Here is a 57,671-nt window from a genome sequence, read left to right on the forward strand (position 1 = left end):
TTTGTCCTTTTAAAGCCATAAAAATGCACCCCTTAAAAATCGTACGTTGTAACCGGGGGTTTTTTCAACGTCTATTTTAAGGGGTGCACACTAGACATCCACGGGGTTTTTCTTGTCGGTTCGTGTAATAATATAAGAGAAAACCACTAACATGCCAATAATATGAAAAAATTGTAATAATAAGAAGGAAGAATTATTTCAAATATAGAAATTAAGTACGACATCAAAAGGAGGAGTAATATGTCTGAAGATAAAAGACCTGTCACCAAAGATGATATTTTCAACATTCAATCGGTCACCAATCCTAAATGGTCGCCCGACGGGAAAGGGGTTGTATTCGTAAAAAACCATATCGATAAAGAGGAAGACAAATACATATCTAATTTGTTTTATTTTGATAAAACAACAGCAGAGGTGAATCAATGGACCTATGGGGAATCTAAAAATTTTCAGCCGAAATGGTCCCCTGATGGTAATAAGGTTGCGTTTTTATCAACGAGGGAAAAAAAGAGCCAGCTTCACGTGCTTCCCTTAATAGGAGGAGAAGCACAACAAATTACGACTTGCCCGAACGGTGTCAATGATTTTGAATGGTCGCCAGACGGTAAGCGGATCGCTTTTCAGGCTCTCTTGAATGCAGAGGAGGGTTTTGATGAGCTGAAGAAAGAAGAAAAAGAGGATGATAAGAAAGACAAAGTACGAGTCATTACAAAAATGAAATATAAAGCCGATGGTGTGGGCTTTGTTGAAGATCAGGAGCAACAAATTGGTATCGTGGATATAACCAGCAGAGAGATCGCTCAGTTGACAGATAACGGACATAGCTATGCATTGCTTTCCTGGTCACCGGACGGAAAGACTCTCGTTTTTACTGGAGATGAAGCGGAAAACAAGGATTTTTCATTTAGTGCTGATTTGTTCTTATATGATGTGGAAAGTAGAGAGCGTACAACTATTGACACAGAGAAAGGTTATGTTTCTGACGCAAAGTGGTCGCCGGATGGCAGCAAACTTGCATTCATCTTTCATGGCCTGGTTTATAAGAATGCCTCTCATCCTGATATTTATATCCTTGATCGGGAGAGTGGAGAAACAACTAATGTAACCGATCAGTTGGACCTCCCCGTAGGTGACTTCACCGCAGGCGATATTCAACAAGGGGCACAGCTGCCTGGGATCGTCTGGCTGGATGATGAATCATTTTATTTCCCTGTAAGCGAATATGGGAATGTGGTGTTATATCAAGGGAATACGTGGGGGAAGCTGAGGCGGGTGTGGAATGAAAAGCACCATATGTATGGATTTGATGTCGATGTGAAAACAAAAGAAGTAGCTGCTGTGGTTTCGACTACGACGAGCCCAGGAGAGCTTTACTTATTTGATACTGATCAACAAGCATGTAGAAAAGTGACAGATTTTAATGGGAAATGGCTTCGTAACACAAAACTCTCTGAACCGGAGGATTTTATTTTAAGAAGTGTAGACAGCTGGGATGTCCACGGATGGGTGATGAAACCAGTGGATTTCGTTGAAGGTGAAAAATATCCATTGATTTATCAGGTCCATGGTGGTCCTCATGCTATGTATGGCAATACGTTCTTCCACGAAATGCAATTGCTCGCTGCTCAAGGCTATGTAGTAGCTTATGTCAACCCGCGTGGTTCGCATAGCTATCATCAGGAATTCGTCAATGCCGTGCGGGGCGATTATGGCGGCAACGACTACGTAGATGTCATGAACGGTCTCGACTATTTACTCGAGGCGTATGATTTCATTGATGGGGAGCGGCTTGGATTGACCGGAGGAAGTTATGGGGGGTTCATGACCAACTGGATTGTGGGTCACACGGATCGTTTTAAAGCGGCTGTGACGCAACGTTGTATCTCTAATTGGATCAGTTTCTACGGTGTCAGTGACATTGGTTATTACTTCAGTGAGTGGCAGATACAAGCGGATCTTCATGACTTCGAAAAGCTATGGAAGCATTCCCCATTGGCCTATGTGGATAATATGGAAACGCCATTATTGATCATCCATAGTGAAAACGATCTGCGTTGTCCAATTGAACAATCGGAGCAGCTATTCATCGCTTTGAAGCGGCAGGAGAAGGATACGGAATTTGTACGTATACCAGATGCTGATCACAACTTATCACGGACAGGCAAACCTTCGCTTCGTTTGGAGCGGTTGCAGCATCTGATGAGATGGTTTGAAGAAAAGCTATAAGAAATCCTAGGGGCCGGGAAACTTACCCGGTCTCTTTTTTTAAAAAAACAAAAACCCTCTATATATAAGTAAGTAAAAAGAATTCTACTTGAAACTTAGTAGCAACTCCGAAATATCCTTAAACACAATTATCAGCAACAAGCTTACAAAAATCTATTTCATAAATCCATTATTAGGCTTAAATTTATAGAATTTTTTGCTCCATGATACACGGCGCATGGCAATAAAAATTTTTGAACAGGGAAACGCGCCTCATTCGACAGACAGACACCATTGTATTGTAAAATAGAAGATAAATCTAGTAATATAGGAAACATTTACTTATAAAAGAACAGGAGTGGTGTCGGAATGTCTCATAAGAATAATCCAAAAAAATTTGCATTGAATATGAGTGCTGCCCAGTTTACTAAGTTTTATATCATGCATCTCCTACAAGTACATCCTCCGATGATCAGCGAACAATTTAAAAAAGAATTTCAAAAACTGACAACGAACTGGATACCAGCACCCTCAACCTTACTGGATACATTACACGACATGACTGAAGAGGGATTATTGTCCAGAAGGGAAGACTATAAATCCCATGACAGGAAGAGGCAGAAGGTATATTGGTATTCTCTCACGGATAAGGGGAAAGAAGAATTCGATGTGTTGAAAAAACGTTACCGGTTATTATTTGAAGAGCAGCTAGACATACTTAATAAAATAATGAAAGAAATTTATAAATAACAGCACGAGATATGTTAAAGGGAGCGTCCGCTTTATGCAACTTAGCGTTTTAGATCAGTCACCAATATCCAAAGGGAATACAGCGACCGAAACGCTGAATAATAGTTTAATGCTTGCTCAAACAGCAGAAAAGCTGGGGTATCACCGTTATTGGATGGCAGAACACCATAATACGAATGGATTGGCATGTTCTTCTCCTGAAATAATGATAACCAGAATCGGAGCTTCCACCGGCAGGATACGTATAGGCTCAGGTGGTGTCTTACTTCCGCAGTACAGCCCGCTGAAGGTAGCAGAAAACTTTAAGATGTTGGAAGCACTTTTCCCAAACCGAATAGATTTAGGGCTTGGAAGGTCACCGGGCGGGTCACAAAAAACACGCCTGGCTCTTACAGATGGTATTAATAAAACCTTAAGCGCGTTTCCCAGGCAGGTTCAAGAACTACAGCAATTTCTCCATGGAGATATACCGAAAGAGCACTCTTCCTTCGGTGTTAAGGCGACTCCTTATACCAACAGTAATCCGGATGTGTGGGTGCTCGGTTTATCTTCCCGTGGGGCTCGGCATGCTGCTAACAACGGCACTGGTTTCACTTTTGGCCATTTCATTGATCCTGCTCATGGGGAAGAAGCGATTGATACTTACAGAACGCATTTTAAACCTGCGTACGATAAAAGTTCTCCCCAGGTAAATGTTTGTGTGTTTGTTGTGTGTGCCGACACGGATGAAGAAGCTGAACAACTGGCTCTTAGTCAGGATATGTGGCTGCTGCAAGTAGAGAAAGGGCTGGATACACGTGTGCCGTCGGTAGAAGAAGTAAAGAACCATACGTTTACATTAAAAGAAATAGAGAAAATCAGGAAAAACCGGAGACGCATGATTGTAGGTTCTCAAGCAAAAGTGAAGCAAGAGTTGCTTAAGCTGGAGGAGTTATATCAAACGGATGAGTTTTTAATCATCACTAATATCTACGATTTTAATGCTAAACTCAGGTCCTATCAATTGATTGCAGATATAACATTTTGAAGATGCATGAAATTCCACCATATGGGTATGTACCTATATCAAGCATTAAGGAGGGCGTACCGTTTCATGGGTGAACATCTTATTCCAAGCAAGCCAACTTCTTTATGGAGAGAGCTGCAGATAGAGACATTTCCGGCACTTTCTGAAAATATAGCTTCTGATATCACGGTGGTAGGATCCGGTATTGCTGGTATCACTACTGCTTACCGGCTCGTCAAGTCAGGCTACCAGGTGACTTTGGTAGAAGCCGGCAGGATATTAGAAGGGACAACTGGTTATACCACAGCAAAAATATCAGCTCAGCATGGTTTGATCTATCAGCAGCTAGAAAAAACAATCGGACAAGAAAATGCTAAGTTATATTATCAGGCTAATCAGGCTGCTATCCAGGCGATAGAGCAAAACATCAACGAACATAATATAGCGTGCGATTTTTCATACCAGGACGCATTTGTATACGGAGAAACTGAAAGAGCGAAAAAAATGATCGAAAAAGAAGCAGAGCTGTATGAAAGACTGGATATTGACGGGGAGAAGACAGACAGGGTAGATTTACCATTCCCTGTGACAGCCGCTATCAGAATGAAAAAACAGGCTCAGTTCCATCCCGTAAAGTACCTACTGCCTCTAATTGATTTTCTAAAGAAGAACCAGACCAACATCTATGAAAATACCAGAGCTGTAGATATCGAAAAAGGAGATCAGCCAAAAGTAGTTACGAAGGATGGTCATACCATCACTTCCAATCATGTGGTAATTGCCTCCCATTTTCCTTTCAAGGACATGGATGGTCTGTATTTCTCCAGGCTCCACGTCGAGCGTTCTTATTCCCTTGCTGTTAAGACAGATCAGCCTATCCCGCAAGGCATGTATTTGAATGTGGAGGAGCCAAAACGTTCCATACGTAAGGCATTAGATACGAATGGGGAAAAGGTACTGCTTGTCGGTGGAGAAGGACATACAAGCGGGCAAAGCGAAGATACGTTTCAACATTACACTAACCTGGTGGAATTTACAAAAGAACATTATACGATCCATGATGTACCATATCGCTGGTCATCCCAGGATATGAGTACACTGGATATGGTGCCTTATATTGGAACAATTACGTCTAATCAGCCAAACATCTACGTCGCCACCGGTTTTGCCAAATGGGGAATGACCCAAGGGACAATTGCGGCTGATGTTGTCCATGACATGATAACCGGAAGGAAAAATCCATTTGAAGACTTATATTCTCCATCAAGATTTAAAAAGAGCAGTGGCGTGAAGAGTTTTACAAAAGAAAATGCCGATGTGGCTAAAGAGTTTGTTAAAGGAAAATTACCGACAAAGAGTAAAAAGGATGTGAAAGACCTGGAACCAGATCAGGGTGCCATTGTAAAAGTTGAGGGAAAGAGTGCGGGGGCTTACAAAGATGAGAACGGGAATGTAAGCGTGGTAGATACCACCTGCACCCACATGGGCTGTGAGCTTGCCTGGAATAATGCAGAGCGCTCCTGGGACTGCCCATGTCATGGTTCCAGGTTCACCGTGCAGGGAGAAGTAATTGAAGGGCCGGCTACTCAACCGCTGAATAAAATAAACGTCGAATAACTAAACTTACAGGATGGTGATGATGATGAAAGGTGGATCTTCCAAAACAGCCGTAGTAACGGGTGCAGGATCCGGTATAGGAAAGGCAGCAGCCATCAGGCTCGCAAAGGAAGGTTACGCAGTCGCTTTAATGGATTTGAAGGAAAATCGAGCAAAAGCCGTTCAAGAAGCAATTATAGAGGATCGCGGGCAAGCACATGTATATGATATTGATGTATCCGATGAATCCAGGGTGCAGGAAGGACTTGCCCAGGTAAATGAGCAATGGGGCAGTATCGATGTCGTGTTTGATAATGCTGGCATCAATGGCACTTTCGCACCGATTGAAGATATGAAGACGGAGGATTGGGAACAGACAATCCATACCAATTTAAAAAGTACTTTCCTATTCGTTAAGCATAGCATTCCCTACATGAAAGAGTCAGGGGGAAGCATCATCATTACCAGTTCTATCAATGGAAATCGGACCTTTTCTGGAATAGGCATGTCAGCTTACAGTACATCAAAAGCAGGACAAGTAGCTTTTATGAAAATGGCTGCACTGGAATTGGCCCGCTACCATATCCGCGTGAATGCTATCTGTCCTGGAGCTATTGATACGAATATTGGCCAAAATACCGAGAAAACAAAAAGCTTGGAAAAGGTGCAAATTCCGGTTAAATATCCAGAGGGCAGCCAGCCGCTTGAACACGCACCAGGAACTCCGGAGCAGGTGGCGGACCTGGTTTACTTCTTAGCGTCCGAGCAATCGAGCCATATTACAGGCACAGAAATGTATATTGATGGTGCAGAATCGCTTTTGTAATTACCTATATGAGTACTCATTAGAGTACTCTTTTTTGTCGGCAAATGTTTTACAACAAAATTACAAGGGTAGAAGTTTTACGGAAAGCATTTACATACCATAAAAAAGGAGGAAATCATACATGAGTGATGAAAATCGTAAAAACGAACAGCTCGAGCAGTTTCGTACTGATGATAGAAACAAGAAGATGACCACTAATCAAGGAACGAAAGTATCGGAGGATGAATTCTCTTTAAAAGCCGGTGAACGTGGTCCCACCTTAATGGAAGACTTTCACTTTCGCGAAAAGATGACCCATTTCGACCATGAACGTATACCTGAGCGTATTGTTCACGCACGCGGGTTTGCCGCTCATGGTGAATTCCAGCCATATGAATCCATGAAGGAAATTACGAAAGCTGATTTCTTACAGGACCCCTCTAAGAAAACCCCTGTATTTGTCCGTTTTTCTACGGTACAAGGCTCCAAAGGTTCAGCAGAAACCGTCCGCGACGCTCGTGGTTTTGCTACTAAATTTTATACCGACGAAGGAAATTTTGACCTAGTTGGAAACAACATACCTGTTTTTTTCATACAAGATGCCATTAAATTCCCTGATTTAGTACATGCCCTGAAACCAGAACCACACAATGAAATGCCGCAGGGAGCTACCGCCCATGATACATTCTGGGACTTTATTGCCAATAACCAGGAATCTGCACATATGGTCATGTGGGCGATGTCTGATCGTGCTATACCACGAAGTTTTCGTATGATGGAAGGATTCGGTGTCCATACCTTCCGCTTTGTTAATGACAAAGGTGAAGCTCATTTCATCAAATGGCATTGGAAGCCAGTATTAGGTACTCATTCACTGGTATGGGATGAAGCCCAAAAAATTTCCGGTAAAGACCCTGACTTCCACCGTGGGGATCTTTATAATTCAATTGAGAACGGAGATTATCCGGAATTTGAATTAGGTGTGCAAATCATTAAAGAGGAAGATGAATTCAAATTTGATTTTGATATTCTTGATCCTACAAAAATCTGGCCCGAAGAAGATGTCCCAGTCAAGAAAATCGGTAAAATGACGCTGAATAGAAACGTCGATAACGTGTTCGCTGAAACGGAGCAGGTTGCTTTCCATCCAGGCCATGTAGTGCCGGGAATTGACTTTACGAATGATCCGCTACTGCAAGGTCGATTGTTCTCTTATACGGACACACAGTTGATCCGCCTGGGCGGCCCTAACTTCCATGAGCTGCCGATCAACCGTCCTGTATGCCCTTTCCATAACAATCAGCGCGATGGCTATGGACGTATGACGATCAATAAAGGGCCAGTTGCTTATCATAAGAATTCCATGGCTGATAATACACCAGAAACTGCCGCTCCGGAAGAAGGCGGTTTTGAACATTATCAAGAAAAAGTGGAAGGAAAGAAAGTACGTAAACGTAGTGACAGCTTCAAAGATCACTTCTCACAGGCGACTTTATTCTGGAATAGTATGAGCGATCCGGAAAAAGAGCATATCAAAGAAGCCTTCAGTTTTGAGCTTGGTAAACTATCCAGTGAATCCGTCCAGCAGCAGGTGGTAGACATGTTCGCTAATGTCAGTCTGGAACTGGCTCGAGAAGTAGCACAAAATGTTGGTGTCAAAGTGCCGGAAGAGGGAGGCTCCAATGTAACTAAGTCATCCCCGGCTTTGAGTCAGGAAAATACCAACAAACTGCCCCACACCCGTAAAGTAGGTGTGATTGTCGCAGAAGGTTTCCATGGATCAGAGGTTACTTCCGTAATGGAGGCACTTAAAAAAGCAGAGGTAGAACCGGAAATTATCAGTGACAAACTTGGCACAGTAAAAGGGACAGATGGGGAAGAATTGGAAGCAGATCATACGTTCTTAACGGGAGAATCTGTCTTGTTTGATGCACTATATGCAGTAGGAAGTACTTCGGCAGATAAGAAGTTCCAACAGAATGCTTTATATTTCCTGAAAGAAGCATTTGCTCATTATAAACCGATCGGTGCCACGCATGAGGGTGTCGATTTGTTGAAGAAAGCAGGAATCGATGATGGACTAGGAGTCGTTTTCAATGATGACTTGAAATCCTTTGTAAAAGAGTTTGTTGCAGCAATTGCCGAGCACCGTCACTGGGACCGTGAAATTGTATAAGCATCAAACAGTAAAGAGGGAGGGGAACCTCCCTCTTGTTTTATTTCCATGTTACATAACTAATGGAAAGAAGGTACAAACTAATCTTATTTACAAGGATAAGGTGGACGTTATGACAATATTCCGACTTGGTTATGTGGCGATGAGTAAAACGCTTAAAAATGCCTCGCCATCCCAAACGATGACGCATACGCGTTTTCAAACGATTCCGGACAGAGAGGCAGCTATAAGAAAATTAGAAGCAATCGCCCGCTCCAACTTACATAATACTTTACGGCTGTTAAAGCATAATCTAGCACATGATATCAGTTTTTTTCGTATGAGTTCGAAACTTGTTCCGTTAGCAACTCATGAAGATTTACGAAATTGGCGGTATATTTCAGCACTGACAGAGGAACTGAAAGCGATCGGCGATTATGCTAAAGCCAATGAGATGCGCGTTGACTTCCACCCCGATCACTTTGTGGTGATCAATACACATGATAAAGAAATTTTTCAAAGGGCTATGATCGTTTTGAAATACCATTTTATGCTCCTGCATGGTATGGGTATTGATCCTACTCACCGATGTGTATTGCATTTAGGCGGACGGTATCAGGATAAAGAACAGGCGTTAGAAAGTTTCATTGAAAACTGGGCGCTGGTACCTTCCAGTCTGCAAAAGATGATCATGATTGAAAATGACGATAAATCATTTACGCTAGAGGATTGCCTCTATGTTTGTGAAAAACTAAATATTCCGCTTGTATTTGATTTGCATCACCACCTGGCAAACCATAGCGATAAAAACTGGGTTAACGCGTGGAGTCGTGTCGTTAATACATGGAAATCATCCCCTTTGCCGCTCAAAATGCATATATCCACCCCTAAAAGTGAAGAAAAGTTTAAGAGTCACGCTGACTTTATCGACCCTGAGATGTTCCTGGATTTTGTTAAAAACGTGAGTGGTACGATTCCACAAATTGATTGTATGATTGAAGCAAAACAGAAAGATGAAGCTTTGTTTCGCTTAGTCAACGATTTAAAAGATGCCCAGGATATAACATGGGTGGACAACACTGTGTTTCAATGGAACAGTGATCAGTAAGGTAATTTTTTTCGATAAAAGAAATTAGGTGTTTGTTCTTTGGAATCATAGGAGGTATGAAAAATATGGGTAGAAGCAGGTGATAAAGGTGGTATCAGCCAGCTCCAATCACCCGTATATTCTCTCCCTTGCTTTAGTTCCTGTTCTTCAAATAATTGAAATTGTTCTGCTGCAGTGTGATGATCGACAATGCTTACTCCATCTCGCTTAAAAGAATAGAGGACTGCCGTATTAAATTCAATTAACGTTCTGTCTTTCCATAAAGAACGATTCTCTTTGGTGTTCAAACCCATTTTCTCTCCAATCATCGGCAGGAGATTGTAACGAAACTGATCCGCAAAGTTTCTAGCCCCTATTTCAGTTTCCATATACCAGCCATTAAAAGGGGAGGCCTGATATTCTATAACACCAATTTCAAGGATCATATCAGAAATAATCGGGACAGCATACCATCGCAGCCCGAGTTTAGAGAACCACGGATAATCTGGGTGTTCAATAGGGACTTCTTTAACAAGATCTTTTGGCAGTTCTTGTATATAGGGAGCTCGATCATTCACTTGAATTACAAGTGGAAGTAAATCAAAATCACTTTTTTGAGACTGCCATCCAAGTTCCATACATTTTTCAGTGAATGATATAGAAGCAGGATCTCCTGTAGTAGATCCGTCCGAATTTTGATAGCCGGCGTAACGAAATAATTGGTGATTCCATATTTTAGTGGAACTTGGTCTGAAAATTGTAATGGTCGGTCGAATTCTTCCTTCATTGATAGCAAAATCAATGTGGTGGAACAAAGCTTCGATTATTCTAGCTTCATCTGTCACAGATCGGGCATCTATCACTTGTAAGCTATTCCAAAAAAGCCGTCCGATGCACCGGTTGCTGTTTCTCCAAGCCATACGGGCGCCATGTGTCAACTCTTCATAGGTATGCTGATAAGTACCCGTACACTTAATTTCGGCGGAAATGGTTTGAAGTCTTTGTGCTGTTTCTTCTGGTGACTTTCCTAATTCCTGATAGCATTTATATATGAAATCTTCTGCTTTTTGGTATAGTCCCGTTGTCATGTTCATCCTCCAAATGTAAGGTTGCAATCCATTTCATTATATCAAAATGATTAGTAGATGATTTATGCACATGCTTATAGTAAAAGTTTTTCATGAAGGTTTTAATCCGCTATAATAAAATACACTACGAATAAGGAAAGGAACGGGGACATCGTAATGAGTAATCTAAATATTGGAAACGTTATAAAGATGAATGTTGTTAAGAAAAAAACAGAAGGATTCGTGCTTTCAGATGGTAATCAGGAAGTTATGCTGCCGGACGAGCAGGCACGTGATGATATCGAATTGGATAAGGAAATAGAGGTTTTTCTTTACCAGGATAAGAGGGGAAACACGTTAGCGACTATGACCATACCTGAAGTGGATCTCGAGACATACGGGTGGGTGGAAGTCGTGGAAGTAGTCAAAAATCTGGGCGTGTTCGTTGATATTGGCATAGAAAAAGAAATCCTTGTATCTTTAGATGATCTGCCTTTGTTTGAAAGGGTATGGCCAAAACAAGGAGATTGGCTGTTTGTCAGTCTGGAACTAGATAAGAAAGGACGCCTGCTGGCGAAACCGATAACTGAAGGAGCAGTACAAGAAGACTTAGAGCCCGCTCCAGAATCATTATTGAAAAGCGATATTACAGGGAGAATCTACCGTTCCACTAAAGCTGGTTCTTTCCTTCTGACAGAAGAGGGCTACCGAGGGTTTATCCACCCCTCGGAACGAAAAGAAGAACCCCGTGTCGGTGAAACGGTAACCGGAAGAGTAATTGATATAAAAGAAGATGGGTCTATCAACGTCTCTTTGCGTCCGCTTAAGCAAGAAGGAATGAAAGAAGATGCTGAGGTTATTATGGAATATTTAATCGAGCGTGGCGGCAGTATCCCCTTCCATGATAAAAGTGATCCGGATGAAATTAGGAAGACTTTCCGAATCAGTAAAGCTGCTTTTAAACGAGCCCTGGGGAAATTGATGAAAGAAGGAAAAGTTATTCAGCAGGATGGCAAAACGATTTTGACAGATACAATGGAGCAATGATCATGCACAAAGACGGTATCTTCTCAAAGATATCGTCTTTTTTGTGAAAAACTTTCACAGATGATGGGCTATATGAATATCCTGCCTTTGGGAGGAGGTTGGATAGAAAAATGTATAACTATTATCATGGATATCCAGACCAGTTGGATACGGATCGACAAAATCCATCTGAGGTAAAAGAGATGTGCCAGACCAATCACTACTATTTTGTTCAAATTCAATTATCAGATGGATCACTTGTGGATGGGATTATTGATGGAACTGATGAAGATCATGTCTATATGCTTGTGCCAGTGGGAGATGAAATGGGAGAGGCGGATCAGAGGCAATTCGGCTACAGTGGCTATGGAGGCTTTGGAGGGTACGGCGGATACGGCGGTTACCCTTTTGGAGGCGGATATGGTTATCCAAGGCGATTCCGGAGATTCAGACGACGGCGTTTCCCATTCTTTCATGTCAGAAGGCTGTTTTTCCCGTTTTTCTATTAAAGAAAAAGCACGCGCAGTGGAAAAATTTAAATTTCCGTTGGCGTGCTTTTTTTACTACCTAGGAATTTATAAAAATTGATGGTTGTAAATAATATTTTGTGATGGGCTGCATCCAGCTCCGACGTATAGGAAGTGCTTGTGCCGATGTTGCCACACTAGAACTACTTCTTTGAAAGTACTTTGCAGAAAAAGACTAAGTCTTTTTTTGAGGACGTGGCGATTTCATCGGCCAGCGCTTCATTGAGTTCTTAAGTCAATCCTCTCTGTGATTAGAAAAACTTGGCTTATCGCCCATTATGGCGAAAGCCAGGTTTTTCTAATACTACGAATCCCTAACAAGTTAAATGGTTTTAAAGTACAAAAACCGTCACGGCGAGGTTTGACTGAAGCTTGTCGGGGGTAAGCAAGTCGCTTGCGCTTTTGTTCTTGTTATTCCCTTGGATTATGCTCGGCAAATTTTACAAAGGTCGTTTCATCCTCAATCAACCCGCAAGAAGCACATTGAACCTTCTTGTCTGGTCCATTATAGCTCAAATGAAAGGCTTCCAGATTGTTATCTGTATACTCCTCCATAATAATCCCAGTCCCAGGATCCAACTTCACGGATGAAGGAAGCTGTTGAATTAAATTAAATCGGGAACGATTGGTTTTACAATTGGGGCATAAGTATGGGTTAGACATGTTGACCACCTCCAACCTTATTATTTCCCACATGTTAGTTGATTATGATGATATTTATTTCTTATTTTGTTTTTCCATTTCTTCACTAACTACAAATGCAAGATCGTCATTTCCGAATAAGGAAAGTACACCTAAAAGCGTTTCATCTATGATTTCATCTGCTTCACTTTTAGGGACCGTCAACTCTAAAGCACGGTTTAAGGCATCATTCGATTTTTGAGCTGGATATGCGCGCGCATATACGTCAGCAGGGTCTAAATCATGGTTGATGCACCACTGGGCAAAGACAAGGATCATCATCTCTTCATCCTGTTGGTAGTTGCGGATGACTTGTTCTTCGATTTCTTTTCGATTCATGAGAAATACTCCCTTTAGTATGATGGTTTCATTATATCGAGTCACCCGAAACAATAACAACTATTTCTACATATTTTTCGATTAAATAAAGGAAATTTCGTTCGTAATAGGGAATTAATAAACGGAAAGCATACTATCGAGGAGGGATACACGATTGGAACGGTTTCGATTATTATTAATTTCCATTTTGAGCTTATTTATTGTATTCCTTGGCATACCGTTGGAAGGCGATGCGAAATTTCCAGATGGGAAAGTGATTAACTATGTGGCATTAGGAGATTCACTGGCAGCAGGAAAACCCCCATATCCTAGTGAAGAGAATGGAAATGGTTACCCAGAATATATAGCCGAACGATTTGAACAGTCTAATTACGATATCTCATTAAGTAACCATGGTGAAAATGGACATACCACAGCAGATGTATTAACGGATTTAGAGGATGAAGATATACAAAAAGATATTAAAGAAGCAGATATTTTAACGATCGATATTGGTGCTAATGATTTACTTGCTCACTTTTTTGTGGGGGATCTGGCAGGCTTGCAAAGTGCTTCGACTACAGCAGTTGATAATATTGATAAGATTTTAAGTGAAATCAGGAATTTGAACGAAGATGTAGATATCTATGTGATGGGGTATTATAATGCGATTGAGCCTTATGAAAGATATAGGGACTTAGAGTATAAAATTCTGCCACTTTTACAACATTTCAACGACAGCATAAAAGAAGTAACAGAATCGGCTGATGCGGTATTCGTACCGACATTCAAAGTGATCGCTAAGGATTATGATACGTATCTTCCTCATGCTGATGTCCATTTAAGTGAAGAGGGCTATCAGGCGGTTGCCAAGGAATTTTGGAAAAAGATGACCCCGCGAAAATACGGTGAGTACGGTGAATAATGATAATAAAAGCAGATAGCTGATGCTATCTGTTTTTATTTGTGAAGGGATTGGACACTTGTCACAGGTCAACCTATTTGAAGCATAGGTTATGAAAGACAGTTATGAAAATACAGGAGGAAGATTCATGCATTCTAACTATTTTCACATGCCCTATGTATATCCATATGTGACGAATCCATACCAGGCACCATATGTCCGCTATCCTTATAGCCATTATTATGGAAGTTACCAATCCTATCAGGATGTCAGGCAGCCGGTCCGTGGCCAGGCGACATGGACAGAAGGAGGAGCAGTAACCCAATGCGGGATTCCGTGGTCGGCTAATCTCTATATGACAGTAGCTGTTGGTCAGAACACGCCATACAAGTGTGGGGATACATTAAAAATCAAAAATTTAGCCAATGGCAGAGAAGTGCTAGTAACCGTGGCAGATCAGGTTGCCGGCTATGGTGCAAATAAAGTGAATTTACACAAGAGAGCATTCGAAGCATTAGGAGCTAATGTCGATTTAGGGGTTATCAATGTAGAGATCACTACTGGTATTCAGCTGGAAGAGGAAAAATGGGGAAAGTATCTGCTCGAAATCGTTCAATCAGCGTACTCGAACTATAATGTAACAGATTATAATAGAATCAGTAAAACTCAGCAGAATGCCAACCAAATGACAGAAACCTATAAATATGTCCTGCGTTCTCCACAAGAAACAATCAATATTGAAGGAACTGTTGTTTATAACCCAAATACCGATCGAATTATTTCAATTGATTTAAAGGAAGTGTAAGCAATAATAGGTGAAAGGTAGGGAGGCTAACTAACCCTGCCTTTTTTATTTTTAGAGCTAAACAACGCTGGTTATATATGGGCAAACTGATTAAACAGTTGCGAAATGGCAACACTTCTAGTATTGTAGGACTGAATGGTTAAAATTGAAAAGAGGGTTATAAATGAAACAATCTATATATGGAATGACGTTCGACCAGTTGACCGACTGGCTGATGGAACGCGGACATAAAAAATTCCGTGCATCACAAGTTTGGGACTGGCTGTATAACAAACGAGTCAAAAGCTTTTCCGAAATGAATAATGTTAATAAAGATTGTATCCAATTGCTTGAAGAAAATTTCGTGATCCAGACGCTGCAACAAGAGATCAAACAGGAATCTTCTGATGGGACAATCAAATTTTTGTTCAAATTGCAGGATGGGAATGTAATTGAAACCGTATTGATGCGGTTCCATTATGGTTTATCTGTTTGTGTTACGACACAAGTCGGCTGTAACATCGGTTGTTCATTCTGTGCAAGTGGATTATTGAAAAAAAGCCGCGATCTGACCAGTGGCGAAATTGTAGAGCAGATCATGAATGTCCAGCATGCATTGGACGATAAGGGAGAAGGAGACCGTGTCAGCCATATTGTCGTAATGGGTATTGGAGAACCGTTCGATAACTACGATAATACGTTGGATTTCATCCGTATCGTCAATTCTCAGAAAGGGCTGGCTATCGGCGCAAGGAAGATTACTGTATCAACTAGTGGACTAGCCGATCAAATTTACCAGTTCGCTGATGAAGACTTGCAAGTAAACCTTGCTTTATCTTTGCACGCACCGAATGATGAGCTTCGCACAAGAATCATGAAGATTAATAAAGCATATCCGTTAGATAAATTGATGCCAGCGATTGATTACTATCTAGAAAAAACCAATCGTCGGATTACCTTTGAATATATCATGCTGAGAGATGTCAATGACCACCAAAAAGAGGCAAAAGAACTTGCAGAACTGTTGAAAGATAAACGGCATTTATCTTATGTCAACTTGATTCCGTATAATCCGGTTGACGACCATTCTTATCAGCGTAGTGAGAAAGAAGCGATCTTAGGATTTTATGACACGTTGAAGAAAAATGGCATCAACTGCGTCATTCGCCATGAAAATGGAACAGATATTGATGCAGCATGTGGTCAATTGCGCAGTAAGCAAGTCAAAAAGGAAAAAAAGAAACAGACAGCAAAAGCAGCAAAGTAATATAAAGAGCACACCAATTGTCGGTGTGCTCTTTTTGTATGGAGATAATTCATTTGATTGTCTGTGAGATTGTAACAAGTCAGCAGTAATATAAGTTAAAAAGTTTTATGGAATATTGGAAGTTTCCTTACACTTGAAAGGACAGAGGTAGAAGGCATGAAAAAAATCATTCTGAATATGATGGATTGGAGGCTAGGTTTGAGGAGGGATTAGGGTGTTAGTTAAAAACAATGTTATCCCAAAACATAGGGTAATCACTATTCATGCAGAAGCTACAATGAAAGAAGCTAAACAGGCATTGGATAAGAGCGGGTATCGCTGCATTCCAGTCGTCAATAGTAATGGTGAGTACCGGGGGATGATATTTCGCTCAAGAATCGAACGCCATGAGAACGAATGTTTCAGGAGTGGGGAGATTCCGGATGAAAATGAGCATATTACGAATGTACTTGCCTACCCGAAAACTTATGTGTATGAAGAAACATCATTCCCGCAAGCGCTGTTACGGGTAAAGGCTCTTCCATTCATCGCTGTACTAGATAAAAGGGGAAAGTTTGTCGGAATTCTCACCCATAACAAAGTATTCGATTTACTGGAGCAGGCGTTTGGGCTTCATGCGGGGGATTATATTGTCACTATCGTATCACCCGAAAAACATGGGGCAGTCGCACAGCTTTCCAAAATGCTGAATAAACGAGGTATTAACATTGAGGGGTTAATGACGTTCGATGATGATGGTAGTAAAGTTGTAAGACGTCTCTGTATCACCGTATCCAATGTCACCAAAGCGCAGTTAAGTGAACTTTTCGCTAAATTGGAAAGGAAAGGTTACCGCGTTCTTCGGTCAGAACAGATTGAAAAGAATGACCATATGACAAGAACTATATTGGAAGATTAATTCAAACCACCAGGGACGCTGGTGGTTTTTTTACGAAAGACAAAAATACGGTGAGGAGGAATCATTGAGTGAGGTAACCTTATCTTGTAGAATTTCCTTTAGATGAAGTCAGAATAAGAAAAGGTGTTAATTTGAAGAAGTATATCGTAATAGGAGCGGGCATACTTGGTGCATCAACTGCACACCACCTGGCGAAGCAGCAAGCTGAGGTCATACTAATCGATAGGGAAGACCATGGACAAGCGACAGCTGCAGCGGCAGGAATCGTATGTCCTTGGCTAACTCACCGTAAAAATAATGAATGGTACCGATTAGTGACAGGTGGTGCCAAGTACTACCCAATACTCATAAAAGAACTTGAAAAGTATGGTGAAACAGAGACTGCATACGCAAGAGTAGGAGCAATCAATATTTATAATAAACAGGATATGCTAGATCGCAAGTTTGAGCTAGCCTTAGAGCGCAGGCGTGATACACCCGAACTTGGCGAAGTCACCAAGCTTTCGAGAAAGGAAACCAAATCACTTTTCCCACCCTTGAAAGATGAATATGGAGCAGTCCACATCAGTGGCGGGGGTAGAGTGAACGGAGGTGCTTTACGAGATGCGCTTATCCGAGGAGCCAAAATGAATGGGGCAACTTACATCAAGGGTGATGCAGAGATTCAGATGGAAGATAATCATGTCAAATGTATAACTGTAGGGCCGAAAAAATTTGAAGCAGATGAGGTTATTATTACTGGAGGAGGCTGGACGGAAGAAGTGCTTAAGCCATTAGAACTTGACTTTAACATGCATACACAAAAGGCACAGATTGTCCACTTACAAATGCCTGAGACTGATACCAGCAATTGGCCAGTAGTCATGCCTCCATTTGGACAATATTTCCTCACTTTCGGAAACGGTAGAATTGTTGTAGGTGCAACCCAAGAAGATAACGTAGGAAAAGATCCAAGGGTTACGACGGGGGGAGTCCATAAAGTTATCGATAAAGCTTTACGTGTTGCACCTGGGTTTGCTTCAGCAACCTACTTAGGAACTAAAGTAGGGTTTCGTCCCTTTACGCCTGGAAGTCTTCCTGTCATAGGACGGGTCCCTGGGATTGAAGGATTGTTCGTAGCTAATGGTCTTGGGGCTTCGGGTTTGACGAGCGGACCGTACTTAGGTGCGGAGCTTGCTGATTTAGTACTTGGCAAACCTACAGAGTTGAATATGAATGATTATGATGTTTCTAATGCATTAGATAAGTAAAAGCACAGTAACTCATTCGAGGAAAGATTTTGTGACCTCACTAAAACAAATACCGCATTAGCGCAGAAATTAGTCGAAATGCATTTGATGGAGTTAATGGAATGGAGGTCTCTCGGATTGAAAAAATTTCATACTAAAAAAGAAGAGCAGGCTATTATAATGAAACTCTTTAATAAAAAGCTTGACTCATTTAAAAGTGAAAATTTCTAATTATAGGGATCTCTAACCTACTTTTCCCTACAAAAAAACCATTAATAAATTGAAAAAGTCCGACAACAGTATAGACGAATAAATAAAAATAATGTATGGTATTAATTAAATCATTACAAAATTTAATAGATGAATTCACTAGGGGAGCCTTTCTTTGAAGGCTGAGATCAAAGTATAACTTTGGAACTCTTTGAACCTGACCTGGCTAAAAATCCAGCGGAGGAAAGTGAAAGTGTATACATGAAATATAACATCTATATTTCATTTAGTAGTATTATCGGACATGCCACTTTTCTTTTTTCTGGGAAGTGGCATTTTTATGTTAAGAGAGTGCTGCTATGAGATTGATTCTTTAAGTGGCAGTTTCTATTAACCGTTCAATATGTTTAATTAACAGATAACAACTGAATAAGAATACTTCACTAGGGGAGTCATGAATTGGCTGAGAGAAGCTTGGAGCTTTGACCCTTATAACCTGATCTAGATCATACTAGCGGAGGGAAGTGAAGCGAGTGAAATCTTTCTATAATCTATATTCGAACAAAATAGCTCGCTCCTTCGCGTGAAGGGGCGGGCTATTTTATTTCACTTTAAGAAAGGATCACTTTGTTAAAGGATTAAAGTATAAGAAAAACTAAGGCTTTCGCCATAAGGACTTGGCGATAAGCCGAGTTTTTCTAATGGAAAGGAGCAGGTTTATGGATAACAAGTTAGTTCATTTATGGAATGAAGTGGAAGAAAGGGAAGATGAACTTCTGAACCTCTTGGCCGGTTTGGTATCCTATCCAACATTGAGCCCGCCTGCCAGAAATGCGAAGAAAGCTCAAGAGTACATGACTGATAAACTGAAAGGTCTGGGCTTTTCAATCGATTCCTGGAATCTGTATCCAGGGGATCCTTTGGTAGTGGGTACCAAACAGGGTCAATACGAAGGTCAGGCGAAGAGTCTGATCATTAACGGCCATCTCGATGTTGCAGCCATCGAGGAAAATGAGCAATGGGATTATGATCCATTCGTATGTACGGTAACGAAGGAAAAAGTACTCGGGCGCGGGGTAGCAGATATGAAAGGAGGCATGGCTGGGGTTCTCTTTGCATTGCAGGTGTTGCACGAAGCTGGTGTAGAACCTAAAGGAAATTTATATGTTCAATCCGTTGTTGGGGAGGAGGTTGGAGAAGCAGGTACTAAGTCTTGTTGTGAAAGAGGATATCATGCTGATTTAGCGTTAGTAGTCGATACGAGTGACTGTCAAATCCAGGGTCAGGGTGGTGTGATCACGGGCTGGATAACAATCGAAAGCGGAGAAACACTGCATGATGCACAAAGGCGGTCGATGATCCATGCTGGCGGTGGTGTCCAAGGGGCGAGTGCAATAGAGAAAATGATAAAAATAATTACTGCGTTACAAGAATTGGAGAGGCATTGGGCAGTTACGAAATCGAGCCCTGGTTTTCCTGTGGGTGCCAATACAATTAACCCGGCTGTCATTGAAGGCGGCCGTCATGCTGCTTTCATTGCCGATCGCTGTTCTTTATGGATCACCGTACATTACTATCCGGAAGAACATTATGAAGATGTGATCAGAGAGATAGAAGCGCACATCAATCATGCAGCGAAGGCAGATCCCTGGTTAAGAGATCACCCACCTCAATTTTCATGGGGTGGCACGTCGATGATAGAAGAACAAGGAGAAATTTTCCCTGCATTCTCAGTGGACACCAGTCATGCCGGGATTGAGATGTTGGCAAGTGCACATCAACGTATTTTCCAAACTCCGGTTGATTATTCTATGTCTCCTACTGTTACAGATGGGGGATGGTTAGCGGAGGCTGGCATCCCTACTGTCCTGTATGGCCCAGGCACACTCGATCAGGCACATTCTGTTAATGAGTCGCTTGATCGAATCCAGCTGCGACGGTTCACCAAAACCATGGTCACTTTTTTATATGACTGGTTTCAACATTCTGAGAGAAAGGGTGATATGTGATGTTTACCGATCGTCTTTATAATCATGCTAAACCGATATGGGATAGTTACCTCGAACATCCTTTTGTAAAGGGCATTGGGGATGGAAGTTTAGATCTTGAAAAATTCAAGTTTTTTATGGAGCAGGATTACTTATATTTAATCGATTATTGCCGGGTATTTGCCTTAGGAAGTGTGAAGGCAACTCGTTTAGATACCATGGCCATGTTTGCTGATTTACTGCATTCGACACTGAACGAAGAAATGGACCTGCATCGAAAATATGCAGGAAGACTTGGAATCAGCAAGGACGAATTAGAAAATACCAAACCGTCGTCTACACTTCTCGCTTATACAAGCTACATGCTGAACAAGGCCCATCAAGGATCGGAGGCTGAGGTGGCAGCATGTGTGCTTGCCTGTACGTGGAGCTACAATGTTATCGGGAAGGCGTTGAATGAAAATGAGGGGGCCAGTGACCATGAATTCTATGGGGATTGGATAAAAATGTACGCTTCGGACGAATTTACGGAGCTTGCGGAAGCTATGAAAAAACTGATGAATGAACTTGCGGATGACAAGCCGGAACGAGAAAAAGCTCATTTAGAAGAAATCTTCCTTCATACGAGCAAGCTGGAATATTTATTTTGGGACATGGCTTACCACAAGAAAATGTGGCTGGAAAATACGGATATAATGAACAGCTGAAACAATTGGAAGCAATGAACCTATTTAAAAATTAATTTACATTCACTAGCAAAGGAGATGGAGGAAACATGGAAAAAGGATTAAAGTTGACAGATATTTTAGTAACCATCATCATCGCACTGATTTTTGGGGTGATATATAAATTGTGGGGCCCGCTATATGGAGTGGTTGCTACATTAGGTCTTCACCTGGAGCAGTTGATTTATGGCATGTGGTTCATAGCGGCGGTAGTGGCTTATTTGATCATACGAAAACCTGGAGTAGCTTTGTTAGCAGAGGTCGCTGCTGCCCAGGGTGAATTTATTTTTGGCGGAGAATGGGGAGTGGCCACCCTTATATTCGGAATTGGCCAGGGACTTGCTGCTGAATTGATTTTCGCGGCGTTCCGTTATAAGCGCTATGATATGTTGATTGCATCTTTAGCAGGTGTCGCAGCTGCGTTTGCTTCCATTGGCATTGACTTTTATTACGGTTACATCGGGGATTTGGCACTCTGGAACTTACTTATTTTGTTTGGAACCAGAATAGCGGGAGCGATTCTTATTTCCGGTATTTTCGCTCATCTTCTTGTCCAAGCCTTAGAAAAGACAGGTGTTACCAACCTTGTACGTCCAGCTACGAAAGAAGATTATCAGGCTTTAGGCTAGCAGGGGGGATAGTATGACAACGATCGCCAGTATGACAAACATGCGGTTGAAGTTTCCCGGAGTGGACTCCTTGTTATTCGAAGACTTCTCTCTTTCTATTGACAGGGGAGAGAAGGTGTTGATACTGGGACCATCCGGCTCTGGTAAATCGACCCTTTTACAAGTATTAACAGGACTGATACCTCATGCGGTGGAAGTGCCAATGAAAGCAGATGCTCTAACCATTCCAGAGTCCTGGGGGTTTTTATTTCAAGATCCGGATGCCCAATTTTGTATGCCCTATGTAGATGAGGAAATTGCGTTTGTATTAGAAAACCTTCAGATTCCCCGTGAAATAATGGATCACTATATTGATCATTATCTCCAGCAGGTTGGACTGAAATTCGATGATACCCATACGAAAATCCAGACGTTATCCGGGGGGATGAAACAGCGCCTGGCCATTGCCTCGGTGCTTGCCTTAGAACCCGAGGTGTTATGTTTAGATGAGCCGACAGCTATGCTGGATCCGGAGGGTACCAGGCTTGTTTGGGACACGATCAAGAACGTGGGAGAAGATAAGACCGTAGTGATCGTCGAACATAAAATTGAACAGGTGGTCGATTTTATCGATCGTGTCATTCTTCTCGATGAAAATGGGGCGATTATTGCTGACGGTCCTAAACAGCAGGTGTTTGATCAACATAAACATGTACTTATCGAACAGGGGATTTGGTACCCAGGTGTTTGGGAGGACTACATGCAGGACAAAAGCAGGCATATTCCACCATCAGTCAATACAGAGGATGCAAAACTGGCTGTTCATCTGTCGGATTTTTCGGCTTTTAGAGGGAAGGTTAAAGCCCTCCAAGTAAAGGAGGCACGTGCTTATCCCGGGGAATGGATAACGATACTTGGCGAAAACGGGGCAGGAAAAAGTACCCTGCTGCTCGCCATGATGAATCTGTTAAAGACCACGGGCACTTACAAGGTTCTTGAACAAGATTACAAGCGGATCAAACATTTAGCAGAGTATGTCAGCTTTGTCTTTCAAAACCCTGAATTTCAATTCGTTACAAATTCTGTCTATGAGGAAATCGCATTCAGCCTTCATTTAGCGAAATGGGAGCAGGATAAAATTACCCGGCGCGTCAATCAGATGCTGAAGATGCACCATTTGGAAGAGCATCAACACACACACCCTTACCAGTTATCCATGGGGCAAAAACGGAGGTTGAGTGTCGCTGCTTCGATTGTAAAAGAACAGCCAATTATCCTTTTGGATGAACCCACCTTCGGCCAGGATGCAAAAAATACATTTGCAATTTTAGAGCAACTGGAACAGTTAAGGGCTCAAGGGACGACCATTATTATGGTGACCCATGACATTAATATAGTGAAAAACTTTGCAACGAAAGTGTGGAGGGTGGAATATGGGGAACTCGTCAAGGAATTTCCTGCTCCGATCTTTGTAGAAACATTCCAGCCAGCAGTTATTTCATAAGGGAGAGAAGCGATGCCAATGGACTTTTCTTACAAGGAAACATGGCTCCACAAAATTAATCCGAGCTTGAAATTACTTATTATGATTCTCTTATTCATTCATCTGTTGATGATTCATAATACTAATATTCTTATCAACTATATGATAGGGATGATCGTTCTTTACTTGTTCTTTACCGGTCATCCATGGAAGCGTCTATTGGTGATTTCCATTCCGTTTCTGTTAATTTTTCTTACATCTTCCACATCAATGATATTCTTCGGGAAAGGGGAGATCACATGGGCCAAGTGGGGGTTGGTCCATATTACCGAAGAGAGTTTCTTCCGGGGATTACATTTAGGGTTTCGTGGGATTAGCTTTGCCGTATTAGGAATTGTCTTTGCACTGACCACTCGTCCTGTTTATCTGTTTTATTCCTTAATGCAACAATTCAAGATGAAACCGAAATATGCCTATAGCTTTATGGCTGCCATACGGTTGATTCCGTTGATGATCGAAGAGATGCAAACATTGCATTATGCATTGCAAGTACGTGGTGTTCAAGGGGAAAGAGGGGTAAAAGGGTTTTATAAAAAAATTAAATCCTATTCGATTCCCCTGCTATCTCAAAGTATCAGAAGAGCCTATCGGATTGCGGTGGCCATGGAAGCCAAGCGTTTTTCTAACCGTGGAAACCGAACGTATTTCTACCAATTAGGTTTTTCTAAATTTGATGTCATCTTTCTGTGCTACCTACTTGTAATCATTCCATTATCTTATGTTACCGCTACCCACTTTCCCTACTTTTCCATCACAGATGTTCGTTATGGTAGCTAGATGGGATAGAAACATGAACGATTTTTATGTTTATTATTTAAATGTTCGCTTTTTAACCCGAAAAAGCTTGATATTTATCCTGGGAGAACGATAGAATAGCTTTAAACCAAAATGTTCAGGGGGTTGCAACATGTATGAAGCACCGAATCAAAATTATGCGAAAAAAATGATGCTGTTAGGGTCAGGAGAGTTGGGAAAAGAAGTAGTGATCGAGGCACAGCGATTAGGAATAGAGACCATTGCAGTCGATCGGTATAAAGGTGCGCCTGCCATGCAGGTAGCTCACCGTTTTCATATAGTGGATATGCTTGACGGCGATGCGCTGCGCAGTGTGATCGAACAGGAAAAGCCTGATTATATTGTTCCGGAGATAGAAGCGATTGCTACAGCAACACTTCTAGAGTTGGAGCAGGAGGGCTACAACATCATTCCAACTGCCTATGCCACCCAATTGACAATGGACCGCGAAGGTATTCGGAGACTGGCAAGTGAAAAACTGGGACTACCAACAGCGAAATACGAATTTGCCAACTCTTTAGAAGAATTAAAAGAAGCGGTTGATACCATTGGTACCCCGTGTGTAATTAAACCGATTATGAGTTCTTCCGGAAAGGGGCAAAGCCTGTGCCGGACACAATCCGATATCGAGAAATCCTGGCAGGAAGCATTGAATAGTGGACGGGGTAAAAGTACCCGTGTAATTGTAGAGGAATTCATTCATTTTGATTCGGAAATCACGCTGTTAACGGTTCGCTCTGCTAACGGAACGTTTTTCTGTCCGCCAATCGGCCACCTGCAGCAAGATGGGGATTATATTCAATCCTGGCAGCCGCATGCCATGAACGAGGAACAAATTAAGGAAGCCGAAGCCCTAGCCAAAAAAGTCACCGATGAAATTGGCGGCTTCGGAGTCTTTGGTGTAGAGCTGTTTATTACTGAAAATGGCGTGTATTTTAGTGAAGTGTCCCCACGACCGCATGATACCGGGATGGTCACCTTAATTACCCAGGAGCTATCGGAATTCGCGCTTCATGTTCGGGCGATTTTAGGATTTCCAATAGAGGAGGTTGCTCTAATTTCCCCAGGAGCCAGTCATGCAATTAAAGCAGCAGAGGAAAGCAACGACTACCAAATTTCCGGAATTAATGAAGCGTTAGCAGTACCTGACACGCAAGTGCGTGTCTTTGGAAAGCCTTCTACAAAAATAGGCCGACGCATGGCTGTGATATTGAACAAAGGAAAAAGTGTAACGGCTGCGTGCAAACAAGCGGAGGAGGCAGCTTCCAAGCTTGATGTAGTGAGCATTCATATGAAAACAAAGCATTGATAATGTCCTAACGAGAACGAGAAACAATGAAGAAGAGATATAGCAATATTTAAACTATTATAAAATCTACCTTGCAAAAAGATAATAAGTAGTGTTTAATGTAGTTAGAAAAACTTAATAGATTTACGGTAAGTTTAAAAGTGCTTAATACCCATGGTATTGAGATAATAGGGAAATCAGTGAGAATCTGATGCAGCCCCCGCTACTGTAAACGCGATTGAACTTGTTTATCCACTGACCTAGTGTTGGGAAGGATACAAGAGTAAGAAGAAGCGTAAGCCAGGAGACCTGCTTTTAAATATCATTCATCATTCTTCGGAGGGAAGGATAGGATGCATCGTACAACGGTTCTTTTATACTAAAAAAAACTGGATACGTGTATTCAAAATCCTTAACTTTACGAGTTAAGGATTTTTTATTTGTCTGAATAAAAACTAAATATAACAAAATAGGTACGTGCCTTTAAAGGGCACGTTTAAAAGGGAAGAACGGTAAAATTCCGTCGCGGTACCCGCCACTGTAATGGGGAGCTGTCATTGCAAATTGTCACTGGAAATAATTCCGGGAAGACGCAATGAAGTGTAGAACCTAAGCCAGGAGACCTGCCTGTTTTGTTTCTAAGTATACCTACGGGATTATAGGTAGAAGTGTAAAGAATGTATTTGTAGACATTTGTTTTTTTATGCACCTCTCCTTTGTAGAGGTGCATTTTTATTTAAATAAAAAATTTTAAGAAGAAAATCCAATTTGAAAGGAGCATTTTTATGACCACATGGAATTTAAGTGGAACTAAGCATCATGTCCTTATCTGTAATGGGTCAAGCTGTATGCGAAAAGGGGGGGAAGAAGTTACGCATGCAATTAGAGAAGAAATACAAAAGCTAGAATTAGATAATCAAATACATACTTCACGTACACGCTGTAATGGAAGGTGTAAAGATGCTTGTGTCGTCATTGCTTACCCAGAAGGGGTTTGGTATGGAGTCACTTCACCAGATGCTGGACGTGACATAATTAAAAATTATTTATTGGAAGGCACTCCAATAAAGGAATCTTTGATCTACATGTTTAGCGATGAACAAATGATTCCCTCTAAATATGCGGAACTGAATGAGGGTATTCGGAAATCAGAGAAGAAGGTTAAATAAATGGAAATAATAACATTTGCATTATTAGCAGTTTTAATAGGAATGAGACATGGAATGGACGGGGATCATATTGCAGCTATTGCAGATATGGTTGGAACTGAGTCAAAAAAAAAGAGACAGGTTTCCCTTGGTGTCATGTATGCATGTGGACATGGAATAATTGTGCTAATCATTGGTCTAATCACAATTTTTCTAGGCTCCAAATTACCTGAAAGTACACTAAGTGTTCTTGAGGTTTGTGTAAGCCTCACTCTAATAATTTTAGGAGGGGTTATTTTATTATCCATTTTTAAAAGAAAAAAAGATTACGAATTTAAGAGCCGCATTACTATATTAAGTGAAATGATTTTAAAGACTGTGAATAAAACCGGCGATAAAAATGTAAAACTTTCCCCAGTGGGTTTAGCGATTATCGGTGCTTTTATTGTTGGTATTATTCATGGAATTGGAGTCGAAACTCCGACACAAATTGCTGTGATTTCTAACGCGGTGGGCTTGGATAATATAACAGTAGCTGCTATTCAACTGATTTTATTTGTTATAGGTTTACTTGTTTCAACGATTCTAATTACATTTCTACTATCGTGGGGCTTTATGAAAGCAAAAGTCAAACAAAACCTTTATTTAATTTTCGGGTCGATTACAGGTCTATACAGTGTAGGTTTAGGACTGCTTATGTTAATAGAACTATTATAAGGAGGCTGATAAAAAATGAATGGTAAGTTATTGGTGATTGGCTTTGGGCCGGGAAGCTTTGAACATATCACAAAAAGGGCAAAGGATGCTATAGAAGAAAGTGACTGTGTTATCGGTTATAAGACCTATGTTCAGTTAATTCGTGACTTACTAACCTCCCAGGATATTGTGAGTACGGGAATGTCAGAGGAAGTTAGTCGTGCACATGCAGCTGTAAACTTGGCAGAGGAAGGGAAAAAGGTTGCTGTGATTTCAAGTGGCGATGCAGGAGTATATGGTATGGCTGGATTGGTTTATGAAGTACTTGTAGAAAAGGGCTGGAAAGAAGAATCAGGAATTGAGGTAGAGATAATACCTGGTATATCTGCTATTAATTCTTGTGCATCTCTACTAGGAGCTCCTGTTATGCATGATGCCTGCACCATAAGCCTAAGTGATCATTTAACACCATGGAAAATAATTGAAAAGCGGATTGAAGCAGCTGCCCAGGCGGACTTTGTAATTTCTCTCTATAACCCTAAAAGCGGGAAAAGAACAAGGCAGATTGTGGAGACGCAAAAAATCATATTAAAATACCGTTCTCCGGATACACCGGTAGGTCTTGTGAAAAGTGCTTATCGTGATAGACAGAATGTAGTTATCACGAATTTAAAAGAAATGCTGGATTATGATATCGGTATGTTAACGACTGTAATTATTGGGAATTCAACCACATTTTTATATGATAACAAACTGATCACGCCTAGAGGTTATCAGCGGAAATACACGTTAAATACAGCAGAACAAAGTTTAAAGCCTCATGAAAGATTAAGAAAAGAAAATGAGCCTTGGGCATTGCATAATGGCAAAAAAGAAGAAAATTCTTCGCTTGATTTTGCTAATGAAGCTGTACAAAAAATAGATGAACATAAAGGTGTCGGTTCTGCATCGACGCCATCACAACCAGTGGATAGTAATATAGAATCAATTTTTGAACTGGCGGTTAGTCCAGGTGTTGCCAATAAAAAATTTACGCCCGAGCAGTTAAGGACATTAGCTGAAGTGGCTGGAGAAGGAACTATGGAGTACACCCCACACCATCAGATTCTATTAGAGATCCCTACTTCAAACCCTCAGGAAATCACTAGTAGGTTACAAGAAGTAGATTTATTGATTTCACCCGTTGGTGATGTACTACAAGTAAAAGCCTGTGACTTCTGTGACGGAGAGAAAAAAGATGCTATTCCATATGCGGAAGAATTACAAGCAAAACTTGGAGGTTTAGACCTGCCAAAAGAATTGAAGCTAGGGGTGAATGGGTGCGGAATGGCTTGTTACGGTGCCGTAAAAGATGACATTGGCATTGTCTATCGAAAAGGAAAATTTGACTTGTTTTTAGGTGCTAAAACAGTTGGAAGAACTGCACATCCTGGCCAGCCAGTAGCAGAAGGAATTGAACCAGATAAGATTGTCGATCTATTAGAAAAAATTATTCAAGAATTTAAAGAAAAAGGCCACCCGAATGAAAAGTTTTATAAATTCTTCAAACGAGTCGGGGACGTACAGGGATTTAAGTATAAAAATGTTACACCAAAAATTGAGGTAGAGCCTGCTCCCTGTGGCGAATAAGCATTAAAGTTATCTAAGGAGGAACGTCAGATGAAAGCAGTATTAATGGTTGGTCACGGGAGTCGTGACCCTGAAGGCAACGAACAAGTAAGAAATTTTATCGATAACCTTAGCAATCAATTAGATCCCAACCTATTAGTGGAAACATGCTTTTTAGAATTTGAGTCTCCCAATATAGATGAAGGAATTGATAATTGTGTTCAAAAAGGGGCAACCCATATTTTTGTTATCCCAATTATGCTCCTGCAAGCAGGGCATTCTAAAATTCATATTCCTCATGCCATTGACGAAGCTAAGAAAAAATATTCACAACTTACTGTTACCTATGGAAGACCGATTGGAATCCACGAACAAATATTTGAAATTTGCAAAGACCGTCTTGAAGAGATCGGAGAGGACCCTTCATCACCTAATAATGACACGGCTGTTGTTTTACTTGGAAGGGGTGGCAGCGATCAGGATGCAAATAGTGATTTATATAAAATTACACGTCTGTTATGGGAAAAACTAAACTATAAAATTATTGAACCATCATTTATGGGAGTGACTGATCCACTTATACAAGAAGGGATTGACCGCTGTATAAAGCTTGGGGCTAAGAAGATAATCATTTTACCTTACTTTTTGTTTACGGGTATTCTGATCAAACGTTTAGAAAATATGCTGGCAATGTTTAAGGAGCAATATCCTGACCATAATTTCTCACTGGCGAACTACTTCGGCTTTCATAAAAGGCTGGAAACAATACTAATAGATCGTATGGAAGAGGCACTTGAAGGAGAAGTGAAGATGAATTGTGATACATGTAAATATCGAATTGATGCCATGGAGTTTATTGATCATCATCACCATCACGACCATGAGCACGCTCACCAACATGACGAGGTTTATAAATAATCATGATACTTTTCTTAGCTGGTACAAGTGATGCTAGAGCTTTAGCGCTTGAATTAAAAAAAGAAAAGTTTCCCATTTTAACAACTGTTGTAACTGAAAATGCAGCGTACGAAATGAAAAATGCAGGATTGGATGTTCATATGGGGAGATTAACTGATAAAGATATTTATAGTTTTATTAAGGGATATGATATTCAATCGGTTGTGGATGCAAGTCATCCTTTTGCAGAAGAAGCGAGTAAAAATGCAATGCAGGGAGCAGAGCTAGCAAATGTTCCTTATATACGATACGAAAGGGTTTCTCAACAATTTAATGAAGATCATATCGTGATGGTTAACAGTTATGAAGAAGCAGCACAGGTAGCAGCCAGTAAGAAAGGTGTCATCATGCTTACTACCGGAAGCAAAACATTACAAGTGTTTTCGGAAAAGTTACTTGATTTGCCGGAGGTAAGATTGGTAGCTCGAATGCTTCCGCGAAAGGACAACATGAAAAAATGTGAACAGCTTGGGTTTCCACAAAAAAATATCGTAGCCATACAAGGGCCATTTACTAAAGAGTTTAACAAAGCGTTATATAAACAATATGGGGTTACAGTGATGGTTACGAAAGAAAGTGGAAAAGCTGGTTCAGTTGATGAAAAGTTAGAAGCAGCTAAAGAGCTTGGGATTGATACAATCATGATCAAACGTCCCCAAATAAATTATAGGACGGTTTATCATCAGTTTTCAGATATTGTAAAGCATTTAAAAGACCTATCGAATGAGGGGGAAGAAAAATGATGGACTTTGGTACAGACTTCAAACCTTATACAGTACAACCACAAAAAATTGAGGGTAGAAGCTTCGAAATGATTGATGAAGAAATAGGGGATCATTCTTTTACTGTGGAACAGTATCCAATTGTTCAGAGAGTGATTCATGCTTCGGCAGATTTTGAACTAGGAAGAAGTCTCTTATTCCATCGTGATGCGATTCAATCTGGTATTCACGCAGTTAGGAGTGGAAAGAAGGTTGTCGCTGATGTCCAGATGGTACAAGTGGGAATCAACAAACCTAGAATGGAAAAATTCGGTTGTGATGTTAATGTCTATATATCTGACCAGGATGTTATGGAAGAAGCAAAGCGATTAAATACGACCAGGGCCATAGTTTCTATGAGAAAGGCCATAAAAGAAGCAGATGGTGGCATTTTTGCAATAGGAAATGCTCCTACCGCACTTCTTGAATTAATTGGCCTTATCAAAAAGGGAGAAGCCAAGCCTGGTCTTATAATTGGCATGCCTGTTGGATTTGTTTCGGCTGCTGAATCGAAGGAAGAGCTTGCTAAATTAGATGTTCCATTTATTACGAACGTCGGTCGTAAAGGTGGTAGTACTGTAACTGTAGCTGCATTAAATGCAATTTCTATACTTGCTGAAAAGGTGTAAAAGATGAAAGGGAAAGAAAAAAAAGATAAAAAGAATTTACGCCAAGGATATACTACAGGTTCCAACGCAACAGCTGCAACAAAGGCTGCTTTAACGACTTTAATTACAGGCGAAAAACAAGAAGAAGTGACGATTTATCTTCCCGTCGGTAAATTTGCAACATTTCAAATGGATAATATAGAAATGACAACTGATACAGTGAAAGCAGGAACAGTTAAAGATGCAGGCGATGACCCAGATGCTACCCATGGTGCATTGATTGAATCAACGGTTTCATGGTGTGAAAAGCCTGGGATTACACTAGACGGCGGTATTGGTGTTGGACGTATAACAAAAGAGGGACTTCCTTTACCTGTTGGAGATGCAGCCATAAACCCAGTTCCTCAAAGAATGATTCGTGGGGTAGTCGAAGAAATTTTAGAAGAGTATAAAATAACTACCGGTGTGAAAGTTGTTATTTCAGTTCCGGACGGAGAAAAAATTGCAGAAAAGACGTTAAATGGGCGACTTGGTATAATCGGCGGTATTTCTATACTTGGTACCCGTGGAATTGTAATGCCGTTTTCTACTGCTGCTTATAAAGCAAGCATTGTCCAAGCCATAAATGTGGCTAAAGCCAGCAATTGTGATCATCTCGTGATTACCACTGGAGGACGGAGTGAACAATATGGGATTAAGCAATACCCCTCCCTGCCTGAGGAAGCATTTATTGAAATGGGAGATTTCGTCGGATTTACATTAAAACAATGCAAACGTCAAGGCATAAAGAAAATTTCGATGGTAGGTATGATGGGGAAGTTTTCAAAAGTTGCGCAAGGGGTAATGATGGTCCATTCAAAAAGCGCCCCTGTTGATTTTGATTTCATTGCTAAGGTTGCAGAAGAAGTGGGAGCCAAAGGTGAGCTTCTGAATGAAGTACGTCAAGCAAATACAGCTTCACAAGTGGGGAATATGATGGCGGAACATGGCTATCCCCAATTTTTTGAAAAACTTTGCGAGTATTGTTGTTCGTCTAGTTTAAAGGAAGCCGGTGGCGGGGTGGAAGTTGAGACAAGCCTTTATACCTTAAAAGGCGAATTTTTAGGAAAGGCAATGAAAAGCTAAACAATATGTGCCCTTCACCCTGACCCCTCGTCTTGATAATCAAGTATACAATCACATAAGGAGTTTAGGTATGAATCAAAAAATAAAAATGATTGGTGTTGGAGATGAAGGGAAAGCAAGTATATTACCAATTTATCAAAAGTGGATTGATGAGTCTGATGTATTAGTGGGTGGAGAAAGACAGCTTTCCTTTTTTCCTGATTACCAAGGTGAAAAGGTTCCTATTAAGGGAGGTCTTCGCTCTCTAGTTGATCGACTACAACAAGAGAAAAGACAAGTGGTAGTGCTTGCATCTGGCGACCCGTTATTTTATGGAATCGGAAGTTATTTATCTAAGAAAATAGAACTAGAAATCTACCCATTTTTAAGTTCCATCCAGCTTGCATTTGCAAGGATGAAAGACCGCTGGCAAGATGCTTATGTTACCAGTGTTCATGGAAGAAGCATAAAAGGACTGGCTCAACGAATTAATGGTAAAGCCAAAGTTGCTTTACTAACGGATGCTGAAAATAATCCTGCAAAAATTGCAGAATATTTATTATCTTTTGGAATGAATGAATATAAAGCATTTGTCGCTGAAAACCTTGGAGGCGAAAATGAACGGTACGGCTGGTTTGAGCTTGAAGACATGATAAACAAAGAGTTTTCTTCGCTAAATGTAGTTATATTGAAACAAATACAAAAAGTTAATAAACAAACATTTGGGATTAATGATAGCGAGTTCTTCCAAAGAAAACCTGAAAAAGGATTGATTACGAAAAAAGAAATTCGCACGTTAAGTTTAAGTAATTTGCGTTTACAGAAAGAAAGTGTGGTCTGGGATATCGGGACATGTACAGGGGCTGTAGCAATTGAAGCGGCTAATATTGCTCGGGAAGGTGCCGTTTATGCTATTGAGAAAAATGAACAGGATCTCGAAAATTGTCGTAAAAATATGGCGAAGTTTCGCGTAGATCTTACCCTTGTACACAGGAAAGCGCCTGATGGTCTACAAGACTTCCAAGATCCGGATGCAGTTTTTATTGGTGGAACAGCTGGTGGAATGGAAGATATTTTATCTCAGTGCTGTTCACGTCTTAATCCGAATGGGCGTATCGTTTTAAATGCTGCAACCATTGAAAATCTTACCCATGCTGTCGAAGTATTCAAGGAAAAAGGGTTCGAAGCAGATATCACACTTGCACAAATTTCCAGAAGTAAGCCGATTTTAAATTTAACAAGGTTTGACGCACTTAATCCAGTGTACATCATTACCGCTAAACGAAAGGAAGGAAAATAAAATGGTTGGTACGTTATATGGCTTGGGAGTTGGTCCTGGAGATCCTGAATTAGTCACAGTTAAAGCATTTCGTATGTTGAAAGAATCGAATGTCATTGCTTATCCAAAAAAAAGAAAAGGGAGTAAAAGCTATGCTCATCGAATTATCGATGTATATGTGAATCCTAAGGAAAAAGAAATGCTTGGGCTCGTGTTTCCAATGACGAAAGATCCTGAAATATTAGAGAGAGAATGGTCAAAAACGGTTGAACTAGTATATGAAAAGTTGCAGCAAGGCAAAGACGTTGCTTTCGTTACAGAAGGAGATCCACTTTTATATAGTACATTTATACATATGCAAAAATTGATGCAGGAGCGTCACCCAGAAGTGAAGATAAAGACTGTTGCCGGGATTTCTTCCATTAATGGTGCAGCTTCGAGGCTTGGAATTCCGCTGGCGGAAGGGGATGACCAGGTGGCTATTATTCCAGCTCGCGATGATTATGAAACAATGAAAAAAGTAATTGAGGAAAATGATTGCATTATTTTTATAAAAGTAGCAAAGGTCATGCATGTCATGCTTGATGTACTAAAAGAGTTAGAATTGCTTGACCATGCCTCTGTGGTTACTAAAGTAACTTCAGATGAGGAAATTATATGGGATATAAGAGAGCTAGATCGCGTGGATCTTGAATATTTAACGTTAATGGTGGTGAGAAAGTAATGAAGATTACAATTATAGGGGCAGGACCGGGAGATCCAGATTTAATCACAGTAAAGGGGCTTAAGCTAATTGAGGGAGCTGATGTTGTTTTATTTACGGATTCGTTAGTAAGTGAAGAGCTAATTCAAAGAGCAAAGCCAGAAGCAGAAGTGTTAAAGACGGCAGGAATGCACCTTCAAGAAATGGTAGATTTAATGGTTAATAGAGTAAAAGAGGGGAAAGAAGTCGTTCGTGTTCATACCGGTGATCCTGCTGTTTATGGTGCAACGATGGAACAAATGGGGCTATTAAAAAAAGAGGGGGTCAATGTTGAAATTATTCCAGGCGTAAGTTCAGTCTTTGCATCAGCAGCTGTCCTTGGGGCAGAGCTTACGATACCAGATCTTACACAAACGGTTATTTTAACACGAGCAGAAGGCCGTACGCCAGTCCCTGAAAAAGAAAAGCTAAAAGACCTGGCAAAGCATCATTGTACAGTTGCATTATTTTTAAGTGCTACATTATCGAAGAAAGTTGTCAATGAATTTTTGGATGCAGGCTGGAGCTTGGATACTCCGGTTGCTGTTGTCTATAAGGCTACATGGCCGGACCAAAAAATGCTTCGAACGACACTTGAAAATTTAGACGAAGATATGAGGAAAAATGGAATGCGTAAACAGGCAATGATTTTAGCTGGTTGGGCACTGGATGAACAGATTCATGACAAAGATTTCCGTTCTAAACTTTACGATAAAACCTTTACCCATGGATTCCGCAAGGGGGTAAAGGCATGACGGTTGTATTAGAAGCAGGAAAGCCTCCAAAAATAAATCAACAGGGAGCATATGCGGTAGTTGCTATCACAAAACATGGGGTAGATACTGCTCGGAACCTCACAGCAGCTTTTCCAGATACAGACCTCTATTATATGAAAAAATTTGAAAAAGGTGATGAAAAAGAGAAGAAGGTTCGAATGTTCGAAGGAAGTGTTCGGCTTCTTCTTCCTTCTCTTTTTGAAAGTTATAAAGGAATTATTATAATCGTGTCCCTAGGAGCAGTCGTTCGAATGATCGCACCTCTGTTAAAAGATAAAAAAACAGATCCCGGGGTAGTTGTGATTGATGATAAAGGAGAAAATGTCATAAGTGTTTTATCCGGTCATTTAGGTGGTGCAAATGAACTGACAAGAGAGGTAGCCGCAGTACTTGATGCAAGACCAGTCATTACCACAGCTTCAGATGTACAAAAAACAATTCCGGTAGATTTATTTGGTAAAAGGTTTGGATGGGAGTGGGATTCTGCAGAAAAATTAACTCCTGTCAGTGCATCCGTTGTAAATGAAGAACAAATTGCAGTAATTCAAGAATCCGGTGAAAAAGAATGGTGGAACTATAGTCTGCCACTTCCGGAAAATATCAAAACGTATGACAATATAAATCATGCATTAACATCGAAACCTGACGCCTCTCTTGTTATTACGCATCGTGTATTGACTAAAGAAGAAGAGATGATTTTAGAAAATGGGGTTGTATATCGTCCAAAAGTGATTGTTCTTGGTATCGGCTGTAATCGGGGAACAACTAGCGAAGAAATAGAATCAGTTATTAAAGAAACTGTAGATGAGCTTCACTTTTCTATAAAAAGTGTCAAGGCTATTTGCACAATTGAATTAAAAAAAGATGAAAAAGGGTTATTGGATATAGCCAACAAATACGGATGGGAATTCCACTACTATTCGCCTGAAAAGTTAAATACAGTTGAGATTAACCAACCGTCCCAAACCGTATTCAAATATACAGGAGCTTATGGTGTAAGCGAACCAGCCGCATTGTTATATAGTAAGGCTGACTCATTAGAGCTTGTAAAGAAAAAATCAGGTAACGTTACGATATCTGTTGCAGTAATACCATTTGGCAATAATTGAGGTGATAGTATGACAGAAAGAAGAGTGGTTATTGCCGGAACAGGAAGTGGAGTTGGAAAGACGACTTTAACCATTGGATTAATGGCCGCATTAAAGAAAGAGGGTTTAGTTGTTCAAGGATTCAAGTGTGGACCGGATTATATTGATCCAACTTATCATACTGCTGTTACAGGTAGACCTTCACGGAATTTAGATAGCTGGATGTTAAATGAGGATATAGTTAAAGACATATTTAATAGGGGAAGTACCGGATCTGATATCTCTCTTATTGAAGGTGTCATGGGATTTTATGATGGGAAAAATCCTAGATCGAACAAAGGCAGTACTGCTGAAGTTAGTATGTTAACGAAAAGTCCCGTTATTCTTGTTATTAACTGTGAAAGTATGGCTAGGAGCGCTGCAGCGATTGTAAAAGGGTTTCAATGTCTATCTAAAGCGGTTAATGTTGTCGGTGTGATTGCTAATCGTGTGGGTAGTGAAGGGCATTTTAAACTAGTAAAAACAGCAATTGAAGAGGAATGTCATATCCCGGTTATTGGTTATTTACTACGCGGAAACAATATTGAAATTCCTGAGCGACATCTGGGGTTAGTTCCTGCGGTTGAGCGAGGAGAACTCGAAGGTTTTTTCGAACGTCTTGGTGATTTGGTTTCGGAGACAATTGACCTCGAAAAACTACTTGAGCTTTCTGTAACAGAACCCCTCCATATCAACGGTTCCCCAACAATTTTTGCTAAAAAAGAAGAGAAAGTATGCCGTATAGCAGTTGCTAAAGATGCTGCCTTTAATTTTTATTACAAGGAAAATCTGGAGTTGTTAGAAGCAAATGGGGCAGAGCTGGTTTATTTTTCTCCTTTAGCAGGTGAAAAACTGCCAGAACCTATTGATGGTTTGTATCTTGGGGGAGGCTTTCCGGAAGAGTTCGTTAACGAGCTGGCAAGAGAAGAAAAAGTAAAGCAATCGATAAAAGAAGCAATCAAAGCTGGACTGCCAACACTTGCCGAATGTGGCGGATTTATGTATTTAGCGGAAACAATTCAAACAACCGATCAAAAAGAATATGAAATGCTTGGTATAGTGCCGGGGAAAGTTAAGATGCAAACAAAGCGAGCCGCTCTTGGATATAGAGAAATAACAGGAATTAAAGGGAATTTTCTATTACCAGATCACTTGAAAGCAAAGGGGCATGAATACCACTACTCAAATTTTCATTCCAATAGAGAGGTTCCCTCTGCATATGAAACGAAAGGAATGCGAGATATGAAGCGAGAAGGCTATATGAATACTAATTTAATAGCAGGATATACTCACTTTCATTTTGCTTCCTCCCCAATGATGGTTAAAAATTGGATTCAAAAATGTAAGGAGAACAGTAGGGATAGTTCTTATGTGTCTAATCTTGAAAGCTACAAAGTTAATGGCATTTTTACTGCAACAGAACCAATCGCTAAAGGAAATGGTCTTAATGAAATCTAACTATCCTATCGTATTAAATGTCATTGGGAAAAAGGCTATCGTTATTGGTGGTGGCACTGTTGCAGAGCGAAAAATTATAAAGCTAAAGGAAGCTGGTGCACATGTTACAGTAGTAAGTCCTAAGGTGACAGGTTTTCTAAAAGATTGGATTATAAATAAAGAGATAGAATGGGTTAAAAAAACGTTTGAAACGGCAGATGTAAAACATGCGTTTATTGTTGTTGCTGCTACAAATGATAATGAAGTTAATTTCCAGGTTTTCCAATCTACTCATAAAAATCAATTAATTAATATTATAGATGACCCTTATCATAGTAATTTTATTGTTCCTTCAACCTTATATCGTGGTAAATTAACAATTTCAATTTCTACCTCAGGAGCAAGCCCAGCCCTTTCAAGGAAAATTAAAAATGAATTATCGGATAAATATGATGATTGTTATGAAGAATATCTTGATTTTCTTTTTGAATGCCGCTTGAAAATTCAAGAGGAAATAGATGATACAGTGCAAAAAAGAAAGATTTTTAAAGCTTTATTAAATGAAGAATTTTTAGAGATGACTAGAAAAAGTAAATATGAATTAAGAGAAGAGCGTTTTCTAGCATTATGGAAAGGTGTGAATAAATTACCATGAATATAGGGAAGGTATTTCTTGTAGGAGCAGGACCTGGAGATCCAAAGCTTATTACGGTATATGGAATGGAATGTTTACAAAAGTCAGACGTGATAGCATATGATCGTCTTTTAAACAAAGAGTTATTAGATTATGCCAAAGAGGGTGCTGAACTTATTTATTGTGGTAAATTGCCTGGGAAGCATGCTCTTATTCAAGAGAAAATTCATCAGCTTTTAATTGAAAAAGCACTGGAAGGTAAATTGGTAACGAGATTAAAAGGTGGAGACCCTTGTGTTTTTGGAAGAGTGGGTGAAGAAGCGGAAATACTAGCTGAAAAAGCGATACCATATGAAATTATACCTGGTGTCACATCTGGCATCGCTGCGCCTGCATATGCTGGTATACCTGTAACCCATCGTGATTATGCGTCTTCGTTCACGATTGTTACAGGACACGGTAAAAAAGAAAAGGGCATGGACCATTTAAAATGGGAGGCGTTGTCAAAAGGCAGTGACACCATTGCTTTTTATATGGGAATAGGAAATTTAAATAATATTTGTAATCAACTCATTCAGCATGGGAAGGGATCCAATATGCCTGTTGCAGTTATAGAATGGGGAACAACCACACATCAACGAGTGGTAATGGGCACGCTTTTAAATATTGAAGAAAAAGTAAAAGAAGAGGAAATTAACCACCCTGCTATTGTTCTAGTAGGAGAAGTCGTTCAATTGAGAGAGAAAATAAAATGGTTTGAAGAAAACGCACAAGTCCTCCCAAATTATACATAGTAGAGGAGAGAGGAAAATGACAATCATAGAAAAGTTAAAGAGTCGTAGAGCAATCCGAAACTATGAAACTCGCGATGTAGAAGATGAGAAAATCATGAAATTGCTAGAAGCAGCGGTATGGGCACCAAATGATCGAATGAGGGAGCCATGGGGTTTTTATGTCGTCAAAAATGATGCAAAGCAAAAATATGAAAATTTAGCAATTGATTACTTAAAAGAACGTTTTCCAACAAAACCCCATTTAATTGAGAGCTCATTAAAAGTTGTAAAAAGTACCCCTGTCCTTATTATCGTTACCTCAGATATAGTTCCTGGCGATGAAGCATCTTCTATAGATAATGAGTATGCTGTAAGCTGTGCTATTCATTCGATGTGGTTAGCTTCTAAGGACCTTGATTTGGGTTTTGTTTGGAGGACAAGAGGTGTGGGGCTTGCTCGTGATCGAAGATTATATGAGTTTATAGGATCACCAGAAAACAAAAAAATAATAGGAACTGTATTCATTGGTTATCCAGATCCTGAAGTAGTAAGCAAAATGAAGGAACCGGTTCGTACGCCATTTGAAGAAAAAACAATTTGGATGTAATGAGGAGGATAAAGTAATAATTTTCTTTTTTAATAATAAAGTTGTGTAAAAGACAACTCATACACCTATTTTTAAATATAACGAGCTATTGTTAACTTTAAACCATAAAGAAATAACCCACACTGCTCGGATAACATCGGTGTGGGTTATTTTACACTATAGAGCCCCTGCTCGCAATACAAAGAGAAGACCAGTAGCAACTGGTTCTCATTAATTATTATTACCACTAAAGATTGTATATAAAAGTATGTTTTTTGGGGGTGTTCTCCTAAGATATTTATTTGTCAAGGACGTTTAATTTAATTCAAAATCGTCGTGTTGAAATTATACAAAATTGCTCCGACCCTAAAAACTCTCCTCTAATAAAAAGAAGCTGGTGATGTTCTTGCATGGGATATCCTTGTTAAATTCAAGTATTCCTACAAAACAGCATGAAAACGAACTACTCTCGGGTTGTACCATAATCTTTAATAGTTATCTTTATATCGTAGTCAATTGATATTTCACTAAAAATTTCATCCCAATCCTCTTTTACTTTTTCCCAAGACTTAGGATAATGGATTCTTAGGCTCTCCCCAAAGCCAAGGACATCTACCTGGAAATTCTGTTGTGTTTAGCTTTCTTGATTCTCATTATTCCAATTTAAATGAACAGATCGCTCGCTTTTTCGATTCAAAGTTAATATGCGTATACACCTGGGTAGTGGCAAGCGACTCATGCCCCAAGAACTCCTTGAGTGTTCGGAGATCTACTTTATCACCCTTTCCGTTTTTGGATTGCTGCAAAAGCAGCGTGGCAAACGTATGCCGTAAATGATGAAGGGAAAAACGGTGAGGTGGGAGACCAGTCTCTTTTAACACCCGTTTAAAAATGAAATGAAGGCCTCTCAGATCTAGCTTTTTCCGAGTCTACTCAAGAAGACAGGTTCCTCAGGATGCACTTGGCATGTATCCAACGATGCTTTGTATGCTTTGAACAAAGGCATCATCATGGAATGAAGGGGGAGGGGGGTTCTTTTTTCCTTTCCCATAGATCCGTATCGTTTCCTAATAAAAATTAAGTTGTTCCCAGGTTAAATCGACCAATTCCTTTCGTCTCATTCCCGTGGTTGCAAGCAGTTTGAGCATCGTCTGGTTCCGCAGGGCCAAAGGATGGCTATCCCGTTCTAAAAAAGCAAAGAGTTGTCTGACTTCTTCCATTTTCATGTAGCCAGGGAGCTTGGCATCGGTTTTAGGAGTCTTGATGCCAACCATAAAGTTGTTATCCATCAGTTTTTCCTTCACACAGTAGTTACTAAATCATTTTAAACTGGAATACGTCATTGCATGGTCCTGGGTTTGCTTTGTTGATGCAGCATATGATCCTGGATAAAACGCCGGACAATTGAGGAGAGTAATTTTGTTCGACTTCTAAATAAAGCAGAAAATCATCCATCGCTTGCTGGTATTGCATAGGTTAACGAGCTCCAAGTCAACCAGCTGTTATTGAAACGGGTTCGGAGATTATCCGGTCGGTATCAATTATTATCAGGAACTGGAGAGGGGGAAGTTCCTGATAATGAATATTATAGGAAGTCAGGTAAAAAACTTATGTTATAGTTAAGTTTTATTCTAGTTAACATAATACTTATTATCGGAAGTTATATAAGGAACAGCGATTTTGTCTCAATAACTAAGTATACTTAAGACAGTGAGATGAGATTTAAAATTAAGTGAAAAACTCCAAATCATTTCTGCTTTAATATCATTGTACATTTAGTTTTTAATTCAACTTGCTGTTGCTAATTAATATCAAAAAAATAAGCTAACATTATTTCTTTTGACATCTTTCTTCATTCTAACTTATTTTTTATATGCTCTATGATAGTTAGATCTTCTTAATCATCAGATTCTGATAGCGCTTATTAGTGCTTGCTATTAACTGATTAATTTACCCTGGACTGGTTATATCTTAATATCACATTGCTCCTATACGATCATTATTGTATGATGGTTTTCTGGTGCTTCTTTGCGTCAGCTATGTTTGAAAATTTTATTCGTATTTCCCTCCCTTTTCTAAACCTACATAATAATTAAGCAAATGAATTCCTCATATATATCCCTACTGTCAAGGGTTTTCACTTGCGTTAAGGATAGTTTTTTTATTTTTTGTTTTCGGAGTTGCTACTAAGTATGAAGAGCGAGTTGTTTGAAGAAAGTTTGATGGTTAGTTTTGCCAGGCTTTTTTCAAAACCAATTTCTCCGCTTTTCCTTATATAAACTGCGTGGTGGTGTTGGGAGTCCGGTTACTTCATGCTGTCCTTATAGGTTGTTGCCTCCCTGGGAATCCTGCAATATGATCTGCTTTGTTGCTTCTCCTACTATGTAATTCCAAATTTCGACAAAGCTTTCACAAAAGAAAGCTGACCGGAGTTTTTCATCCGGTCAGCAGGATTAACCTGAATTATTCAGTTACTTTCACTTTTCCCTCTTTCGGGGCATTCACTTGGTTTTTTTGAAAGACTTTCAGTGTTTGATAGTAAAAATCAAGGATCTGTTCTGATGGCTTCTTCCAGCTGAATTTTTCTGCTTCTTTCCTCGCATTAATGCTCAGCTGTTCGTGCAAGTCAGGGTCTTCTATTTTTTCTATGGCACGGATCAGACTATCTGTATTCTCATTTTCAAATAGCAGTCCCGTACGTCCATCTTCCACTTGTTCCATTGTCGGCCCGCTTTTTGCAGCAATGACCGGCAGCCCTGATGCCATTGCCTCTAAAATGACTAACCCTAAAGTCTCTGTCACGGATGGAAAGATGAATGCATCACCTGATGCGAATGCCTGTGACAACTCTTCTGCATGAAGGAATCCGGTGAACGTAGTGTTCGTTCCTTCGAAAGTTTTTTCCAGCTGATCACGGACAGGACCATCACCTACGATAGCTAAGGAAATGTCACTTCTCCTTTCTAACAATGGCTTCAGCTTATGGATTTCCTTCTCAGGGGCCAATCTGCCGACAAACACTAAAAGTTTGTTATCAGGCTTTCCACCTGAAAGACGCTCACGCATTTCCCGGTTCTGATAGCTTGGATGGTACTTTTCAATTGCCACACCACGATCCCATACATGGACGTTTGGAATCTTTTTTTCGATTAATTCTTTCTGGATTGCTTTTGATGTACACAAATTCAAGTCTGCGTAGCTATGCAGCTTCTTGAAATACCACCAGACCAATGGTTTAAACGGATAAAGACGATAGTAATCAAGATATTTCGGTACATGGGTGTGATAAGAAGCAATTAATGGATAACCTAATTTACTGGCATAGTATACGCCAGATACACCGACCAGCGCAGGGTTTACCACGTGGACGAGGTCTGGCTGATGCTTCATCAGCAGGTCCTTCACCTTTTTTTGAGGCATTGAAAACTCCCTGGACCTGTAGAAAGGCATCTTGGTCGTTTTGACACCTTCCACAATCGCACCTTCATATTCCTTCACGCCAAGGTCAGGGGCGATAACTATGACTTCGTTATTTTCTTTTTGTAGATGTTTGATAGCTTCTTTAAGTCTAGTCACCACTCCATCTGTGGAGGGCAGGAAGGTTTCAGTTATGATTGCGATTTTCAAAACGGCGGCTCCTTACTTCCATTTTATGGACGGTAGTATGTTCTCTTTGATTACTCGGTCTTTATGTTCAATTACTGTCTGTAAAATATCATGCAGGACATCGTCCGTCAATAAATGCGGCTCAAGGCCAAGGTCTCGGAGCTTGGTGTTTACGGCATGATAGTAATGCTCTTCCGCTTCGATACGAGGGTTGTCCAGATGGGAAACTTCTGTATTCAATCCCTCTTCTTTTGCTACTTTCTGTACCTTTTCAGCAAGCTCCTGGACAGAGAAGTACTCAGTGAATTGGTTGAACACACGGAATTCTCCCTTATCAGCCGGATTTTCAGCGGCAATTTCGACACAACGGACGGTATCCTCTATGTTCAAGAATGCTCTCGTTTGATTTCCTGAACCATATACAGTCAAGTCATGGCCGGTAGCTGCTTGAATCAGGAACCGGTTCAACGCTGTTCCGAATACCCCGTCGTAATCGACACGATTGACCAGCATTGGATCCATTTTGGTTTCATTCGTATGTAGACCATAAACGATCCCCTGGTTCAAATCTGTCGCGCGGATACCCCAGATCTTGCAGGCAAACATGATATTATGACTGTCATGTACTTTAGACAAATGATAGAAAGAACCTGGCTGCTTTGGATATGGCATGACATCCTTGCGACCTTTATGTTCGATTTCAATATATCCTTCTTCAATATCAATATTCGGTGTCCCATATTCACCCATTGTACCCAGCTTGATCAAGTGGCACTCCGGAGCGAATTCTTTAATGGCATATAAAACATTCAAGTTTCCTAATACATTGTTCTGTTGCGTGAAAACTGCATGTTCACGATCGATCATCGAATAAGGAGCTGAACGCTGTTCCGCAAAGTGAACAAATGCTTCCGGTTCTGTCTGGCGGAATACTTCTCTTAGAAAATCATAATGGTTTAAGTCACCGATGTATGTTTTAATTTCTTTACCTGTAAGCTCTTTCCATTTACCAACTCGCTCTTCCAGAGATGCGATTGGTGTTACGGAATTGGAATGGAGTTCCTCATCCCATTTTCTTCTTGATAAGTTGTCAACAATGGTTACTTCATGTCCTTGGTTGGATAGGTGTAATGCGGTCGGCCAACCACAGAAACCGTCTCCTCCTGCTACTACTATTCGCATAATTTCCCTCCTAATACCTCATCCTTATCATTACTCCATATTAGAATAACATTCTTTCCAGATAAAATGGTAATGATATTATATTTAAAATTTGTTAAGGAATTTTTAACTCCTTTACCGATTAACCCTATACCCTATCTAAATTATTATTCAAACCTGTTCTACTTAAACCCCCCCTTCTAACAGGAATTACCACCCTTCCATTTCAATATCGGTTCAATATCAGGTATAATTGAAAGTAGAACATTCAGAATATTCTTGGTTTAAAGGAGGAAATAATTTTGATTTCACAACAGCCTGCCTGGACACCTACAGAAGAACAAAAGCAAGCCACAAGACTCTATCAATGGATGCAAAAACATGGTTTTGAATCCTATGATGAATTTTATCAGCAATCGATTGAGGATATCTCCTGGTTTTGGGAGGAAGCAGTCAACGAGCTTGACGTGGAGTGGTATGAGCCATACTCAGAAACCCTCGACTTATCAAAAGGAATCAAATATCCCCACTGGTTTGTTGGAGGAAAAATAAATGTTGTTCATAATTCCCTTGATAAGTGGGCAATGAATCCAGCAACCAAAAATAAAGTGGCCCTTTATTGGGAAGGAGATAACGGAGATACGGAAACTTTTACATTTGATAGCTTATATAGAAAAGTAAATGCCTGTGCCCATGGGTTAGAGAAACTGGGCATTAAAGAAAAAGACGTAGTTACCATCTATATGCCGATGCTGCCAGAGACTTTGATAGCGATGCTTGCCGTTTCAAAGATTGGTGCCGTCTTCTCCCCTGCTTTCTCAGGTTATAAAGCTGAAGCGATCGCTACCAGGGTAAATGCGTCTGAATCGAAAGCTATAATTACAGCTGATGGTTTTTATCGCCGAGGTAAAGTAGTTCCGATGAAGGAAGAAGCAGATCGTGCAGCTGAACAATGCGCAACTTTGGAACATATTGTGGTAGTTGACCGTGCTGGACGCAATATTGAATGGGACGACAACCGCCATGTCGACTGGAATGTTTTGCTCGAAAATGAAAACGATTACAAAACAAAGGAAACTTACGCTCACGATCCCTATATGATCATCTATACTTCAGGGACTACCGGTAAACCGAAAGGAGCCCTTCACACCCATGGCGGCTTTCCAATAAAGGCTGCATTCGATGCGGGAATATGTATGGATGTCACTCACAAGGATACTTTATTCTGGTATACAGATATGGGATGGATGATGGGACCGTTTCTTGTCTATGGAGGATTAGTGAACGGTGCTTCGATCGTTATGTTCGAAGGTACACCGGATTATCCGGAACCGGATCGTTTATGGGAACTTGTCGACCGGTATACCGTGACGCATCTTGGTATTTCCCCTACACTGGTCCGCTCGTTGATGAAGCATGGGGAGAGCTGGATTGAAAAACATAACCTCTCTTCATTGAAAATGATCGGTTCCACCGGGGAGCCATGGAATCCTGAACCTTGGCGCTGGTTATTCGAACACGCAGGGAACTCCAAAATCCCTATTTTCAACTATTCAGGCGGCACAGAAATTTCCGGTGGGATATTCGGCAATGTTTTAGTGAAACCAATCAACCCGGTCTCCTTCAATGCTGCTCTGCCAGGGATGGATGTCGGGGTATATGACGAACATGGTAACTCAGTCAAAAACGATGTAGGTGAACTGGTTCTTCGTCAACCATGGGTCGGTATGACTAAAGGCTTTTATAAAGAGAATGACCGTTATGAAAAAGCGTACTGGAGCCGCTTCAAGGATACATGGCTCCATGGTGACTGGGTCATCCATGATGAGGATGGTTTTTATACCATCACAGGCAGGTCTGATGATGTGCTGAACGTAGCAGGAAAAAGGCTTGGCCCTTCGGAAGTGGAGTCGGCACTCGTCGAACATGAAGCTGTTGTAGAAGCTGGAGTTATCGGTGTCCCCCATGAAGTCAAAGGACAGGAAGCCATCGGTTTCGTTGTTTTACGTCCTGATTATGAAAAATCCGAAGAACTAATCAAAGATATATGCCGGCACCTTAATGAAAAATTAGGAAAAGCATTGGCCCCTAAGATCGTCCATGTCGTGCCCGACTTGCCGAAGACCCGGAATGCCAAAGTGATGAGGAGAGCCATTAAATCCGCTTATTTAAATAAAGATTCTGGAGATTTGAGCGCCTTAGAGAACCCGCATGCTGTGGATGAAATTCGGGCTTTAGGCAAATCCGCTTCGTTATCTTAACCAATGCAGAAAAGAATGTGGAGATTGAGAGTCAACGAGATCATTATGCCTTGTGATGTTATCCTCACAAAAAAGGTCCTGACCACTTTACTGGTTCAGGACCTTTCCCATTATACAGCCAATTGCTTGCCTGTTTTTTGCTTTAGTAATGCCTGGTAAATCAATAAATCACGGTTATATACAGCAGTATAGCTCAGCAGGCTTTCAAATCTCACCTGTTCAAAGCTATCCCACCCCACCATGTTAAATTGTTCATTTAAAACAGCAGCATTATTCCATGCGGTTTCTTCAAAGGTATATTCCATTTCATGTTCTTCTATATCCATCTGGAATAAATCGAGGTCTTTTGTACGTTCAAAATAAGGGGTCTCTCTTTTTATCTTTCTTATTTCTAATGTACGTGGAACTGACGCCCATAGGGCTTCCTGATCCAAATAATGCCCCACTTCATGCAGGACCAATGCTTTTATATAATCTTCCAGTGGCACAGGGGTGTTCATTTCATTACGTGCTTTCCTTACCCGGTCAATATCAATAATCAACAGGTTTTGAATAAAATCATAAATCATGTTCACTTGAGTCGTTTGTATATGTACATCAAGTGAAATATCAATCTTCTCCAGTGTATGATGGACAATTTTTTTAATCTTTTTCTTTTGCAGCCGATTGTTCATACTCTCTATTCTGCCTCTTTCTCTCTTGTATTCCCCTGGCGGCTGACCCCCTATAGTATATAAGAAATCAGCCCTGATTCCAATACTATTATAGAAAATGACCATGACATGCAGCGGTTCATCTGTTATACTATGACCGGACAAACTATATAAAAGTCTGCGGAGGCAACTATACCGCAGGAGAGGTTCTAGCTACACCCTCTATAAAAAACTAAGGATGGAACTGTACCTATCCCTTAGGTGCGGTTTTTTTAGTTTATATTATTCAAAAAACCGGGTGAGTAGAATTCTCTTTCAATGGAAAGGAGAATTTTTTTATGGAAAATAATAAAGCGGTCGTCGTATTCAGCGGTGGCCAGGATAGCACTACATGCTTATTCTGGGCGCTGGAGCGTTTTGACGAAGTGGAAGCAGTCACGTTTCACTATAACCAGCGTCACGAAGAAGAAGTGGAAGTTGCTAAAGCGATCACAGATAGATTGAATGTCAATCATCGGGTCCTTGATATGTCCTTGTTGAGCCAGCTTTCCCCTAATGCATTAACGCATAAAGAGATGGATGTCGAGGAAGGAAAAGATGGCAGCCTCCCTTCCACCTTTGTACCAGGGAGAAATCTATTATTCTTATCCTTTGCAGGTATTGTGGCACAACAAACTGGATCGAAACATATCATCACCGGGGTATGTGAAACAGATTTCAGCGGCTATCCTGATTGCCGTGATGTGTTTATTAAATCCTTGAATGTCACGTTGAATCTATCGATGGATGAATCCTTCGTCATTCATACGCCATTGATGTGGCTCGATAAGGCTGAAACCTGGCAGCTCGCTGATGAACTGAAAGCCTTTGAATTCGTACGTGACCATACACTGACTTGCTACCATGGCGTAATCGGCAGCGGCTGCGGTGAATGCCCGGCTTGTAAGCTTCGTAACCAGGGACTAAGGAAGTATCTACAGCAGTGCGAAGGAGCGGATATCAGATGAGCCTATCTAAGTACGGGTTCACCATCGTGGAGAACCTGCAAAAAATCGATGAGGACATTAAACGGCATCAATTGAAATACCATAACAAAAGAGTGATGGTCAGCAAGGAATTCACTTTTGATGCCGCTCATCATCTCCATTGTTATGAAGGTAAATGCAAAAACCTCCATGGTCACACCTATAAGGTGATCTTCGGGATCAGCGGCTATGTGGATGACATTGGAATCGTGATCGATTTTGGTGACATTAAGAAAATATGGAAAGAACAAATAGAAATTCATCTTGATCACCGCTACCTTAATGATACGCTGCCTGCTATGAATACCACTGCTGAAAATATGGTGGTCTGGATATATGAGCAGATGGAAGCGGCGCTCCAGACGAAAACTGCTGGTACACGAGTGGAATTTGTGAAATTATATGAAACGCCGACAAGTTACGCAGAAGTAAAACGGGAGTGGATGGAAAATGCCTAAACTCCCTGTGTTAGAAATTTTCGGTCCCACCATCCAGGGAGAAGGCATGGTAGTCGGCAGAAAGACGATGTTCATCCGAACAGCCGGTTGTGATTATAGCTGTTCCTGGTGTGATTCGGCGTTCACCTGGGACGGGAGTGCGAAAGAAGAAATAACACGGATGGATGCCGATGAGATTTTAAGTGAACTGCAAAAGGTCGGTGGAGAAAACTTTGATCATGTTACTATTTCCGGAGGCAATCCCGCGCTTTTCCCTTACCTGGATGAATTGATTGGTAAGCTGAAAGCAAAGCGTATCGAGGTGGCATTGGAAACCCAAGGCAGCCGCTGGCAGGAGTGGTTCCTGTCAATAGATGATCTCACCATTTCCCCGAAGCCTCCAAGCTCTGAAATGAAAACAGACTGGGATCAACTTGATGGGATCATCAATCGGCTCAAAGAAAATGACCGGCTGAATAACACCAGTCTTAAAGTGGTGATTTTCAATGAACAGGACCTGGAATATGCCGCTTCGGTTCATACACGCTATCAGGAAGTTTCCTTTTACCTCCAGGTCGGCAATGATGATTTGGAAGAAACCGATGATAGTCAAATCGCTCTAAAACTATTACAAAAATATGAGTGGCTGGTCGACCAGGTGATGGCCTCATCTGCTTTGAACCGTGTCCGCGTCCTCCCTCAGCTCCATGCCTTGTTATGGGGAAACAAAAGAGGTGTTTGATGTAAATTTAAAACAGCCATAGCAGAGGCGACTGCTATGGCTGTTTTAATATGCTTATATTGCCTCTGACTTTCGAGTTAGCCCGTGCTTTTTACGGTGATAGACGACATTAATTTCCGCCCCTACTACCAGGATTAAGCCGGTCAGGAAGAACCAAATCATGAGTATGATCAACCCACCCAAGCTTCCGTATGTTGCTGAATAGCTGCCGAAATTACTTACATAGAAAGAAAATGCAAGGGAGATCAACAACCATAAAACAGATGTTATGATAGCTCCAGGCATGATTTCCTTAAACGGTAACTCTCGATTAGGAGCGAAGCGGTATAACACCATCAGAATCACGCTCATCACTAGTATACTGACTACCCAGCGGGCTACTTCCAAAAGTATCATGAGCTGATCCGGTATAAATAAAATTCTTTTTATAAAATCCAGGATGACTTGCCCGAAAACCGGAAGCACTAATGCTACCACGATAGCAAGGATCATGCCGAGTGTCAGTCCGATTGAAATCAAACGGACGATGATGAATGAACGGGTTTCTTCAACATTATAAGCTATGTTGGAAGCCTTGATGAATGCATTTATTCCGTTGGAGGCTGACCATATCGTACCTATAATACCAACTGTCAACAATCCCCCATTCGGTTTGGACACGACACTGATGATATTCTCTTCCAGAGCAGAAGCTGTTTCCTGGGGCAGCACATTTTTCATGAAACTGACTGCCTGATTAGGCTCGATGCCTAAGAAGGGAATAATAGAAAATAGCAGGATCAGCATTGGAACAATAGCCAGTAAGTAATGATAAGCCTGAGCCGCTGCCAGAACAGGTACATCATCATTCTGAAACTCTTTAATCAGTTGTTTCATATAGGACATCATTTTTTTCATCGTTTTCCTCCTTGATCGTGAATGTCTTCTATTTCTCTACCCCCTTTTACCGGCTGGTTAATCATCATATAAAAAGAAAGTGACAAAGTTGTCATTTCACGTCGAAATCAGTTTCGCCGGTTGGGGATTAGGGAAGTGGTAACTTAGGAGGTGAAGAGAACCGATGGATTTAGTTTATATTGGTATTTTTATCATGGCCCTGTCTTTTGCCTTGATTGTAGCTTTCATCGTCAAAACCTTGATCAGTGTCAATAAAACGATGAAAAGTATGGATGGAACGGTTGATAGCCTGGTCACCAAAATGAATGGCATTACCAAAGAATCAGAGCATTTAATCAACAAGTCTAATTACTTAGCTGAAGATCTGAACCATAAGATCGATTCTACGAACGCATTATTTGAATCACTTCAAAATGTTGGAGATTCCGTCGATAATCTCAATCATGGTTTAAACAAGGCCTCGGATAACTTCACCTATCATACCAACAAGCATAATGACTCGATTATCAAGGCGGTAAGATGGGGAGAAGCTATTACGAACATGTACGCAAAATGGAAACAACCGGACAAACCAATGAAGAAGCACCAGTACAATCATTAAGAAAAGAGGGATGAACAGTGGATTTAGTAGGTATCGGAGTATTAATCATGGGGATTGGAGTTTTAATTGGTGCTATCTTTTTAGCACGCACCTTGAACAATTTATCAAGTGTCCTTAATGGAGTGGATAAAACAGTAGAAAGATTACCGGATCAATTGGATGATGTAATGAAGGAAACCGGGCAATTACTGAACAATAGTAATGATACCCTGGCAGATGTCAATAAAAAGATTGAAGCGTTAAGTCCGCTCTTCTACATTGTCGGTGATATCGGTGAATCGTCACGTAAACTGACCTCCTCCCTTGTCGATGTAACAATGGCAATGAAAAAGGATACAAACGAAGGAAAAGATACGACAAGACGACAAGACCTTGGCGGCCTATATGGAGCTATTGCATTAGGATATTATTTTAAAGAAAAACGCAAAGCTTTAAAAGAAATCAATAATAAGGATGAAATTTCAGCATGAGCAAAGAAGAAACCAAATCCTCAGGTGGCGCCGGGGCGATCGGTTCAGTTTTTCTCGGCAGTTTCTTAGTCGGAACACTGCTTGCCGGTAAGAAAAAAGTGGGAGGTTCCCATTCAAAGCGAGAGTCTTCCCGGGCACTCTCTAGTGCAAAGCAAAAATATAAGTTAAAAAGAGATGAACTTTACCTTGCTGGGCTAAAACGAGACGAAAGAATGAAACGACAAAAAAACAGGCTGCAAAGTGAAGCGCGTCAACGAGCGATAAAAGAAGCGACACTTCATAAAGAAACACAAAGCGGCTAAACGAAAACCCCGAACTTCCTGTCATAGAAGTCCGGGGTTTTTTCATGATTTTTTATGTGTCAATTATACAGGATACACGCCATGTTTCCGCTCGGTGAATGTTACCTCTTTGGATGCATACGTATCATAACGCTTAATGAGTTCTTTTCTCAGTTCATCTGGCTGAACGATGGCATCAATCACCATTTCCGAAGCTAACCGGTAGATGTCGATGTTTTCTTTATACTCTTCGTGTTTTTCTTTGATGAACGCCGGGCGCTCTTCTTCTGGTAATTCCGCTATCTTATTTGCATAGACAGCGTTGACCGCCGCTTCCGGCCCCATAACAGCTATTTGTGCGCTTGGCAAAGCCAGGCAGCAATCCGGTTCAAATGCCGGACCGGCCATGGCATATAATCCAGCACCGTACGCCTTTCGTACAATCACAGAAATTTTTGGCACGGTCGCTTCACTCATGGCTGACAGCATTTTCGCACCATGTCTGATGATACCTGCCCGCTCAACCCTTGTACCGATCATAAAGCCTGGGATATCAGCAAGGAAAAGCAACGGTATGTTGAAAGCGTCGCATAGCTGGATGAATTTAGCCGCTTTATCAGCGGAATCCGGAAATAAAACCCCGCCTTTCGCTCTTGGCTGGTTGGCGATGATGCCGACGGTGCGGCCATCGATCCGGCCCAGGCCAGTCACGAGTTCTGGAGCGAATAATTTTTTGATTTCACAGAAAGAATCCTCATCAATCAAGCGATCGATGAATTGATACATATCAAATGGTGCATTTTGGTTTTCCGGAATCAAATCATGAATAGACTTGTCACTCTCTGCAGGTTCTCTTGCTTCTGCCACTTTTGGAGCAGCGGTATAATTGGCGGGAAAGTAACTCATATAATCTCTCGCATAAGCGATTGCTTCTTCTTCGGATTTGGCGAGTACATCCCCGCATCCGGAAACGGAGCAATGCATTTTCGCCCCACCCATTTCTTCGAGTGTGACCTTCTCGCCGATCACTTTTTCTGCCATCCTCGGTGAACCTAAATACATCGAAGCATTCCCATCCACCATGACAACAATATCACAAAACGCAGGTATGTAGGCACCGCCGGCAGCGGAAGGTCCGAATAATAAACAGACCTGTGGAACCCTGCCTGATAATTTAATTTGATTGTTAAATATCCTTCCTGCTCCCCTTCTGCCCGGGAACATTTCTACTTGATCGGTTATCCTTGCTCCTGCAGAGTCGACCAGGTACAGCATGGGAATCTGAAGCTTTAATGCTGTTTCCTGGATGCGAATGATTTTTTCTACCGTCCTCGCTCCCCAGGAACCTGCTTTGACGGTCGAATCATTGGCCATCACGCAAACTTTTTGTCCGTTTATTTCACCGATTCCGGTGACCACCCCATCAGATGGCAGGGATTCGTCCATACAGTTGGCGAAAAAAGCGTCCTCTATGTCCATTCCATCATCAAAAAGCAGGGCTAGACGCTCCCGTACAAACATCTTTCCTTTTTCTTTATTTTTAGCGTGATATTTTTCAGCTCCACCCTGGGAGATTTTCTCTACTCGCTCTTGTAATGTTTGATCTAATGACATGAAGCTTTCCCTCCTGTTCTATTCACCACGATAAATGGGCTTCCTTTTTTCTTTGAATGCCTGGAGACCTTCTAAGCGGTCCTTTGTAGGAATAGTTGTCTGGTAGCACTTTTTCTCGATTTGCAGTCCTGTTTCTATGTCTGTCTGATACCCTTGGTGGATAGCTTTTTTGGCCTGCCGTAGAGCGATAGGAGCATTATTTGCAATCCTTTCAGCTAAGGCTAAGGCTTCTTCCTGGACAATTGTCTGATCATAAGCATATTCGATCAATCCGATCGACCTGGCTGTCTCACATGTAATCGGCTTTGCTGTAAAGATCATTTCTTTTGCTTTTCCAAGGCCGATCAGGCGTGAAAGCCTTTGGGTTCCGCCTGCACCTGGAATGATTCCAAGCGATGTTTCAGTCAATCCCATCTTAGCCGCATTGGAACTTAACCGTAGATCGCAGGCAAGCGCAAGTTCCAATCCTCCACCGAAAGCAACACCATTTAAAACTGCTATCGTAGGTACCTCTATTTGCTCCACCCGATGAATGGTGTCACCGATCAAGGTTACCGTCTCAACGACCTCTTGTTCTGTCATACCTGCCCGTTCTTTTAAATCTGCCCCTGCACAAAACGCTTTACCACCGCTTCCTGTAATGATCAGGCAGCGGGTATTTTTATTTTTTTCAACTTCACCCAAGGCTTCATTAATTTCAGCAAGCAGCTGTTTGGATAGGGCATTGGCAGCTTTAGGACGATTCAAGGTCAATTTCTTGACATGTTCTGCCGGTTCTTCAAGTTTCACTAATTCCAACATAATGTTTCCTCCTCAGGAAGAACGGTTTGTCACTTGCATTTGATGACTGGGTAATGTTTTATCCAGTTTACTTTGAATGTAGGACGCAGCTACGAGCAGTTTGTCCTGACGGATCCCGGTGTCGATCCCCATCTGGTTCAACATATGCACAAGATCATCCGTTGCCAGATTACCAGAAGCCCCCTTGGCATATGGGCATCCGCCAAGTCCTCCTAACGCTCCATCAAAAATAGTTACACCATGCTGAAGGGATACAAGCACGTTCGCTAATGCCATCCCCCTCGTGTTATGAAAATGCATAGCGATCCTGTCGAAAGAAAAGCGCTTATTAACCTCTTCAAGTACCCGGTCCACCTGGTTTGGATCAGCTACACCAATGGTATCACCGAGTGATAGTTCATCGATGCCCATTTCAAACAAACGGTCACAGACATGGAGAACCTGTTCGACAGGTACATGGCCGTCATACGGGCATCCAAACACCGTAGACACATAGCCTCTGACGCTTTTATCAGCTTGTTTGGCTCCCTCCACGACCTCTTTCAACACAGGATAAGTGTCTTCGATGGATTTATTAATATTCTTTTTGTTATGCGTCTCGCTGCTCGACATGAAGATCGAAACTTCATCTATCTCTGTATCTATCGCCCGCTCCAATCCCTTCATATTAGGAACTAATGCGGCATACGTAATTTCCGGATGACGCTTGATTGCTTCTGCCACTTCTTTGGCATCGGCAAGCTGTGGGATCCATTTCGGATGGACAAATGATGAAATTTCGATATAGGACAACCCGGACTCAGATAAGTGATCGATCCAGGCTACTTTATCTTCCGTTTCGATCCGTTTCGCTTCATTTTGAAGGCCGTCCCGTGGACCGACCTCCTTGATGGTTACTTGTTCCGGTAGTTGCAACATAAAAACCGCTCCTAATTATTCGATGATTGCAATGACGTCGCCTTCATTGACGAAGTCACCTTCATTCACTTTCAACTCTTTAACAGTCCCGTCCGCTTCAGCTGGAATCGGGATCTCCATTTTCATAGATTCCAAAATAACAAGATCCTGTCCGCTTGTGATACTGTCTCCTTGCGCTGCTACTACTTTCCATACACTTCCTGCCATTGATGCTTTAACTTCTGTCATGTCTGGTTCCTCCCTATTTTTCTGTTACAAGTGGTAAATAATATTCTTCTACAAATGATGTTTCTGTCGCCCCTTCTTTAAACTTTTCATGAGCGATTACATCCTTCAGCATTGGGATGTTCGTTTTTATTCCTTCTACCTGATAGTTTTCCAGCGCTCCTTTGAGGCGGTCGATCGCTTCATTGCGGTCATTCCCGTAGGCAATCAGCTTAGCGATCATAGGATCATAGAATGGGGTAACCTTCGAGTCTTCCGCTACCGCCAATTCGTGACGGATCCCATCCCCTTCAGGGACCTTGAATTTGGTCAGTTGACCGGGAGAAGGGAAGAAACGGACAGGGTCCTCTGCATAAATTCGAACTTCGATCGCATGTCCTTCCCTTTGGATATCACCTTGTTCGAAAGAAAGCGTTTCGCCATTGGCTACGCGCAGCTGCTGTTCCACCAAATCGATACCTGTGATTTCTTCTGTGACGGGATGTTCAACTTGTAGTCTTGTGTTCATTTCTAAAAAGTAGAAATTCTCATCCTTATCAACTAAAAATTCGATGGTACCTGCGTTTTTATAACGCAGCGCTTTTACGGCCTGAATAGCGGTATCGCCCATCTCATTCCTGGTTTTTTCGGACAAAAATGGGGAAGGTGCTTCTTCGACCACTTTTTGATGCCTGCGCTGAATCGAACATTCTCTTTCAAATAAATGGATGGTATTTCCATGTCCATCAGCAAGTACCTGAATCTCGATATGCCGTGGGCGAAGGATTTGTTTTTCTAAAAACATCGTCCCATCACCGAAGAAGGTTTCCGCACGTTTGGAATTCCCTTCGAACGCTTTTTCTAACTCCGTATCATTATTGACAGCCTGCATGCCGATGCCCCCACCGCCAGCAGCCGCCTTCAGCATAATCGGATAGCCGAATTCGTTGGCATATGCCTTTGCTTCTTCCACGTCCGACACCGACTGGTCGGTACCAGGTACGATTGGAACTCCCGCTTCTTTCATCGCTTGCCTGGCAGCGACTTTATCTCCCATCTTAGCCATTACTTCTTCAGATGGGCCGATGAATGTAAGTCCCGCTTCCCGGCATCTTCTTGCGAATTCCGCGTTCTCACTTAACAACCCATATCCTGGATGAATGGCTTCAGCTCCTGACTTTTCCGCTGCCTCAAGGATGTTGTCGATATTCAAATAAGATTCATTCACACGCGGTTTTCCAATCAGGTAACTTTCATCCGCCTGTTTTACAAAAGGAGCATACTGATCCGCTTCTGAATAGACAGCGACCGTTGCTATATTCATTTTTTTACATGTTCGGATGATTCGAGCAGCTATTTCTCCACGATTAGCAATCAATATTTTTTGGAACATGAACACTCCTCCTTTGGTTTACGATTTCGATTGTAATTTTTCCAAAGCTGTTTCACGAAGTTTGAACTTTTGGATTTTACCACTGGCCGTCATTGGATATTCATCCGTAAATTCGATATAACGCGGGATTTTATGCTTGGAAATTTTCCCTTCACAAAATTCACGGATATCTTTTTCTGTGATGGTTTTGCCTTCTTTTGGAATGATCCAGGCCATGATCTCTTCCCCATATTTACTGTCTGGTATACCGACCACCTGAACATCAAGGACATCTGGATATTGATAAAGGAATTCTTCGATTTCACGAGGGTAGACATTTTCCCCGCCACGAATGATCATATCTTTGATACGGCCAGTGATCTCTACATAACCATCTTCGTCCATGACACCAATATCGCCGGTGTGCAGCCACCCTTCTGTATCAATCGCCATTTGAGTGGACTCTTCGTTCTTATAATAGCCTTCCATGACAAGATAGCCACGCGTACATAACTCCCCAGGCACACCGGCTTCTACTTCCTTGTTGGTGCTTGGATCAACGATTTTAACTTCTACATTCGGATGTGCTTTCCCCACCGTGCTCACGCGGCGTTCAATCGTATCGTCGGTACGTGTCTGTGTGATAACCGGAGAGGATTCCGTCTGTCCATAAGCAATCGTGATTTCTTCTGCCCCCATTTTATGGATGACATCCTTCATCACTTCCATCGGACAGGAGGAACCTGCCATGATACCTGTTCTGAGAGATGCAGTATTAATACTGTCGAATTTAGGGTGGTTCAACTCCGCGATGAACATCGTTGGCACCCCATGAAGAGCGGTACATTGTTCACTTTCTACCGCATGGAGCACTTTTTCAGGATCGAACTGCTCTAAGATTACCATCGTCGCGCCTTGGGTCACACAGGC

Annotated in this window: 57 protein-coding genes, 1 pseudogene and 5 riboswitches (1 of these 63 running past the window's edge); of the genes and pseudogenes, 42 read left to right on the forward strand and 16 right to left on the reverse strand. The window is 41.2% G+C overall.

The window, feature by feature from the left end; all coding sequences use genetic code 11:
• Window positions 1–240: 240 nt before the first annotated feature.
• The 7 genes from BLV00_RS17725 to uvsE all read left to right on the forward strand — a co-directional run bounded on the left by BLV00_RS17725 (window position 241) and on the right by uvsE (window position 9,625).
• Window positions 241–2,226, forward strand: a complete 1,986-nt coding sequence (locus tag BLV00_RS17725; protein ID WP_093046297.1) for a S9 family peptidase — start codon at window positions 241–243, stop codon at window positions 2,224–2,226.
• Between the two features lie 348 nt (window positions 2,227–2,574).
• On the forward strand, window positions 2,575–2,955 hold the full coding sequence (locus tag BLV00_RS17730) for a PadR family transcriptional regulator (protein WP_028782937.1): 381 nt from the start codon (window positions 2,575–2,577) through the stop codon (window positions 2,953–2,955).
• Between the two features lie 34 nt (window positions 2,956–2,989).
• Window positions 2,990–3,982: an LLM class flavin-dependent oxidoreductase gene (locus tag BLV00_RS17735; protein WP_093046298.1), complete on the forward strand. Its 993-nt coding sequence runs from the start codon at window positions 2,990–2,992 to the stop codon at window positions 3,980–3,982.
• A 66-nt stretch (window positions 3,983–4,048) separates the two neighbouring features.
• On the forward strand, window positions 4,049–5,578 hold the full coding sequence (locus tag BLV00_RS17740; RefSeq protein ID WP_093046299.1) for an FAD-dependent oxidoreductase: 1,530 nt from the start codon (window positions 4,049–4,051) through the stop codon (window positions 5,576–5,578).
• A 19-nt stretch (window positions 5,579–5,597) separates the two neighbouring features.
• Window positions 5,598–6,383 (forward strand): SDR family oxidoreductase, encoded by a 786-nt coding sequence (locus tag BLV00_RS17745; RefSeq protein ID WP_093046300.1) that lies wholly within the window; start codon window positions 5,598–5,600, stop codon window positions 6,381–6,383.
• Between the two features lie 121 nt (window positions 6,384–6,504).
• Complete coding sequence (locus tag BLV00_RS17750; RefSeq protein ID WP_093046301.1) at window positions 6,505–8,538, forward strand: catalase; 2,034 nt, start codon at window positions 6,505–6,507, stop codon at window positions 8,536–8,538.
• Between the two features lie 112 nt (window positions 8,539–8,650).
• Entirely contained in the window at window positions 8,651–9,625 is a 975-nt protein-coding gene (gene uvsE, locus BLV00_RS17755; RefSeq protein ID WP_093046302.1) for a UV DNA damage repair endonuclease UvsE, read from the forward strand.
• Here the strand turns inward: uvsE and BLV00_RS17760 are convergent.
• Window positions 9,619–10,692, reverse strand: coding sequence for a nitric oxide synthase oxygenase (locus BLV00_RS17760; protein WP_093046303.1), 1,074 nt, complete (start codon window positions 10,690–10,692; stop codon window positions 9,619–9,621). The two genes, uvsE and BLV00_RS17760, sit on opposite strands and share 7 nt — an antisense overlap.
• A 156-nt stretch (window positions 10,693–10,848) precedes the next feature.
• Here BLV00_RS17760 and BLV00_RS17765 point away from each other — a divergent pair, with 156 nt between their 5' ends.
• Together BLV00_RS17765 and BLV00_RS17770 are read left to right on the forward strand one after the other, a co-directional pair.
• Window positions 10,849–11,718, forward strand: a complete 870-nt coding sequence (locus BLV00_RS17765) for a CvfB family protein (protein ID WP_093046304.1) — start codon at window positions 10,849–10,851, stop codon at window positions 11,716–11,718.
• 110 nt (window positions 11,719–11,828) lie between these two features.
• The gene (locus tag BLV00_RS17770; protein ID WP_093046305.1) at window positions 11,829–12,206 is read left to right on the forward strand and encodes a hypothetical protein; all 378 of its coding nucleotides are present in this window, start codon (window positions 11,829–11,831) and stop codon (window positions 12,204–12,206) included.
• 429 nt (window positions 12,207–12,635) lie between these two features.
• Here the strand turns inward: BLV00_RS17770 and BLV00_RS17775 are convergent, their stop codons facing one another.
• Window positions 12,636–12,887, reverse strand: coding sequence for a DNA alkylation repair protein (locus BLV00_RS17775; RefSeq protein WP_093046306.1), 252 nt, complete (start codon window positions 12,885–12,887; stop codon window positions 12,636–12,638).
• Between the two features lie 54 nt (window positions 12,888–12,941).
• A complete protein-coding gene (locus tag BLV00_RS17780; protein ID WP_093046307.1) occupies window positions 12,942–13,244 on the reverse strand; it encodes a hypothetical protein in 303 nt (100 codons plus the stop codon).
• 154 nt (window positions 13,245–13,398) lie between these two features.
• On the opposite strand from BLV00_RS17780, the gene BLV00_RS17785 reads away from it, so the two are divergent.
• The 26 genes from BLV00_RS17785 to BLV00_RS17910 all read left to right on the forward strand — a co-directional run bounded on the left by BLV00_RS17785 (window position 13,399) and on the right by BLV00_RS17910 (window position 39,719).
• Complete coding sequence (locus BLV00_RS17785) at window positions 13,399–14,148, forward strand: GDSL-type esterase/lipase family protein (RefSeq protein ID WP_176791704.1); 750 nt, start codon at window positions 13,399–13,401, stop codon at window positions 14,146–14,148.
• Window positions 14,149–14,275: 127 nt separating this feature from the next.
• Window positions 14,276–14,932: an RlpA-like double-psi beta-barrel domain-containing protein gene (locus BLV00_RS17790; RefSeq protein WP_093046309.1), complete on the forward strand. Its 657-nt coding sequence runs from the start codon at window positions 14,276–14,278 to the stop codon at window positions 14,930–14,932.
• A 163-nt stretch (window positions 14,933–15,095) separates the two neighbouring features.
• Window positions 15,096–16,178, forward strand: coding sequence for a dual-specificity RNA methyltransferase RlmN (gene rlmN / locus BLV00_RS17795; protein ID WP_093046310.1), 1,083 nt, complete (start codon window positions 15,096–15,098; stop codon window positions 16,176–16,178).
• A 214-nt stretch (window positions 16,179–16,392) separates the two neighbouring features.
• Window positions 16,393–17,076, forward strand: a complete 684-nt coding sequence (gene cbpA / locus BLV00_RS17800) for a cyclic di-AMP binding protein CbpA (RefSeq protein WP_093046311.1) — start codon at window positions 16,393–16,395, stop codon at window positions 17,074–17,076.
• A 131-nt stretch (window positions 17,077–17,207) separates the two neighbouring features.
• The gene (locus BLV00_RS17805) at window positions 17,208–18,326 is read left to right on the forward strand and encodes an NAD(P)/FAD-dependent oxidoreductase (RefSeq protein WP_093046312.1); all 1,119 of its coding nucleotides are present in this window, start codon (window positions 17,208–17,210) and stop codon (window positions 18,324–18,326) included.
• Between the two features lie 340 nt (window positions 18,327–18,666).
• Window positions 18,667–18,778: riboswitch (TPP riboswitch) on the forward strand.
• A gap of 172 nt (window positions 18,779–18,950) precedes the next feature.
• Window positions 18,951–19,055, forward strand: a riboswitch (TPP riboswitch).
• Between the two features lie 179 nt (window positions 19,056–19,234).
• Window positions 19,235–20,524, forward strand: coding sequence for an acetylornithine deacetylase (locus BLV00_RS17810; protein WP_093046313.1), 1,290 nt, complete (start codon window positions 19,235–19,237; stop codon window positions 20,522–20,524).
• Window positions 20,524–21,210: a thiaminase II gene (gene tenA / locus BLV00_RS17815; protein ID WP_093046314.1), complete on the forward strand. Its 687-nt coding sequence runs from the start codon at window positions 20,524–20,526 to the stop codon at window positions 21,208–21,210. Before BLV00_RS17810 ends, tenA begins: the two co-directional genes overlap by 1 nt.
• A gap of 68 nt (window positions 21,211–21,278) precedes the next feature.
• Window positions 21,279–21,857, forward strand: coding sequence for an ECF transporter S component (locus tag BLV00_RS17820; protein WP_093046315.1), 579 nt, complete (start codon window positions 21,279–21,281; stop codon window positions 21,855–21,857).
• A 13-nt stretch (window positions 21,858–21,870) separates the two neighbouring features.
• Window positions 21,871–23,340: an ABC transporter ATP-binding protein gene (locus BLV00_RS17825; protein ID WP_093046316.1), complete on the forward strand. Its 1,470-nt coding sequence runs from the start codon at window positions 21,871–21,873 to the stop codon at window positions 23,338–23,340.
• Between the two features lie 12 nt (window positions 23,341–23,352).
• Window positions 23,353–24,156 (forward strand): energy-coupling factor transporter transmembrane component T family protein, encoded by an 804-nt coding sequence (locus tag BLV00_RS17830; RefSeq protein WP_093046317.1) that lies wholly within the window; start codon window positions 23,353–23,355, stop codon window positions 24,154–24,156.
• 130 nt (window positions 24,157–24,286) lie between these two features.
• The gene (gene purT / locus BLV00_RS17835) at window positions 24,287–25,483 is read left to right on the forward strand and encodes a formate-dependent phosphoribosylglycinamide formyltransferase (protein ID WP_093046318.1); all 1,197 of its coding nucleotides are present in this window, start codon (window positions 24,287–24,289) and stop codon (window positions 25,481–25,483) included.
• 121 nt (window positions 25,484–25,604) lie between these two features.
• Window positions 25,605–25,793: riboswitch (cobalamin riboswitch) on the forward strand.
• 123 nt (window positions 25,794–25,916) lie between these two features.
• A riboswitch (cobalamin riboswitch) is annotated at window positions 25,917–26,107 on the forward strand.
• Between the two features lie 140 nt (window positions 26,108–26,247).
• A complete protein-coding gene (locus BLV00_RS17840; protein WP_093046319.1) occupies window positions 26,248–26,631 on the forward strand; it encodes a (2Fe-2S) ferredoxin domain-containing protein in 384 nt (127 codons plus the stop codon).
• Window positions 26,632–27,327 (forward strand): HoxN/HupN/NixA family nickel/cobalt transporter, encoded by a 696-nt coding sequence (locus tag BLV00_RS17845; protein ID WP_093046320.1) that lies wholly within the window; start codon window positions 26,632–26,634, stop codon window positions 27,325–27,327.
• A 15-nt stretch (window positions 27,328–27,342) separates the two neighbouring features.
• A complete protein-coding gene (gene cobJ / locus BLV00_RS17850; protein ID WP_093046321.1) occupies window positions 27,343–28,935 on the forward strand; it encodes a precorrin-3B C(17)-methyltransferase in 1,593 nt (530 codons plus the stop codon).
• A gap of 30 nt (window positions 28,936–28,965) precedes the next feature.
• On the forward strand, window positions 28,966–29,832 hold the full coding sequence (locus BLV00_RS17855) for a sirohydrochlorin chelatase (protein WP_093046322.1): 867 nt from the start codon (window positions 28,966–28,968) through the stop codon (window positions 29,830–29,832).
• Between the two features lie 2 nt (window positions 29,833–29,834).
• The gene (gene cobK, locus BLV00_RS17860) at window positions 29,835–30,614 is read left to right on the forward strand and encodes a precorrin-6A reductase (protein ID WP_093046323.1); all 780 of its coding nucleotides are present in this window, start codon (window positions 29,835–29,837) and stop codon (window positions 30,612–30,614) included.
• Complete coding sequence (locus tag BLV00_RS17865) at window positions 30,614–31,261, forward strand: precorrin-8X methylmutase (RefSeq protein WP_093046365.1); 648 nt, start codon at window positions 30,614–30,616, stop codon at window positions 31,259–31,261. Before cobK ends, BLV00_RS17865 begins: the two co-directional genes overlap by 1 nt.
• Before the next feature lie 3 nt (window positions 31,262–31,264).
• Window positions 31,265–32,365 (forward strand): cobalt-precorrin-5B (C(1))-methyltransferase, encoded by a 1,101-nt coding sequence (locus BLV00_RS17870; protein ID WP_093046324.1) that lies wholly within the window; start codon window positions 31,265–31,267, stop codon window positions 32,363–32,365.
• Window positions 32,366–32,435: 70 nt separating this feature from the next.
• A complete protein-coding gene (cbiE, locus tag BLV00_RS17875) occupies window positions 32,436–33,644 on the forward strand; it encodes a precorrin-6y C5,15-methyltransferase (decarboxylating) subunit CbiE (protein ID WP_093046325.1) in 1,209 nt (402 codons plus the stop codon).
• Window position 33,645: 1 nt separating this feature from the next.
• Window positions 33,646–34,347 (forward strand): precorrin-2 C(20)-methyltransferase, encoded by a 702-nt coding sequence (cobI, locus tag BLV00_RS17880; protein ID WP_093046326.1) that lies wholly within the window; start codon window positions 33,646–33,648, stop codon window positions 34,345–34,347.
• Entirely contained in the window at window positions 34,347–35,120 is a 774-nt protein-coding gene (gene cobM / locus BLV00_RS17885; RefSeq protein ID WP_093046327.1) for a precorrin-4 C(11)-methyltransferase, read from the forward strand. The genes cobI and cobM overlap by 1 nt, the downstream gene beginning before the upstream one ends.
• Window positions 35,117–36,250 carry a cobalt-precorrin 5A hydrolase gene (locus tag BLV00_RS17890; protein WP_093046328.1) on the forward strand — a complete coding sequence of 378 codons (1,134 nt, stop codon included), beginning with the start codon at window positions 35,117–35,119 and terminating at the stop codon, window positions 36,248–36,250. The genes cobM and BLV00_RS17890 overlap by 4 nt, the downstream gene beginning before the upstream one ends.
• A 9-nt stretch (window positions 36,251–36,259) precedes the next feature.
• Window positions 36,260–37,726 carry a cobyrinic acid a,c-diamide synthase CobB gene (locus BLV00_RS17895; RefSeq protein ID WP_093046329.1) on the forward strand — a complete coding sequence of 489 codons (1,467 nt, stop codon included), beginning with the start codon at window positions 36,260–36,262 and terminating at the stop codon, window positions 37,724–37,726.
• Window positions 37,716–38,360: an NAD(P)-binding protein gene (locus tag BLV00_RS17900; RefSeq protein WP_245729010.1), complete on the forward strand. Its 645-nt coding sequence runs from the start codon at window positions 37,716–37,718 to the stop codon at window positions 38,358–38,360. The genes BLV00_RS17895 and BLV00_RS17900 overlap by 11 nt, the downstream gene beginning before the upstream one ends.
• Window positions 38,357–39,133 (forward strand): uroporphyrinogen-III C-methyltransferase, encoded by a 777-nt coding sequence (cobA, locus tag BLV00_RS17905; protein WP_093046330.1) that lies wholly within the window; start codon window positions 38,357–38,359, stop codon window positions 39,131–39,133. Before BLV00_RS17900 ends, cobA begins: the two co-directional genes overlap by 4 nt.
• Window positions 39,134–39,149: 16 nt before the next feature.
• Window positions 39,150–39,719 (forward strand): nitroreductase family protein, encoded by a 570-nt coding sequence (locus tag BLV00_RS17910; RefSeq protein ID WP_093046331.1) that lies wholly within the window; start codon window positions 39,150–39,152, stop codon window positions 39,717–39,719.
• A 442-nt stretch (window positions 39,720–40,161) separates the two neighbouring features.
• Here the strand turns inward: BLV00_RS17910 and BLV00_RS17915 are convergent.
• The 5 genes and pseudogenes from BLV00_RS17915 to BLV00_RS17930 form a co-directional block, all read right to left on the reverse strand.
• Window positions 40,162–40,317 (reverse strand): annotated as a pseudogene (locus BLV00_RS17915) (Ger(x)C family spore germination C-terminal domain-containing protein); the annotation flags it as partial.
• A gap of 34 nt (window positions 40,318–40,351) precedes the next feature.
• Window positions 40,352–40,579 (reverse strand): tyrosine-type recombinase/integrase, encoded by a 228-nt coding sequence (locus BLV00_RS22415; protein ID WP_245729011.1) that lies wholly within the window; start codon window positions 40,577–40,579, stop codon window positions 40,352–40,354.
• 186 nt (window positions 40,580–40,765) lie between these two features.
• Window positions 40,766–40,987 carry a tyrosine-type recombinase/integrase gene (locus BLV00_RS22420; protein ID WP_245729012.1) on the reverse strand — a complete coding sequence of 74 codons (222 nt, stop codon included), beginning with the start codon at window positions 40,985–40,987 and terminating at the stop codon, window positions 40,766–40,768.
• 1,174 nt (window positions 40,988–42,161) lie between these two features.
• Window positions 42,162–43,325 (reverse strand): glycosyltransferase, encoded by a 1,164-nt coding sequence (locus BLV00_RS17925; RefSeq protein WP_093046332.1) that lies wholly within the window; start codon window positions 43,323–43,325, stop codon window positions 42,162–42,164.
• Window positions 43,326–43,337: 12 nt separating this feature from the next.
• Window positions 43,338–44,486 carry an NAD-dependent epimerase/dehydratase family protein gene (locus tag BLV00_RS17930; RefSeq protein ID WP_093046333.1) on the reverse strand — a complete coding sequence of 383 codons (1,149 nt, stop codon included), beginning with the start codon at window positions 44,484–44,486 and terminating at the stop codon, window positions 43,338–43,340.
• 281 nt (window positions 44,487–44,767) lie between these two features.
• On the opposite strand from BLV00_RS17930, the gene BLV00_RS17935 reads away from it, so the two are divergent.
• Window positions 44,768–46,726, forward strand: coding sequence for an AMP-binding protein (locus tag BLV00_RS17935; RefSeq protein ID WP_425441705.1), 1,959 nt, complete (start codon window positions 44,768–44,770; stop codon window positions 46,724–46,726).
• 110 nt (window positions 46,727–46,836) lie between these two features.
• Here BLV00_RS17935 and BLV00_RS17940 read toward each other — a convergent pair whose 3' ends face one another.
• The gene (locus BLV00_RS17940) at window positions 46,837–47,544 is read right to left on the reverse strand and encodes a hypothetical protein (RefSeq protein WP_143030744.1); all 708 of its coding nucleotides are present in this window, start codon (window positions 47,542–47,544) and stop codon (window positions 46,837–46,839) included.
• A gap of 32 nt (window positions 47,545–47,576) precedes the next feature.
• A riboswitch (PreQ1 riboswitch) is annotated at window positions 47,577–47,621 on the forward strand.
• A 96-nt stretch (window positions 47,622–47,717) separates the two neighbouring features.
• Between BLV00_RS17940 and queC the strand changes: the two genes are divergently transcribed.
• From queC to queE, 3 genes are read left to right on the forward strand one after another with little or no spacing between them, the layout of a single operon-like run.
• The gene (gene queC / locus BLV00_RS17945) at window positions 47,718–48,386 is read left to right on the forward strand and encodes a 7-cyano-7-deazaguanine synthase QueC (protein WP_093046335.1); all 669 of its coding nucleotides are present in this window, start codon (window positions 47,718–47,720) and stop codon (window positions 48,384–48,386) included.
• The gene (gene queD / locus BLV00_RS17950; protein ID WP_093046336.1) at window positions 48,383–48,862 is read left to right on the forward strand and encodes a 6-carboxytetrahydropterin synthase QueD; all 480 of its coding nucleotides are present in this window, start codon (window positions 48,383–48,385) and stop codon (window positions 48,860–48,862) included. Before queC ends, queD begins: the two co-directional genes overlap by 4 nt.
• Entirely contained in the window at window positions 48,855–49,583 is a 729-nt protein-coding gene (gene queE, locus BLV00_RS17955) for a 7-carboxy-7-deazaguanine synthase QueE (RefSeq protein ID WP_093046337.1), read from the forward strand. Before queD ends, queE begins: the two co-directional genes overlap by 8 nt.
• A gap of 54 nt (window positions 49,584–49,637) precedes the next feature.
• On the opposite strand, the gene BLV00_RS17960 is transcribed toward queE, so the two are convergent.
• A complete protein-coding gene (locus BLV00_RS17960) occupies window positions 49,638–50,480 on the reverse strand; it encodes a YihY/virulence factor BrkB family protein (RefSeq protein ID WP_093046338.1) in 843 nt (280 codons plus the stop codon).
• Between the two features lie 163 nt (window positions 50,481–50,643).
• On the opposite strand from BLV00_RS17960, the gene BLV00_RS17965 reads away from it, so the two are divergent.
• The 3 genes from BLV00_RS17965 to BLV00_RS17975 are packed head-to-tail and all read left to right on the forward strand — an operon-like array spanning window position 50,644 to window position 51,853.
• Window positions 50,644–51,081: a DUF948 domain-containing protein gene (locus BLV00_RS17965; protein WP_093046339.1), complete on the forward strand. Its 438-nt coding sequence runs from the start codon at window positions 50,644–50,646 to the stop codon at window positions 51,079–51,081.
• Window positions 51,082–51,098: 17 nt separating this feature from the next.
• Window positions 51,099–51,551, forward strand: coding sequence for a DUF948 domain-containing protein (locus tag BLV00_RS17970; RefSeq protein WP_093046340.1), 453 nt, complete (start codon window positions 51,099–51,101; stop codon window positions 51,549–51,551).
• Window positions 51,548–51,853, forward strand: coding sequence for a hypothetical protein (locus BLV00_RS17975; protein ID WP_093046341.1), 306 nt, complete (start codon window positions 51,548–51,550; stop codon window positions 51,851–51,853). The genes BLV00_RS17970 and BLV00_RS17975 overlap by 4 nt, the downstream gene beginning before the upstream one ends.
• Before the next feature lie 63 nt (window positions 51,854–51,916).
• Here the strand turns inward: BLV00_RS17975 and BLV00_RS17980 are convergent, their stop codons facing one another.
• The 6 genes in view from BLV00_RS17980 to BLV00_RS18005 are tightly spaced (at most 18 nt apart) and all read right to left on the reverse strand, a layout consistent with a single transcriptional unit that may run on beyond the window.
• Complete coding sequence (locus BLV00_RS17980) at window positions 51,917–53,446, reverse strand: acyl-CoA carboxylase subunit beta (protein WP_093046342.1); 1,530 nt, start codon at window positions 53,444–53,446, stop codon at window positions 51,917–51,919.
• Window positions 53,447–53,464: 18 nt separating this feature from the next.
• A complete protein-coding gene (locus BLV00_RS17985; RefSeq protein WP_093046343.1) occupies window positions 53,465–54,247 on the reverse strand; it encodes an enoyl-CoA hydratase in 783 nt (260 codons plus the stop codon).
• A 12-nt stretch (window positions 54,248–54,259) separates the two neighbouring features.
• Window positions 54,260–55,165, reverse strand: a complete 906-nt coding sequence (locus BLV00_RS17990; RefSeq protein ID WP_093046344.1) for a hydroxymethylglutaryl-CoA lyase — start codon at window positions 55,163–55,165, stop codon at window positions 54,260–54,262.
• 15 nt (window positions 55,166–55,180) lie between these two features.
• Window positions 55,181–55,393, reverse strand: coding sequence for an acetyl-CoA carboxylase biotin carboxyl carrier protein subunit (locus tag BLV00_RS17995; RefSeq protein WP_093046345.1), 213 nt, complete (start codon window positions 55,391–55,393; stop codon window positions 55,181–55,183).
• A 13-nt stretch (window positions 55,394–55,406) separates the two neighbouring features.
• Window positions 55,407–56,762 (reverse strand): acetyl-CoA carboxylase biotin carboxylase subunit, encoded by a 1,356-nt coding sequence (locus BLV00_RS18000; RefSeq protein ID WP_093046346.1) that lies wholly within the window; start codon window positions 56,760–56,762, stop codon window positions 55,407–55,409.
• An 18-nt stretch (window positions 56,763–56,780) separates the two neighbouring features.
• Window positions 56,781–57,671 carry the 3' portion of an AMP-binding protein gene (locus BLV00_RS18005; protein WP_093046347.1) on the reverse strand. It continues 750 nt past the right edge of the window, so 891 of the gene's 1,641 nt are visible here — the last part of the coding sequence; the start codon falls outside the window, past its right edge; it ends in the stop codon at window positions 56,781–56,783.

The sequence above is a fragment of the Thalassobacillus cyri genome (genome assembly GCF_900107755.1).
Lineage (GTDB): Bacteria > Bacillota > Bacilli > Bacillales > Halobacillaceae > Thalassobacillus > Thalassobacillus cyri.

Bases quoted from the DNA above. Each gene is read 5' to 3' on its own strand.
- BLV00_RS17725 (WP_093046297.1), top strand. From the start codon at position 241: ATGTCTGAAGATAAAAGACCTGTCACCAAAGATGATATTTTCAACATT.
- BLV00_RS17730 (WP_028782937.1), top strand. From the start codon at position 2,575: ATGTCTCATAAGAATAATCCAAAAAAATTTGCATTGAATATGAGTGCT.
- BLV00_RS17735 (WP_093046298.1), top strand. From the start codon at position 2,990: ATGCAACTTAGCGTTTTAGATCAGTCACCAATATCCAAAGGGAATACA.
- BLV00_RS17740 (WP_093046299.1), top strand. From the start codon at position 4,049: ATGGGTGAACATCTTATTCCAAGCAAGCCAACTTCTTTATGGAGAGAG.
- BLV00_RS17745 (WP_093046300.1), top strand. From the start codon at position 5,598: ATGATGATGAAAGGTGGATCTTCCAAAACAGCCGTAGTAACGGGTGCA.
- BLV00_RS17750 (WP_093046301.1), top strand. From the start codon at position 6,505: ATGAGTGATGAAAATCGTAAAAACGAACAGCTCGAGCAGTTTCGTACT.
- uvsE (WP_093046302.1), top strand. From the start codon at position 8,651: ATGACAATATTCCGACTTGGTTATGTGGCGATGAGTAAAACGCTTAAA.
- BLV00_RS17760 (WP_093046303.1), bottom strand. From the start codon at position 10,692: ATGACAACGGGACTATACCAAAAAGCAGAAGATTTCATATATAAATGC.
- BLV00_RS17765 (WP_093046304.1), top strand. From the start codon at position 10,849: ATGAGTAATCTAAATATTGGAAACGTTATAAAGATGAATGTTGTTAAG.
- BLV00_RS17770 (WP_093046305.1), top strand. From the start codon at position 11,829: ATGTATAACTATTATCATGGATATCCAGACCAGTTGGATACGGATCGA.
- BLV00_RS17775 (WP_093046306.1), bottom strand. From the start codon at position 12,887: ATGTCTAACCCATACTTATGCCCCAATTGTAAAACCAATCGTTCCCGA.
- BLV00_RS17780 (WP_093046307.1), bottom strand. From the start codon at position 13,244: ATGAATCGAAAAGAAATCGAAGAACAAGTCATCCGCAACTACCAACAG.
- BLV00_RS17790 (WP_093046309.1), top strand. From the start codon at position 14,276: ATGCATTCTAACTATTTTCACATGCCCTATGTATATCCATATGTGACG.
- rlmN (WP_093046310.1), top strand. From the start codon at position 15,096: ATGAAACAATCTATATATGGAATGACGTTCGACCAGTTGACCGACTGG.
- BLV00_RS17810 (WP_093046313.1), top strand. From the start codon at position 19,235: ATGGATAACAAGTTAGTTCATTTATGGAATGAAGTGGAAGAAAGGGAA.
- tenA (WP_093046314.1), top strand. From the start codon at position 20,524: ATGTTTACCGATCGTCTTTATAATCATGCTAAACCGATATGGGATAGT.
- BLV00_RS17820 (WP_093046315.1), top strand. From the start codon at position 21,279: ATGGAAAAAGGATTAAAGTTGACAGATATTTTAGTAACCATCATCATC.
- BLV00_RS17825 (WP_093046316.1), top strand. From the start codon at position 21,871: ATGACAACGATCGCCAGTATGACAAACATGCGGTTGAAGTTTCCCGGA.
- BLV00_RS17830 (WP_093046317.1), top strand. From the start codon at position 23,353: ATGCCAATGGACTTTTCTTACAAGGAAACATGGCTCCACAAAATTAAT.
- purT (WP_093046318.1), top strand. From the start codon at position 24,287: ATGTATGAAGCACCGAATCAAAATTATGCGAAAAAAATGATGCTGTTA.
- BLV00_RS17840 (WP_093046319.1), top strand. From the start codon at position 26,248: ATGACCACATGGAATTTAAGTGGAACTAAGCATCATGTCCTTATCTGT.
- BLV00_RS17845 (WP_093046320.1), top strand. From the start codon at position 26,632: ATGGAAATAATAACATTTGCATTATTAGCAGTTTTAATAGGAATGAGA.
- cobJ (WP_093046321.1), top strand. From the start codon at position 27,343: ATGAATGGTAAGTTATTGGTGATTGGCTTTGGGCCGGGAAGCTTTGAA.
- BLV00_RS17855 (WP_093046322.1), top strand. From the start codon at position 28,966: ATGAAAGCAGTATTAATGGTTGGTCACGGGAGTCGTGACCCTGAAGGC.
- cobK (WP_093046323.1), top strand. From the start codon at position 29,835: ATGATACTTTTCTTAGCTGGTACAAGTGATGCTAGAGCTTTAGCGCTT.
- BLV00_RS17865 (WP_093046365.1), top strand. From the start codon at position 30,614: ATGGACTTTGGTACAGACTTCAAACCTTATACAGTACAACCACAAAAA.
- BLV00_RS17870 (WP_093046324.1), top strand. From the start codon at position 31,265: ATGAAAGGGAAAGAAAAAAAAGATAAAAAGAATTTACGCCAAGGATAT.
- cbiE (WP_093046325.1), top strand. From the start codon at position 32,436: ATGAATCAAAAAATAAAAATGATTGGTGTTGGAGATGAAGGGAAAGCA.
- cobI (WP_093046326.1), top strand. From the start codon at position 33,646: ATGGTTGGTACGTTATATGGCTTGGGAGTTGGTCCTGGAGATCCTGAA.
- cobM (WP_093046327.1), top strand. From the start codon at position 34,347: ATGAAGATTACAATTATAGGGGCAGGACCGGGAGATCCAGATTTAATC.
- BLV00_RS17890 (WP_093046328.1), top strand. From the start codon at position 35,117: ATGACGGTTGTATTAGAAGCAGGAAAGCCTCCAAAAATAAATCAACAG.
- BLV00_RS17895 (WP_093046329.1), top strand. From the start codon at position 36,260: ATGACAGAAAGAAGAGTGGTTATTGCCGGAACAGGAAGTGGAGTTGGA.
- BLV00_RS17900 (WP_245729010.1), top strand. From the start codon at position 37,716: ATGAAATCTAACTATCCTATCGTATTAAATGTCATTGGGAAAAAGGCT.
- cobA (WP_093046330.1), top strand. From the start codon at position 38,357: ATGAATATAGGGAAGGTATTTCTTGTAGGAGCAGGACCTGGAGATCCA.
- BLV00_RS17910 (WP_093046331.1), top strand. From the start codon at position 39,150: ATGACAATCATAGAAAAGTTAAAGAGTCGTAGAGCAATCCGAAACTAT.
- BLV00_RS22420 (WP_245729012.1), bottom strand. From the start codon at position 40,987: ATGGATAACAACTTTATGGTTGGCATCAAGACTCCTAAAACCGATGCC.
- BLV00_RS17930 (WP_093046333.1), bottom strand. From the start codon at position 44,486: ATGCGAATAGTAGTAGCAGGAGGAGACGGTTTCTGTGGTTGGCCGACC.
- queC (WP_093046335.1), top strand. From the start codon at position 47,718: ATGGAAAATAATAAAGCGGTCGTCGTATTCAGCGGTGGCCAGGATAGC.
- queD (WP_093046336.1), top strand. From the start codon at position 48,383: ATGAGCCTATCTAAGTACGGGTTCACCATCGTGGAGAACCTGCAAAAA.
- queE (WP_093046337.1), top strand. From the start codon at position 48,855: ATGCCTAAACTCCCTGTGTTAGAAATTTTCGGTCCCACCATCCAGGGA.
- BLV00_RS17960 (WP_093046338.1), bottom strand. From the start codon at position 50,480: ATGAAAAAAATGATGTCCTATATGAAACAACTGATTAAAGAGTTTCAG.
- BLV00_RS17965 (WP_093046339.1), top strand. From the start codon at position 50,644: ATGGATTTAGTTTATATTGGTATTTTTATCATGGCCCTGTCTTTTGCC.
- BLV00_RS17975 (WP_093046341.1), top strand. From the start codon at position 51,548: ATGAGCAAAGAAGAAACCAAATCCTCAGGTGGCGCCGGGGCGATCGGT.
- BLV00_RS17980 (WP_093046342.1), bottom strand. From the start codon at position 53,446: ATGTCATTAGATCAAACATTACAAGAGCGAGTAGAGAAAATCTCCCAG.
- BLV00_RS17985 (WP_093046343.1), bottom strand. From the start codon at position 54,247: ATGTTGGAATTAGTGAAACTTGAAGAACCGGCAGAACATGTCAAGAAA.
- BLV00_RS17990 (WP_093046344.1), bottom strand. From the start codon at position 55,165: ATGTTGCAACTACCGGAACAAGTAACCATCAAGGAGGTCGGTCCACGG.
- BLV00_RS17995 (WP_093046345.1), bottom strand. From the start codon at position 55,393: ATGACAGAAGTTAAAGCATCAATGGCAGGAAGTGTATGGAAAGTAGTA.
- BLV00_RS18000 (WP_093046346.1), bottom strand. From the start codon at position 56,762: ATGTTCCAAAAAATATTGATTGCTAATCGTGGAGAAATAGCTGCTCGA.